The 54,223-nt window shown below is 60.5% G+C and carries 62 protein-coding genes, 3 tRNA genes and 1 pseudogene (1 of these 66 cut by a window edge); 30 read left to right on the plus strand and 36 right to left on the minus strand.

Annotated features, from left to right (window positions below; genetic code table 11):
• From BN1123_RS02510 to BN1123_RS02520, 4 genes are all read right to left on the minus strand, one after another.
• Positions 1-392 (minus strand): GTP-binding protein (locus BN1123_RS02510; RefSeq protein WP_042025301.1); only part of this gene is annotated, 392 nt, incomplete at its 3' end.
• A gap of 93 nt (positions 393-485) precedes the next feature.
• Positions 486-560 (minus strand) — tRNA-OTHER (locus BN1123_RS21220).
• Between the two features lie 4 nt (positions 561-564).
• Positions 565-639 (minus strand) — tRNA-Gly (locus BN1123_RS02515).
• A 38-nt stretch (positions 640-677) separates the two neighbouring features.
• Positions 678-762, minus strand: a tRNA-Tyr gene (locus tag BN1123_RS02520).
• A 263-nt stretch (positions 763-1,025) separates the two neighbouring features.
• On the opposite strand from BN1123_RS02520, the gene coaA reads away from it, so the two are divergent.
• Positions 1,026-1,964, plus strand: a complete 939-nt coding sequence (coaA, locus tag BN1123_RS02525; RefSeq protein ID WP_026457408.1) for a type I pantothenate kinase — start codon at positions 1,026-1,028, stop codon at positions 1,962-1,964.
• 73 nt (positions 1,965-2,037) lie between these two features.
• Here the strand turns inward: coaA and birA are convergent, their stop codons facing one another.
• Complete coding sequence (gene birA / locus BN1123_RS02530; protein WP_042025186.1) at positions 2,038-3,003, minus strand: bifunctional biotin--[acetyl-CoA-carboxylase] ligase/biotin operon repressor BirA; 966 nt, start codon at positions 3,001-3,003, stop codon at positions 2,038-2,040.
• Entirely contained in the window at positions 3,000-4,037 is a 1,038-nt protein-coding gene (gene murB, locus BN1123_RS02535) for a UDP-N-acetylmuramate dehydrogenase (protein ID WP_042025187.1), read from the minus strand. The genes birA and murB overlap by 4 nt, the downstream gene beginning before the upstream one ends.
• Before the next feature lie 127 nt (positions 4,038-4,164).
• Here murB and BN1123_RS02540 point away from each other — a divergent pair, with 127 nt between their 5' ends.
• Both BN1123_RS02540 and BN1123_RS02545 read left to right on the plus strand, forming a co-directional pair.
• Positions 4,165-4,818 (plus strand): potassium channel family protein, encoded by a 654-nt coding sequence (locus tag BN1123_RS02540; RefSeq protein ID WP_026457411.1) that lies wholly within the window; start codon positions 4,165-4,167, stop codon positions 4,816-4,818.
• Positions 4,815-6,170, plus strand: a complete 1,356-nt coding sequence (locus tag BN1123_RS02545; RefSeq protein WP_042025189.1) for a TrkH family potassium uptake protein — start codon at positions 4,815-4,817, stop codon at positions 6,168-6,170. Before BN1123_RS02540 ends, BN1123_RS02545 begins: the two co-directional genes overlap by 4 nt.
• 39 nt (positions 6,171-6,209) lie before the next feature.
• On the opposite strand, the gene BN1123_RS02550 is transcribed toward BN1123_RS02545, so the two are convergent.
• Positions 6,210-7,043, minus strand: coding sequence for an AraC family transcriptional regulator (locus tag BN1123_RS02550; RefSeq protein ID WP_042025190.1), 834 nt, complete (start codon positions 7,041-7,043; stop codon positions 6,210-6,212).
• A gap of 103 nt (positions 7,044-7,146) precedes the next feature.
• Here BN1123_RS02550 and BN1123_RS02555 point away from each other — a divergent pair, with 103 nt between their 5' ends.
• Both BN1123_RS02555 and BN1123_RS02560 read left to right on the plus strand, forming a co-directional pair.
• A complete protein-coding gene (locus tag BN1123_RS02555; RefSeq protein ID WP_042025191.1) occupies positions 7,147-7,680 on the plus strand; it encodes a carboxymuconolactone decarboxylase family protein in 534 nt (177 codons plus the stop codon).
• A gap of 13 nt (positions 7,681-7,693) precedes the next feature.
• Positions 7,694-8,134 (plus strand): DUF417 family protein, encoded by a 441-nt coding sequence (locus BN1123_RS02560; RefSeq protein WP_042025192.1) that lies wholly within the window; start codon positions 7,694-7,696, stop codon positions 8,132-8,134.
• Positions 8,135-8,174: 40 nt separating this feature from the next.
• On the opposite strand, the gene BN1123_RS02565 is transcribed toward BN1123_RS02560, so the two are convergent.
• From BN1123_RS02565 to BN1123_RS02575, 3 genes are all read right to left on the minus strand, one after another.
• The gene (locus BN1123_RS02565; protein WP_042025194.1) at positions 8,175-10,145 is read right to left on the minus strand and encodes a DNA topoisomerase III; all 1,971 of its coding nucleotides are present in this window, start codon (positions 10,143-10,145) and stop codon (positions 8,175-8,177) included.
• Between the two features lie 67 nt (positions 10,146-10,212).
• Positions 10,213-10,707 (minus strand): response regulator, encoded by a 495-nt coding sequence (locus BN1123_RS02570; RefSeq protein WP_042025195.1) that lies wholly within the window; start codon positions 10,705-10,707, stop codon positions 10,213-10,215.
• Positions 10,708-10,766: 59 nt separating this feature from the next.
• A complete protein-coding gene (locus BN1123_RS02575; RefSeq protein ID WP_042025196.1) occupies positions 10,767-12,731 on the minus strand; it encodes an ATP-binding protein in 1,965 nt (654 codons plus the stop codon).
• 278 nt (positions 12,732-13,009) lie between these two features.
• Between BN1123_RS02575 and BN1123_RS02580 the strand changes: the two genes are divergently transcribed.
• On the plus strand, positions 13,010-14,140 hold the full coding sequence (locus tag BN1123_RS02580) for a NapC/NirT family cytochrome c (protein ID WP_042025197.1): 1,131 nt from the start codon (positions 13,010-13,012) through the stop codon (positions 14,138-14,140).
• A gap of 23 nt (positions 14,141-14,163) precedes the next feature.
• Positions 14,164-16,644 (plus strand): trimethylamine-N-oxide reductase TorA, encoded by a 2,481-nt coding sequence (torA, locus tag BN1123_RS02585; protein WP_042025198.1) that lies wholly within the window; start codon positions 14,164-14,166, stop codon positions 16,642-16,644.
• An 86-nt stretch (positions 16,645-16,730) separates the two neighbouring features.
• Here the strand turns inward: torA and BN1123_RS02590 are convergent, their stop codons facing one another.
• From BN1123_RS02590 to BN1123_RS02605, 4 genes are read right to left on the minus strand one after another with little or no spacing between them, the layout of a single operon-like run.
• A complete protein-coding gene (locus BN1123_RS02590; RefSeq protein ID WP_026457286.1) occupies positions 16,731-17,192 on the minus strand; it encodes a hypothetical protein in 462 nt (153 codons plus the stop codon).
• 41 nt (positions 17,193-17,233) lie between these two features.
• Positions 17,234-18,583 carry a sensor histidine kinase gene (locus tag BN1123_RS02595; RefSeq protein WP_042025199.1) on the minus strand — a complete coding sequence of 450 codons (1,350 nt, stop codon included), beginning with the start codon at positions 18,581-18,583 and terminating at the stop codon, positions 17,234-17,236.
• The gene (locus tag BN1123_RS02600; protein WP_042025200.1) at positions 18,580-19,236 is read right to left on the minus strand and encodes an AHA_4052 family stress response regulator transcription factor; all 657 of its coding nucleotides are present in this window, start codon (positions 19,234-19,236) and stop codon (positions 18,580-18,582) included. Before BN1123_RS02600 ends, BN1123_RS02595 begins: the two co-directional genes overlap by 4 nt.
• Before the next feature lie 21 nt (positions 19,237-19,257).
• Positions 19,258-19,593 (minus strand): PepSY domain-containing protein, encoded by a 336-nt coding sequence (locus tag BN1123_RS02605; RefSeq protein WP_026458645.1) that lies wholly within the window; start codon positions 19,591-19,593, stop codon positions 19,258-19,260.
• 63 nt (positions 19,594-19,656) lie between these two features.
• On the opposite strand from BN1123_RS02605, the gene BN1123_RS02610 reads away from it, so the two are divergent.
• Complete coding sequence (locus BN1123_RS02610; protein WP_042025202.1) at positions 19,657-19,905, plus strand: PepSY domain-containing protein; 249 nt, start codon at positions 19,657-19,659, stop codon at positions 19,903-19,905.
• On the opposite strand, the gene BN1123_RS02615 is transcribed toward BN1123_RS02610, so the two are convergent.
• Complete coding sequence (locus BN1123_RS02615) at positions 19,902-20,528, minus strand: protein-methionine-sulfoxide reductase heme-binding subunit MsrQ (protein WP_042025204.1); 627 nt, start codon at positions 20,526-20,528, stop codon at positions 19,902-19,904. The genes BN1123_RS02610 and BN1123_RS02615 overlap by 4 nt on opposite strands.
• A gap of 20 nt (positions 20,529-20,548) precedes the next feature.
• Positions 20,549-21,553, minus strand: a complete 1,005-nt coding sequence (gene msrP, locus BN1123_RS02620; protein ID WP_042025205.1) for a protein-methionine-sulfoxide reductase catalytic subunit MsrP — start codon at positions 21,551-21,553, stop codon at positions 20,549-20,551.
• 368 nt (positions 21,554-21,921) lie between these two features.
• Here msrP and BN1123_RS02625 point away from each other — a divergent pair.
• Positions 21,922-22,394: pseudogene (locus BN1123_RS02625) on the plus strand (DUF1097 domain-containing protein).
• Positions 22,395-22,473: 79 nt separating this feature from the next.
• Here the strand turns inward: BN1123_RS02625 and BN1123_RS02630 are convergent.
• From BN1123_RS02630 to cydH, 4 genes are all read right to left on the minus strand, one after another.
• Entirely contained in the window at positions 22,474-23,754 is a 1,281-nt protein-coding gene (locus tag BN1123_RS02630) for a sigma 54-interacting transcriptional regulator (protein WP_026456989.1), read from the minus strand.
• The gene (locus BN1123_RS02635; RefSeq protein WP_026456990.1) at positions 23,751-24,269 is read right to left on the minus strand and encodes a hypothetical protein; all 519 of its coding nucleotides are present in this window, start codon (positions 24,267-24,269) and stop codon (positions 23,751-23,753) included. Before BN1123_RS02635 ends, BN1123_RS02630 begins: the two co-directional genes overlap by 4 nt.
• A 5-nt stretch (positions 24,270-24,274) precedes the next feature.
• Positions 24,275-25,675, minus strand: a complete 1,401-nt coding sequence (locus BN1123_RS02640; RefSeq protein WP_042025302.1) for an ATP-binding protein — start codon at positions 25,673-25,675, stop codon at positions 24,275-24,277.
• 101 nt (positions 25,676-25,776) lie between these two features.
• Entirely contained in the window at positions 25,777-25,869 is a 93-nt protein-coding gene (cydH, locus tag BN1123_RS21230; RefSeq protein ID WP_124239460.1) for a cytochrome bd-I oxidase subunit CydH, read from the minus strand.
• Between the two features lie 123 nt (positions 25,870-25,992).
• On the opposite strand from cydH, the gene BN1123_RS02645 reads away from it, so the two are divergent.
• Positions 25,993-26,550 carry a 2-amino-4-hydroxy-6-hydroxymethyldihydropteridine diphosphokinase gene (locus BN1123_RS02645; RefSeq protein WP_042025206.1) on the plus strand — a complete coding sequence of 186 codons (558 nt, stop codon included), beginning with the start codon at positions 25,993-25,995 and terminating at the stop codon, positions 26,548-26,550.
• Here the strand turns inward: BN1123_RS02645 and BN1123_RS02650 are convergent.
• Positions 26,476-27,180, minus strand: a complete 705-nt coding sequence (locus BN1123_RS02650) for an SDR family oxidoreductase (RefSeq protein ID WP_042025207.1) — start codon at positions 27,178-27,180, stop codon at positions 26,476-26,478. The genes BN1123_RS02645 and BN1123_RS02650 overlap by 75 nt on opposite strands.
• Positions 27,181-27,328: 148 nt before the next feature.
• Here BN1123_RS02650 and BN1123_RS02655 point away from each other — a divergent pair, with 148 nt between their 5' ends.
• The gene (locus BN1123_RS02655) at positions 27,329-27,733 is read left to right on the plus strand and encodes a CBS domain-containing protein (RefSeq protein WP_042025304.1); all 405 of its coding nucleotides are present in this window, start codon (positions 27,329-27,331) and stop codon (positions 27,731-27,733) included.
• A 50-nt stretch (positions 27,734-27,783) separates the two neighbouring features.
• On the opposite strand, the gene BN1123_RS02660 is transcribed toward BN1123_RS02655, so the two are convergent.
• Positions 27,784-28,320: a DUF2301 domain-containing membrane protein gene (locus BN1123_RS02660; protein ID WP_026457418.1), complete on the minus strand. Its 537-nt coding sequence runs from the start codon at positions 28,318-28,320 to the stop codon at positions 27,784-27,786.
• 86 nt (positions 28,321-28,406) lie between these two features.
• On the opposite strand from BN1123_RS02660, the gene BN1123_RS02665 reads away from it, so the two are divergent.
• Complete coding sequence (locus BN1123_RS02665; RefSeq protein ID WP_042025208.1) at positions 28,407-29,171, plus strand: substrate-binding periplasmic protein; 765 nt, start codon at positions 28,407-28,409, stop codon at positions 29,169-29,171.
• A gap of 112 nt (positions 29,172-29,283) precedes the next feature.
• Here BN1123_RS02665 and asnC read toward each other — a convergent pair whose 3' ends face one another.
• Positions 29,284-29,745: a transcriptional regulator AsnC gene (gene asnC, locus BN1123_RS02670; protein WP_042025306.1), complete on the minus strand. Its 462-nt coding sequence runs from the start codon at positions 29,743-29,745 to the stop codon at positions 29,284-29,286.
• 153 nt (positions 29,746-29,898) lie between these two features.
• On the opposite strand from asnC, the gene asnA reads away from it, so the two are divergent.
• Positions 29,899-30,891: an aspartate--ammonia ligase gene (gene asnA / locus BN1123_RS02675; RefSeq protein ID WP_042025210.1), complete on the plus strand. Its 993-nt coding sequence runs from the start codon at positions 29,899-29,901 to the stop codon at positions 30,889-30,891.
• 275 nt (positions 30,892-31,166) lie between these two features.
• On the opposite strand, the gene clpB is transcribed toward asnA, so the two are convergent.
• From clpB to rluD, 3 genes are all read right to left on the minus strand, one after another.
• Positions 31,167-33,740 carry an ATP-dependent chaperone ClpB gene (gene clpB / locus BN1123_RS02680; protein WP_042025211.1) on the minus strand — a complete coding sequence of 858 codons (2,574 nt, stop codon included), beginning with the start codon at positions 33,738-33,740 and terminating at the stop codon, positions 31,167-31,169.
• Positions 33,741-33,909: 169 nt separating this feature from the next.
• Positions 33,910-34,647 carry a peptidoglycan editing factor PgeF gene (gene pgeF / locus BN1123_RS02685; protein ID WP_042025213.1) on the minus strand — a complete coding sequence of 246 codons (738 nt, stop codon included), beginning with the start codon at positions 34,645-34,647 and terminating at the stop codon, positions 33,910-33,912.
• Between the two features lie 121 nt (positions 34,648-34,768).
• Positions 34,769-35,749, minus strand: a complete 981-nt coding sequence (gene rluD, locus BN1123_RS02690) for a 23S rRNA pseudouridine(1911/1915/1917) synthase RluD (RefSeq protein ID WP_042025214.1) — start codon at positions 35,747-35,749, stop codon at positions 34,769-34,771.
• Positions 35,750-35,867: 118 nt separating this feature from the next.
• Between rluD and BN1123_RS02695 the strand changes: the two genes are divergently transcribed.
• Complete coding sequence (locus tag BN1123_RS02695; protein WP_042025307.1) at positions 35,868-36,623, plus strand: outer membrane protein assembly factor BamD; 756 nt, start codon at positions 35,868-35,870, stop codon at positions 36,621-36,623.
• A gap of 92 nt (positions 36,624-36,715) precedes the next feature.
• On the opposite strand, the gene BN1123_RS02700 is transcribed toward BN1123_RS02695, so the two are convergent.
• The 8 genes from BN1123_RS02700 to BN1123_RS02730 form a co-directional block, all read right to left on the minus strand.
• Positions 36,716-38,044, minus strand: a complete 1,329-nt coding sequence (locus BN1123_RS02700) for a CoA-disulfide reductase (protein ID WP_042025216.1) — start codon at positions 38,042-38,044, stop codon at positions 36,716-36,718.
• Positions 38,045-38,124: 80 nt separating this feature from the next.
• Positions 38,125-39,525, minus strand: coding sequence for an L-cystine transporter (locus BN1123_RS02705; protein WP_042025217.1), 1,401 nt, complete (start codon positions 39,523-39,525; stop codon positions 38,125-38,127).
• Between the two features lie 137 nt (positions 39,526-39,662).
• Complete coding sequence (locus BN1123_RS02710; RefSeq protein ID WP_042025308.1) at positions 39,663-40,961, minus strand: L-cysteine desulfidase family protein; 1,299 nt, start codon at positions 40,959-40,961, stop codon at positions 39,663-39,665.
• A 514-nt stretch (positions 40,962-41,475) separates the two neighbouring features.
• The gene (locus BN1123_RS02715) at positions 41,476-42,462 is read right to left on the minus strand and encodes a phage integrase (protein WP_042025310.1); all 987 of its coding nucleotides are present in this window, start codon (positions 42,460-42,462) and stop codon (positions 41,476-41,478) included.
• 71 nt (positions 42,463-42,533) lie between these two features.
• A complete protein-coding gene (locus BN1123_RS02720) occupies positions 42,534-42,923 on the minus strand; it encodes a hypothetical protein (protein WP_042025218.1) in 390 nt (129 codons plus the stop codon).
• A 119-nt stretch (positions 42,924-43,042) separates the two neighbouring features.
• Positions 43,043-43,390, minus strand: coding sequence for a hypothetical protein (locus tag BN1123_RS21235; RefSeq protein WP_156130336.1), 348 nt, complete (start codon positions 43,388-43,390; stop codon positions 43,043-43,045).
• A 26-nt stretch (positions 43,391-43,416) separates the two neighbouring features.
• Positions 43,417-44,406: a hypothetical protein gene (locus BN1123_RS02725; RefSeq protein WP_042025219.1), complete on the minus strand. Its 990-nt coding sequence runs from the start codon at positions 44,404-44,406 to the stop codon at positions 43,417-43,419.
• Positions 44,403-44,834 (minus strand): helix-turn-helix domain-containing protein, encoded by a 432-nt coding sequence (locus tag BN1123_RS02730; RefSeq protein ID WP_042025220.1) that lies wholly within the window; start codon positions 44,832-44,834, stop codon positions 44,403-44,405. Before BN1123_RS02730 ends, BN1123_RS02725 begins: the two co-directional genes overlap by 4 nt.
• A 114-nt stretch (positions 44,835-44,948) precedes the next feature.
• On the opposite strand from BN1123_RS02730, the gene BN1123_RS02735 reads away from it, so the two are divergent.
• The 16 genes from BN1123_RS02735 to BN1123_RS02805 all read left to right on the plus strand — a co-directional run bounded on the left by BN1123_RS02735 (position 44,949) and on the right by BN1123_RS02805 (position 52,861).
• On the plus strand, positions 44,949-45,221 hold the full coding sequence (locus BN1123_RS02735) for a hypothetical protein (RefSeq protein WP_042025221.1): 273 nt from the start codon (positions 44,949-44,951) through the stop codon (positions 45,219-45,221).
• 31 nt (positions 45,222-45,252) lie between these two features.
• Positions 45,253-45,744, plus strand: a complete 492-nt coding sequence (locus BN1123_RS02740) for a phage regulatory CII family protein (RefSeq protein WP_017412431.1) — start codon at positions 45,253-45,255, stop codon at positions 45,742-45,744.
• A gap of 9 nt (positions 45,745-45,753) precedes the next feature.
• Entirely contained in the window at positions 45,754-46,185 is a 432-nt protein-coding gene (locus tag BN1123_RS02745) for a hypothetical protein (protein WP_042025223.1), read from the plus strand.
• Between the two features lie 38 nt (positions 46,186-46,223).
• Entirely contained in the window at positions 46,224-46,409 is a 186-nt protein-coding gene (locus tag BN1123_RS02750) for a hypothetical protein (RefSeq protein ID WP_042025225.1), read from the plus strand.
• A 2-nt stretch (positions 46,410-46,411) separates the two neighbouring features.
• The gene (locus BN1123_RS02755; protein ID WP_017412428.1) at positions 46,412-46,705 is read left to right on the plus strand and encodes a helix-turn-helix domain-containing protein; all 294 of its coding nucleotides are present in this window, start codon (positions 46,412-46,414) and stop codon (positions 46,703-46,705) included.
• A gap of 81 nt (positions 46,706-46,786) precedes the next feature.
• Positions 46,787-47,005, plus strand: coding sequence for a ParE family toxin-like protein (locus BN1123_RS22040; protein WP_120414572.1), 219 nt, complete (start codon positions 46,787-46,789; stop codon positions 47,003-47,005).
• 4 nt (positions 47,006-47,009) lie between these two features.
• Complete coding sequence (locus BN1123_RS21790; protein ID WP_224212329.1) at positions 47,010-47,441, plus strand: hypothetical protein; 432 nt, start codon at positions 47,010-47,012, stop codon at positions 47,439-47,441.
• Positions 47,438-47,704, plus strand: coding sequence for a hypothetical protein (locus tag BN1123_RS20655; protein WP_082037448.1), 267 nt, complete (start codon positions 47,438-47,440; stop codon positions 47,702-47,704). The genes BN1123_RS21790 and BN1123_RS20655 overlap by 4 nt, the downstream gene beginning before the upstream one ends.
• Entirely contained in the window at positions 47,701-48,021 is a 321-nt protein-coding gene (locus tag BN1123_RS02775; protein ID WP_042025226.1) for a hypothetical protein, read from the plus strand. The genes BN1123_RS20655 and BN1123_RS02775 overlap by 4 nt, the downstream gene beginning before the upstream one ends.
• Positions 48,021-50,810, plus strand: coding sequence for a replication endonuclease (locus BN1123_RS02780; protein ID WP_052449235.1), 2,790 nt, complete (start codon positions 48,021-48,023; stop codon positions 50,808-50,810). The genes BN1123_RS02775 and BN1123_RS02780 overlap by 1 nt, the downstream gene beginning before the upstream one ends.
• A 103-nt stretch (positions 50,811-50,913) precedes the next feature.
• Positions 50,914-51,480: a 3'-5' exonuclease gene (locus BN1123_RS02785; protein WP_156130338.1), complete on the plus strand. Its 567-nt coding sequence runs from the start codon at positions 50,914-50,916 to the stop codon at positions 51,478-51,480.
• Positions 51,477-51,671 (plus strand): hypothetical protein, encoded by a 195-nt coding sequence (locus tag BN1123_RS02790; protein WP_042025228.1) that lies wholly within the window; start codon positions 51,477-51,479, stop codon positions 51,669-51,671. The genes BN1123_RS02785 and BN1123_RS02790 overlap by 4 nt, the downstream gene beginning before the upstream one ends.
• A complete protein-coding gene (locus BN1123_RS02795) occupies positions 51,668-51,886 on the plus strand; it encodes a hypothetical protein (RefSeq protein WP_042025229.1) in 219 nt (72 codons plus the stop codon). The genes BN1123_RS02790 and BN1123_RS02795 overlap by 4 nt, the downstream gene beginning before the upstream one ends.
• Positions 51,883-52,011 carry a hypothetical protein gene (locus BN1123_RS21890; RefSeq protein WP_268746118.1) on the plus strand — a complete coding sequence of 43 codons (129 nt, stop codon included), beginning with the start codon at positions 51,883-51,885 and terminating at the stop codon, positions 52,009-52,011. The genes BN1123_RS02795 and BN1123_RS21890 overlap by 4 nt, the downstream gene beginning before the upstream one ends.
• Positions 52,004-52,336 carry a hypothetical protein gene (locus BN1123_RS02800; protein WP_042025230.1) on the plus strand — a complete coding sequence of 111 codons (333 nt, stop codon included), beginning with the start codon at positions 52,004-52,006 and terminating at the stop codon, positions 52,334-52,336. Before BN1123_RS21890 ends, BN1123_RS02800 begins: the two co-directional genes overlap by 8 nt.
• A 90-nt stretch (positions 52,337-52,426) precedes the next feature.
• Positions 52,427-52,861, plus strand: coding sequence for a hypothetical protein (locus BN1123_RS02805; protein WP_042025231.1), 435 nt, complete (start codon positions 52,427-52,429; stop codon positions 52,859-52,861).
• Between the two features lie 78 nt (positions 52,862-52,939).
• Here the strand turns inward: BN1123_RS02805 and BN1123_RS20660 are convergent, their stop codons facing one another.
• Entirely contained in the window at positions 52,940-53,191 is a 252-nt protein-coding gene (locus BN1123_RS20660; RefSeq protein WP_082037449.1) for an ogr/Delta-like zinc finger family protein, read from the minus strand.
• A 57-nt stretch (positions 53,192-53,248) separates the two neighbouring features.
• Positions 53,249-54,223 carry the 3' portion of a phage portal protein gene (locus BN1123_RS02810; RefSeq protein WP_042025233.1) on the minus strand. The gene runs 42 nt beyond the window's last position, so the window shows 975 of its 1,017 coding nt (coding positions 43-1,017); the start codon falls outside the window, past its right edge; the stop codon is at positions 53,249-53,251.

The raw sequence follows: 54,223 nt of genomic DNA on the forward strand, positions 1-54,223 counted from the left end.
ATGTACGGAACGCCTACCTGGCGACCCAGCAGGATGTGCTCACGGGTCTGCGGCATCGGGCCGTCAGTCGCAGCTACTACCAGGATAGCGCCATCCATCTGGGCAGCACCGGTGATCATGTTTTTAACGTAGTCGGCGTGACCCGGGCAGTCTACGTGAGCGTAGTGACGGGTAGCGGTGTCGTATTCTACGTGGGAGGTGTTGATGGTGATACCACGCTCACGCTCTTCCGGTGCCTTGTCGATCTGGTCGAAGGCGAAAGCTTTACCACCGAAGTGCTTGGCCAGCACGTTGGTGATAGCAGCAGTCAGGGTGGTTTTACCGTGGTCAACGTGGCCGATGGTACCCACGTTAACGTGCGGTTTACTACGCTCAAATTTTTCTTTAGACATGATCGTCCCTCTAAACTAACGCTGAGTACGCGGTGGCAAGCTAACCACAGAACAGTTTATATGATGGATTTGAATCTGGTGGGGAAGAGAGGTTGGTGCTGACAGGCAGATTCGACTGCCGACCTCACCCGAGGGTGTAGCTCTTGGTATCGCCTGAGCCATATCAGCATCTTGGAGCGGGCAGCGGGAATCGAACCCGCATCATCAGCTTGGAAGGCTGAGGTAATAGCCATTATACGATGCCCGCATTTCTCTAACCCAAAGAACTCAAACCGCAGAGAAATATGGTGGAGGGAGAAGGATTCGAACCTTCGAAGGCAGAGCCGTCAGATTTACAGTCTGATCCCTTTGGCCGCTCGGGAACCCCTCCAAATACCAGATTGTCACAACGGTAATTCTGCTTGCACCCGTTGTTTTTATCGCTTTTGCTCGGCAAATAGACGACAGACATCTAAGCGTCGCGCATTTTATTGTAAGGATTTGGGGGATGCAACCATTGAGCCCGGCAAAAAGTGCTTTATTGCCGCCGAGTTTGCAAAAACATGGCGACAAATCGGGCAATCCCGCCAGGTCGCTTGTCGCTCCCCCACCCTTGGTGTATGGTCGCCGTGCCCAAGAAACAGTGACGACACCATGACGACAGAGCATAACCCCTATCTGCAATTCACCCGCGAACAATGGGCGTTATTGCGCGATTCGGTCCCCCTGACCCTGACCGAGCACGATCTGCAAACCCTGCGCGGGATCAACGAGAAGGTGTCATTGCGGGAAGTCGAAGAGATCTATCTGCCGCTCTCCCGTCTGCTCAATCTCTACGTCAAGGCCAAGCAGCGTCGCAGCCGGGTGCTGGAGCAGTTTCTCGGCCAGTCCCGCGGCAAGGGCACCTACATCATCAGCATCGCGGGCAGCGTGGCCGGTGGCAAGAGCACCACGGCGCGCATCCTGCAAGCGCTGCTGGAGCGCTGGCCGGAGCACCCGCGGGTAGAGCTGGTTACCACCGACGGCTTTCTCTATCCCAACAAGGTACTGGAGGAGCGCGGCCTGATGCGCCGCAAGGGATTCCCCGAGTCCTACGATATCCGTCATCTGGTGGAGTTTGTCGCCAACATCCGCGCGGGACACGAAAAGGTGGAGGCCCCCGTCTATTCCCACCTTATCTACGACATCATTCCCGACGAGAAGAAGGTGGTGGAGCAGCCGGACATCCTGATCCTGGAAGGGCTCAATGTGCTGCAAAGCGGCATGGACTACCCGCAGGATCCGCACCGCGTGTTCGTGTCTGATTTCGTCGACTTTTCCATCTATGTGGATGCCGATGCCGAGTTGCTGCGCACCTGGTATATCGAGCGTTTCCTCAAGTTTCGCAGCGGCGCCTTCTCGGATCCGGACTCCTACTTCCACCACTATGCCAAGCTGGCGGAAAGTGAAGCGACCCGGATTGCCGGCAACATCTGGCAAGATATCAACTATCTGAATTTGCAAGAAAACATCCTGCCAACCCGGGAGCGAGCCAACCTGATCCTGACCAAGGGACAGGAGCATGCCATCGAACAAATCAAACTGCGCAAGTGACACTTGAACAGACAACGGATAAACGAAGAGGGGGCCAATGGCCCCCTCTTCGTTTATAACTGCCACGGTACCCTCAGTCTCCCCGGCGCAGGGAGATTTCACCGCCCAGATAGAACTTGATGCCCTCCTCCGTCTCCAGACGCAGAGCTCCGCGATCGTCGATCCCCCTGGCGATGCCGCGGACCTCCTGATCGCCCATCAGCAGACGAACAGGGCGACCGGCAAAATGATCGAGCCGGTTCCACGCGTCGACGAAGCTCCCCAATCCGCTCTGTTCGAAGGTCTGCATGGCAGTTTGCAGGCGTTCTATCACCCGGGCAGCCAACTGGTTGCGATCAACCAACTCGGGGTTGATGTGGCGCAGTTCGGCCCAGGCCTGATCAATCCTCTCCCCTTCCCGGGCCGGCATGGCCAGATTGAGCCCTACCCCGATCACCAGATGGCAACTGGCACCGGCACTGCCGCTCATCTCCACCAGAATGCCCGCCAGCTTGCGCCCCTGATAGTAAAGATCGTTGGGCCACTTGAGCTCAACTCCCTGATAACCCAGGGATTCCAGTGCCTCCACCACGGCAACGCCCACTGCCAGGCTCAACCCCATGGCAGCTGCCATACCCTGCTCCAGCCGCCAGTACATGCTCAAGATCAGCTGGCAACCAAACGGCGAAATCCACGGCTTGCCACGACGACCACGGCCGGCGGTCTGGCACTCGGCCAGGCAACACTCGCCGGCGCGGGCCTGGTTGACCCGCTCCAGCAGGAACTGGTTGGTGGAGTCGATGACCGGGAAGCAGTGGATTGGCGCCATCGGGGCCAAGGCTTGCAATTGGGCCTGATCGTAGAGGGCCAGCGGCACCGCCAATCGATAGCCCTTGCCGGTCAGACTGAACAGATCCAGCCCCAACCCCTTGAGGGCAGCCATATGCTTGCTCACCGCCGCACGGCTGATGCCGAGTTGCTCACCCAGCTGTTCGCCGGAGTGGAACTGACCGTCGCTGAGCAGGGAAATCAGGGTCTGTCTGATGGGTGTCAATGTCATGCCAGCACCTCGTCAAGCCAGGTTTCCCCCTGCGCCCCCATGAAGCGCACCTCGTGCTCCAGCACTACGCCAAACTTCTGCTCCACGCTGTCACGCACATGGGCCGCCAGGGCGATCAGCTCCATGGCGCTGGCGTCCCCCAGATTGACCAGCACCAGTGCCTGCTCCTGATGCACGGCGGCGCGACCGATGGCAAAGCCCTTGAGGCCACACTGATCGATGAGCCAGCCCGCGGCCAGCTTGGCCTCCCCCTCTCCGGCCGGATAGCTGGGCATCTGCGGATACTGCTGCTTGAGCCGTTGCGCCAGCTTGGCTGGCACCACGGGGTTTTTGAAGAAGCTACCCGCATTACCGAGCACAGCGGGGTCAGGCAACTTGGCCATCCGGGTTGCGCAGACGGTATCGAAAATAGCCTGGGCCGTTGGGTATTCACCAAGGGCTGCCAACGGGCCGTAGCCCGCAACGGGTTGCCAGGCTTTGGGCAGACGCAGGCCAACGGCGGTGATCAGGTGAGTATCCTGGTACTCATGCTTGAAGATGCTGTCGCGATAGCCGAAACGGCACTGATCCGCCGCGATCCGCTCCATCTCGCCGCTCTGCCAGTTGAACGCATCCACATAGTCGCAGAAGGTGGCCAGCTCGACGCCATAGGCCCCGATGTTTTGCACCGGTGCGGCGCCGACCGTACCCGGGATAAGCGCCAGGTTTTCCAGTCCATGCCACCCCTGCTGCAGGGCATGGCACACCAGCTGATGCCAATCCTCGCCCGCCGCCACATGGAGCAACCAGTGATCGCCGCCATCCTGCATCTCGATCCCTTTCAGACGGTTGAGGATCACCAGCCCGAGAAAATCGGTGGTAAACAGCACATTACTGCCGCCGCCCAGGGTCAGACGCGGCAAAGACCCGAGCTGAGGATCGGCGCGCAGGTTGCCCAGATCGGCGACCTGCTCCACCTCGGCCAGCCAGAGGCAATGAGCATCGAGGGCAAGGGTGTTGAGACTCAACAGGGAGGCGTTGGCATTCAGTTTCATCGGTCTGTCCCGGCTTGGTGCGAAGGCGCAGTCTACCTCAAGTTGGTCGATGACGAAAAACCTGGACTCTTTCCGGCCGAATAACAGTGGTTTAGAGTAGACAGATTCAACTGTTGAGGAACCACTCATGAACAACCAGTTTGCCGTCATCGGCCTGGGCCTGTTTGGTAGCGCCCTGTGCGAAGAGCTGCAACGACAGGATGCCGAGGTACTGGCTATCGACATCGACGAGAGCAGAACCCGCCAGATCGCCACCCTGTGCAACCATGTCATCGTTGCCGATGCCACCGACGAGGCCACAGTGGCCGAGCTGGGGCTGGCCAACTTCGACATCGTCTTCGTCGCCATCGGTGACAATCTGGAGACCAGCATCCTCACCACCCTAGTGCTCAAAGAAGCCGGCGTGAAGAAGGTGTGGGTCAAGGCACGCGACAAATTTCACGCCAAGATCCTGCAGAAGGTGGGGGCCGACAAGGTGATCAACCCTGAATGGGACATGGGTCGCCGGGTCGCCCAGAGCATGCTCGACAACCGCCTGTTCGACTATCTGGAACTGGGCCATGACATGGTGCTGACCGAGTTCGTCATCGGCCTGCAGTTGAACGGCAAAGCCCTCAGCGACTTCCACCTGTTGCAACAGAGCGACTTCCAGCTGCTCGCCATCAAGCGCGGCGAAACCCTGCACAACGTGCTGACCGGCAAGATGGAGCTGCAGCTGGGAGATATCCTGATCCTGGCTGGCAACAAACACGCCATCGATCACTGGCTTGAAACCCTATGATCAACTGGCGCAGCAATTACACCTTCGCCCTGTATCAGAAGGATGAGTCCCGCTGGAGCGAAGCCCGGCTGATCCTCGGCAGCTTTCTGATCATCCTGCTGGTCGGCACCATCTTTCTGGTGCAGCCCTCCAGCCACAAGGGCGAAGTCACCTTCATCAACGCCCTGTTTACCGCTACCTCGGCCATCAGCGTAACCGGCCTCGGGGTCGTGGATACAGGTACCGCCTTTACCCTGCAAGGGCAGATCTTCCTGCTCATCCTGATGGAGATTGGCGGTCTGGGCCAGATGACCATGACCCTGTTGCTGATCGCCATGTTCAGCAAGCGGGTCGGCCTGCGCCAGCAGGTGCTGGCCAAGGAGGCGCTGGGCCAGGAGGGATCGGTCAACATAGTCCAGCTGGTCAAGCGCATCGTGCTGTTCGCCTTCATCGCCCAGCTGATCGGCACCGCCATCATGGCCATTCGCTGGGTGCCCGAGATGGGCTGGGTCCACGGCCTCTACGTCAGCTTCTTCCATGCGGTATCGGCCTTCAACAACGCCGGCTTCTCGTTGTTTGCCAACAATCTCATGGACTATAGAGATGACCCTCTCATCAGCCTCACCATCGCCGGCCTGCTGATCCTGGGGGGGCTTGGCTTTACCGTCATCGTCGATCTGGTGCGCAACCGCCGCTGGCGCAGGCTCAAACTGCACAGCAAGCTGATGCTGGTGATGACGCCCGCCCTGCTGCTGATCGGTACCCTGATGTTCTGGCTGCTTGAGCACAACAACCCGGGCACTCTGGGTGAAGCCAGCCTGGGCAGCCAGTTGCTGGCAGCTTTCTTCCAGTCGGCCAGCGCCCGGACGGCGGGGTTCAACTCCATCGACATCGGCCAGATGGTGCCCGCCTCCCTGCTGTTCATGATGATGCTGATGTTCATCGGGGCCGGCGCCACCTCCACGGGGGGCGGTATCAAGGTCACCACCTTTGCGGTGGTTCTGCTCGCCACCAAGGCCTTCCTGACCAAGCGCCCCCACGTCACTGCCTTTGGCCGCACCCTGTCGCCCCAGATAGTGACCCGCTCGCTGGCCATCATCATGGTCAGCGTCATGGGGTTGATGCTGGCCATGTTCCTCTTGATGATCACCGAGGATCTGCCGTTCGACAAAATCATGTTCGAGACCATCTCGGCCTTTGCCACCGTCGGCCTCTCCACCGGTATCACCAGCTCCCTGAGCGAACCGGGCAAACTCATCCTGGTACTGGTGATGATCTGTGGCCGTCTTGGCCCCCTCACCCTGGCCTTCATGCTGGCTCGCCCGGCCGAGACTCGCATCCGCTACCCGGAAGAGGGTGTCTACACGGGTTGATCGATCATGAGAACGGGGCAGCCAGTGGCTGCCCTGTTTCTATTCTGCCCGCTGCTGCTGTGCCTTGAGCCAGCGCCCCGGACTCATCCCCAGCTCCCGCTCGAACGCCCGACCGAAGGCGACACTGCCGCTGTACCCCGCCCCCAGCGCCACCTGCACCATGGATTCCCCCGCCAACAATTGCTGGCAGGCACGCGCCATGCGCCAACGGGTCAGATAACCGAGCGGCGCCTGACCAACCCGTTCCTGAAACCGTGCGGCAAAGCGGGCCCGCGACATGCCGGCCTCCCGCGCCAGCGTGGCCACGGTCCAGGGTTCATCTCCGCGCTGATGCATCGCCGAGATCGCCCTCGCCAGCTGGGGATCGGAGAGGCCTGCCAGCATCCCCTGCTGGCACGCCCCCTGTTCGACCAGATGACGCAACAACAGGATCAACAGTACCTCCAGCAGGCGGGAGAGTACCGGCTCCTGCCCATAGCGGGGGTGAAATGCCTCGTCAAACAACTGATCCAGCACCGGCGTCAGGACAGGCAGCGCTCGCAGTGGCAACACCAGCGAGTCCGGCAACGCCTGCTGCAGCGGCGATGCGCCCCCCTGCCCGAACGCCACGTTGGCACACACCAGATCGCAGCCCCCCAGCTTTCTGGGCTCAAGCCTGTGCCGGCGCCCCCGGGGAAACAGGATCAGAGTCGGCTCCTCAAGCAGCAGGCTGGCGCTCCCCTCTTCACACAGCGTCAGGGCACCGCTGCGCAGCAGATGGAGATGTCCGCCGCCCGGGTAATCGTCGCTGGGGGAGTGCTGGCACAAGTTGCCGGCGAAGAAGAGCCTGGCTTCGGGGGTGGCATGGGCCAACAGGGTGGAGAGCGGATCCATATTTGAGACGAATAGTATCTATTTAAAGACAATTGGTGATAAACCGTATCACGAACGACGGCACACTGTCTCCCGTACCTTCACCAACACACAGGAGTACATCATGAGCCGTATCCAACCCGTATCCCAGCCGCAACCGGCTGCCGCCCCAACCCTGGCCACCCTGCAACGCACCCTGGGCATGGTGCCCAACCTCTACGCCACCCTGGCTCACTCGCCAGCCCTGCTCAACGGCTTCCTGGCTTTTGCCGATGCCCTCGGCAAGGGACGCCTCACCGCCCCCCAACGAGAGCTGCTGGCACTGGCCATCGGCCAGGCCAACGCCTGCCAATACTGCTTGTCTGCCCACACCCTGCTGGCGGGCAAGGCCGGATTCTCGGCCCAGGAGATCCGCGCAGCCCGTCTCGGCCAGGCGGCGGATCCCCTCGATCACGCCCTGCTGCAGCTGGCTACGGCGCTGGTCAGCCAGCGTGGTGTCATCAGTGACGAGCAGTTGGCGAGCGCCCGCGCCGCCGGTGTGGACGACGAGCTGCTGCTGGAGGTGCTCGGACAGGTGGTGGTCAATACCCTGACCAACTATGGCAACCATCTGGCGGCGACCGATATCGACTTCCCGCCCGTCACCCTGACCCCTTAAGCGAGGATCCCCCATGCAGCAACATGACAAAGGCTTTCTGATCGCCCTGGCGGGCGTGGTACTGACCCTGCTCTGGATCGGCGTGTTCAAGTTCACCCCGACCGAGGCGGCCGCCATCAAGCCACTGGTAGCCAGCCACCCCTTGATGAGCTGGCTCTATGGCCCCCTGTCGGAACAGGGCGTATCGAACCTGATCGGGCTGGCCGAGATAGTGATCGCCGTCGGACTAGTCGTGGGTCTGTGGCAACCCCGCATCGGTTACTGGAGCAGCATGGGGGCTATCGTCACCTTCCTGGTTACCCTGAGCTTCCTGCTGACCCTGACAGGGGTCTGGAAGGTGGTCGACGGCGTGCCGGTCACCGAGTTCTTCATCTTCAAGGATCTGGTGTTCCTCGGGGTGGTTCTGCACTACCAGCAAAGGATCCGCGCCAGCTTGCCCGCCCGGGCAGCCTGACAACAATGCCTTTGGCGCCCAGGACGGGCGCCTTTTTTCGTCATGCCGCCCTGGTTTGGCGCTTGCTGGTCGTTTTGCGTGGTCGGGATCCGCCGGTCGTGCTGGCCGCCCCCTTGCGCCGGGTGAAACGCCGCTTGGCTGCGCCGGGCGCCTCCCTGGGCAGGGCGCTGAAACCGGCCCCCGAATCCTGCCTGGCCCCCTCCACCAGCCCGTGCAGCTGTTCGGTCAGCGGCCCCATGAACTGCTGGTAGCTGCCGTGGCGCTCGGCAATCCGACCGAGACTCTGCTCCCATAACGCCGTCATGTCCGGGGTGGTGGCGCTGGTCGGCAACGCCTGGATCAGCGCCCGCCCCGTGGGGGTCGCCTTGATGACCTTGCCCTGACGCACCAGGAAGCGACGCTTGAACAGCAGATCTATGATGCCGGCCCGGGTCGCTTCGGTACCAAGGCCATCGGTCTCCCGCAGGGTCTTGCGGATCTCGGGATCCTGCACATAACGGGCAATCCCCGTCATGGCGGCCAGCAGGGTGGCATCGGTAAATGACTTGGGCGGCTGGGTCATCTTCTCCAGCAGCTCACCCCGCTCGCATAACAGTTGCTCTCCCTCCTTCAGGGCGGGCAGAGTGCCGGCTTTCTCTTCATCGTCATCTTCCTCCACCCCGAGCAACGCCTTCCAGCCGGCCTTGAGGATGCGACGCGCCTTGGCCTGGAACAGACCGCCGGCAATACGCAGCAGCACCTTGCTGTCGTTGTACTCGAATGGCGGATAGAACTGCAGCAGGTACTGGCGGGCGATGAGGCCATAGAGTTTGGCCTCGTCGGCCCCCAGGCTCCCCTCGTTGCCGCGCTTTTCGGTGGGGATGATGGCGTGGTGGGCATCCACCTTGCTGTCGTTCCACGCCTTGCTGCGGATCTTGCCGTCCGCCTCGCTCACCGCCTTGGCCAAAGCGGGGGCCGTGGCGGCGATGGCCTCACGCACCTGGGAGGCCCGGCTGAAGTGATCACTTGGCAGATGTCGGCTGTCGGATCTGGGATAGGTGATGAGCTTGTGGCGCTCATAGAGGCTCTGGCACACGTCCAGCACCCGTTTGGCATCCATGCCGAAGCGCTTGGCCGCATCGATCTGCAGGCTGGAGAGGTTGTAGGGCAGCGGCGCCGCCTGCTTGCGAGCCTGCTCTTCCACCGACTCCACCTGCGCCGGCTGGCCGTTGATCCTGCTCACCACCTTGTCGGCCAGCGCCCGGTTGAGCACCCGCCCCTCCTCATCCTGCCACGGCAGGCAGGCTTCAGAGGGCAACCACTTGGCGGTGAAGCGCTCGTTGCCATCAGTCACCAGATGGGCCAGCACTTCGTAGAAGGGCTTGGGGACGAAAGCCTCTATCTCGAGATCCCGGCGCACCACCAGCCCCAGCAGCGGGGTCTGTACCCGCCCCACCGAGAGCAGCTCGCTGCAGCCCGCCTTGCGCCCCAGCAGGGTGTAGGCGCGGGTCATGTTGATGCCATAGAGCCAGTCGGCCCGGCTACGAGCCAGCGCCGATACTGCCAGCGGCACGAACTCCTTGTTGTCCCTGAGCTTGTCGAGGGCGCGGCGCACCGCCGGCGGGTTGAGATCGCTGATGAGGCAGCGCTGCACCGGCTTGGTTTTGGGGAAACCGAGAAAATCGATCACTTCATCCACCAGCAGCTGCCCCTCCCTGTCCGGGTCACCGGCGTTGACCACGCAGTCGGCCTGTTTGATGAAGCGCTTGATGACGGTGAGCTGGGTCCTGGTCTTGGGCTTGGCCACCAGTTGCCACTGATCCGGCACTATGGGGAGATGTTCCATCCGCCACTGCTTGAAGGCGGCGTCATAGGCATCGGGCTCGGCCTGCTCCAGCAGATGGCCGATGCACCAGGTGACCACATCCCCCTGGGCAGTTTCGATGAAACCTTCCCCCTTCTTGTGGGGCTTGGGCAGTGCATCGGCTATGGCGCGGCCGAGAGTGGGCTTCTCGGCGATAAAGAGTCGCATCTGTGGCTACCTGCAATACTGTATATGCAGACAGTATACAACCCAGTGCGGCAAAGCCCAACCGCCGCTATTCGTCGAACGGATGGTCGTGAATGGCGGCAAACAGCCTGGCCTGGTTGAGCAGGGAGGCGTAATGGAAGGCGTTGTCGCCATCCTCCGCCAGCAGATAATCGGTGAGTTGCTCCCGCACCGCCTCTTGCAGCGTCTCCAGCTTCCACGGCTTGGCCAGATAGTAGTGCAGGCCGCCGCGATTGACCGCCTCGACGGTCGCCTCCAGCCCCGCCTGACCGGTCAGCAGCAGCTTGCGCCTGGCACGGGTACTGGCGCGCTGGTTCAGCTCGATGAGAAAGTCGATGCCGAGAGTCCCCGGCATGATGTGGTCGCAGAGGATCAGGGCCAGTTTGCCCCCCTCGCTCTCCCACTCATCCACCACGGCGCGCGCTTCATCGACACTCTCGGCGGCTTCCAGCTCGAAGTGGGAACGGAAAGGGGCGAGATCGTGGATCACCGCTTCCAGCACTTCCCGCTCGTCATCCACACACAGGATCAGGTAGTTTTTCATTGTTTTTCCTCCTTGGCGGCATCTCGCGACGGCTCCGCCGGTTGATGTCGGCGGCCGCATCAGGCCGCGTGTTCCTTGTGATGATTTTCTCCCCCATGGCTGGCATGCCCTCTGCCATCCAGCGGCAGACAGACCCGCATCCGGGTGTAGCGGCCAGGTTCGGAGGCCACCTCGATCCGGCCGTGGTGCTGCTGCACTATCTGCAACGCCACGCTCAGGCCGATGCCGAGGCCAAAATGGCCCTCTCGCTTGGTGGTGAAGTTGAGATCGAAGATCCGCTCCCGCAGTTCGGGAGGAATGCCGCAGCCCGTGTCCTCCACCTCCACCATGACCCACTCGGGATCCAGCAGGGCGGTGCGGATGGTAAGCCGGCCCGGGCCGCTCATGGCATCCAGGCTGTTGCCGATGAGGTTGGTCCACACCTGCTGCAGGGCGATGGGATGGCAGCGCACCGGCGGCAGCGGCTGGTACTCCTTGCACAGCTCGTGCTGTTTGAGGCGGTTTTCGAAGATCATCAAGGTGTCTTCCAGCCCCTCGTGCAAGTCCACCAGCGAGGGCTCATCCCCATCCTGGCGGGCATACTGTTTGAGACTCTTGACCAGATCGCCGATGCGGCGGGCACACACCTCTATATTGCGCAGGAAGCTTCCAGTCTGCTGGAACAACTCCAGCTGCACCAGCAGGGCCTCCCGCTGTGCGCCAGTGCGGCCGGCAAACCAGCGTTGCCAGCTCAGCTCGTCATCCAGATGCATCTGCACCGCCAGCCGCGCCTGCTGGCGATCACCGAAACGCCCCTCCGCCTGGCGGGTCTTGTCGCGGATCTCGCTGGTCGAGACCGGTTGGGCCGTCAGGGCCTGGCAGAGGGTCTGGTTGCCCAGCCCCTTGATGGCGGCGGGCAGCTCGAGGTTGACCAGATCGGGGATGGCGGCCCGCAGGGTTTCGCTGCCGCGGATGATGGCCGCCACCGGATTGTTGAGCTCATGGGCCACGCCGGCCACCAGCTGCCCCAGCACCGCCATCTTCTCGCTCTCCACCAGTTGGGCATAGGCCGCATCGAGGGAGTTGAGGGTCTGCTGCAACCGGATCTCGGTGCGGATGCTGTTCTGCAGACGGCGGTTGAAGTGGCGCAGCAACAGGCTGGTGAAGGAGGGAAGCAGTTCGCTGCGGGCCTGCATGACGCGGGAAAACTGCAGCTTGTCGAGCTTGATCACCTCGGCCCCGGTCAGGGTCACCGCCGTGGTGAAGGCGGGTTCGCCGGTGACGAAGGACATGCCCCCCACCAGGGAGCCGGTACGATAGTGCACTACCTCCTGCTCGATCCCCTGCTCATCGCGCTTGCGCAGTACCACCTCCCCCTTGGCGATGAACCAGAGAAAGCGGTTCGACTCCCCTTCCCGGGTCAGCACATGGCCCGGACTGTAGTGGAGACAGACCTTGGCCTCGTCATCTCCTTCGAAGAACTGGTAGAGCCCCTCGATCACCACCCGGGAGAGCTCTTCATCACTGCAATGGGTGTAATCCATGAAGCCCTGGCGGTACTCGGCCATCTTGCGATCGACGTGAGCTCGCAGCAGCTTCTGGTTGTCGAGCACGGCGGCATAGCTCAGCAGATCCACCTCGGGGTGCTGCAGCACGAAATGGCTGGCCTGTTCGATCACCGCCCGGCGCAGGCTGCCATCGCGCCAGGGGAGCTGCAGGTAGTAGTCGAGCCGGCCCAGGTTGACCGCCTCTATGATGGATTTCATCTCCGGCTGGCTGCCCAGCAGGATCTTGCGGCACGCATCGTGGCGATCGCCAAGGTGGATGAGGAAGTCGGCCCCCCGGCCATCCCCCAGATCGCTGTCGCACACCACCACGGCGGGCAGTTGCCCCTTGCCTTCCAGCTCGTCCAGCGCCTGTTCAGCGGACTGCTGTCCGGCCACCACCACCAGATTGAAGTGACTCAGCAACGGGGCCAGCTCCTGCTCGAACTCGGCCAGCATCTGCACATCGGCGGCAACACACAACAGGGAGAAGGGGCTCATCAGCGACGCTCCATGGGGGCTCACTCATGACTATATCAATGAATCCGGGAGGGTTTTGCGAGGAGGCTAACAGCTGCAAAGGAAAGAGTCAGAAAACAGGCTGCGATCCAAGTGATGAATTTAATTCAGCAATAATTCAAAAAAATAAATTAATCACGAAGTGTGACGCCATTCAAAAAATATAAAGCATGACAAAGGTCAACGTCTTACAACCACCGATACCACTACCATGGAGGTACTACTATATTGGTACAAAATAACTGTAGGACAATGTCGTCATGATTGGAAAACTGACCCGAAAAACCTGGTTCTGGCTCCTGCTGCTCGGAGCCCTGCTGGGCGTAGCGGCACTGGGGGTGACAGTGACTGTGCTGCACAAGACCAGCTCCACCGAATTCTGCGTCTCCTGCCACTCGATGCAGACACCGCTTGCCGAGTACCAGGGCAGCGTTCACTTCCAGAACACCAAGGGGATCCGCGCCGAGTGCGCCGACTGCCACATTCCGGGGGATCCCACCTCCTATCTGTGGACCAAGATCCGCGCCGTGAAGGATATCTACCACGAGGCGATCGGCACCCTGGACACCCCGGAAAAATACGAGGCCCACAAGCTGCGCATGGCGCAGTCGGTGTGGGACGAGCTCAAGGCCAACGACTCGGCCACCTGCCGCAGCTGCCACAGCTATGAGGCGATGGACATCCTGGCCCAGCGCCCCAACGCTCGCGCCGAGCACCCGGTCGCCATCAAGGATGGCCAGACCTGCATCGACTGCCACCGCGGCGTCGCCCACATCATGCCCGACATGAGCGGCCTGGCCGCCGCCGGCGCCAGCGAACTGGCCCAGGCTGCCGCCCAGACCCCGGCCAGCGTCACCACCCGCTACGCCATCGCCACCACCCCGCTGTTCCTCAATGCCAACGCCAAGACTGACGAAGGCACCCTGATGCCCTCCACCCAAGTTGAAGTGCTGGCCAACGAGAACGGCCGCGCCCAGGTGCGCATCGACGGCTGGCAGCAGGATGGCGTGAGCGAAGTCTTCTACGCCGCCCCCGGCAAACGGATCCTGAGCGCCCTGGTCGGCGACGCCGCCAAGAAGGAGCTGGTCACCGGCAAGAGCGAAACCGACAGCGCCACCAACCTCACCTGGCATCAGGTCAGCCTGACCGCCTGGGTTGACCAGAGCCAGCTCATCGGCGATCAGGGCAAGCTGTGGCAATACGCCTCCACCCTGATGTCCAATAACTGTACCGGCTGCCACGGCCTCACCGCACTGGATCACTTCAATGCCAACCAGTGGATCGGCGTCATCAAGGGGATGGAATCTCGCACCTCCCTGACCCCCGAACAGTCGCGCATGCTGACCCAGTATGTCCAGAAACACGCCAGTGACATGAGCGCGGCCCACTAAGGCTGGCACAGAGGAAAACCGTTATGACTTTTTACAACGACAAGAAAACCAATCTGTCCCGCCGCAACCTGCTTAAGGGTCTGGGTGCCTGCGCCGCCCTGCCCCTGCTCGGCGGCCTATTCCCGAAAAGCGCCCTGGCCCAGGCCATCAGCACGGCACTGAGCCAGTTCCCGACTCTGGTGCCGGCCCAGAAGGGCATTCTCACCGGCGCCCACTGGGGGGCCTTCGAGGCCATCGTCGAAGAGGGGCGCATGGTGCGTGTCCAGCCGGTGGCCGATGATCCGGCCCCGAACGATCTGATCGACATGGCGCCGTTCCAGGTCCACGCCAAGAACCGCATCAAGTACCCTATGGTACGCAAGAGCTGGCTGGAACATGGCCCGGGGGCCAAGACCGAGCTGCGCGGTGCCGACGAATGGGTGCGGGTGAGCTGGGAGAAGGCCATCGAGCTGGTCGCCGGCGAGATCAAACGGGTGCAGAGCGACTTTGGCCCGCAGGCTATCCACGCCGGTTCCTACGGCTGGAAGAGCGTCGGCATGTTCCACAACAGCCGTACCCTGCTGCACCGTCTGATGAACCTGGCCGGCGGCTTTACCGGTTATGCCGGTGACTACTCCACCGGTGCCGCTCAGGTGATCATGTCCCACGTGATGGGCTCCATCGAGGTGTACGAGCAGCAGACTGCCTGGCCCAACGTGGTGGAAAACGCCGAACTGGTGGTGCTGTGGGGGGTCAACGCCCAGGTCACCCTGAAGAACAGCTGGAACATGCCGGATCACGAGGGTCAGGCCGGCTTCAAGGCGCTCAAGGAGAAGGGCACCCGCGTCATCAGCATCGACCCCATCTACAACGAGACCGCCAAGCAGCTGAATGCCGAGTGGATCGCCCCGAACGCCTACACAGACGTCGCCATGATGCTGGGGGTCGCCCACACCCTGTATAGCGAGAAGAAACACGATCAGGCCTTCCTCGACCGCTACACCGTCGGGTTCGACAAGTTCCTCGCCTACCTGCTCGGCAAGGACGACGGCCAGCCGAAGAGCGCCGAATGGGCAAGCACTGTATGTGGCGTCGACGCCAAGGTCATTCGCCAGCTGGCCCTCGACATGGCCGGCAAACGCACCATGATCATGGCAGGCTGGGGCATGCAGCGTCAGCAGCACGGCGAGCAGCCCAACTGGATGCTGGTCACCCTGGCCGCCATGCTGGGCCAGATCGGCCTGCCGGGCGGTGGCTTCGGCTTCAGCTACCACTACTCCTCAGGTGGCAGCCCCACCGCCAAGGGCGGCATCCTGGCGGGGATCTCAGCCGGCAACGCACCGAAGAACAGCCCCGCGCCGATCCCGGTGGCCCGCATCGCCGACTGCCTTGCCAATCCGAGCAAGACCATCGACTTCAACGGTCGCAAGGTTACCTATCCGGACATCAAGCTGGTCTATGTGGCGGGCGGCAACCCCTTCCACCACCATCAGGACACCAACAACCTGATCCAGGCCTGGCGCAAGCCGCAGACCGTGATCGTCCACGAGCCCTACTGGACCGCCACCGCCAAGCAGGCCGACATCGTCCTGCCGGTGACCACCAGCTACGAACGCAACGATCTGGAGATGGGCGGCGACTACTCCCAGCGCTACGTCTTCCCGATGCACCAGTGCGTGCCGCCCCAGTTTGAAGCGCGCAACGACTTCGACATCTTCAGCGCCATCGCGGCCAAGCTGGGTGTGCAGGATCAGTACACCGAAGGCAAGGACGAGATGCTGTGGCTCAAGCAGATGTACGACGGCATGGCGGCCCAGGCGCGCGGTGCCCGGGTGGCGCTGCCGCCGTTCAACATGTTCTGGGAATCCAACAACTATGTGCGCTTCCCAGTGCCCGAGGCGAGCCGCGAGTGGGTACGTCATGCCGATTTTCGCGAAAACCCGCTGCTCAACCCGCTCGGCACCCCGTCAGGCAAGATCGAGATCTTCTCCAATACGGTGGCAGGCATGGATTACGCCGACTGTGCCGGTCATCCCAAGTGGTATGAGCCCAAGGAGTGGATCAAGAGCGAGGTGGCGACCGCTTATCCCCTGTCCCTCAACACCTCGCACCCGACCCAGCGGCTGCACTCCCAGCTCGACAACACTCCGCTGCGGGACAAGTTCGCCATCGCCGATCGCGAAGCCATCATGATCAACCCGGCGGATGCCAAGGCTCGCGGCATCGCCCAGGGGGATCTGGTACGCGCCTTCAACAATCGCGGCCAGATCCTGGTGGGGGCGCTCATCTCCGAGGATATTCGCCAGGGGGTGGTGCGGATCTGCGAAGGGGCCTGGTTCGATCCGGCCAAGCCGGGTGACGTGGGCAGCATCTGCAAAAACGGCAACGTCAACTGCCTCACCTTCGATGAAGGCTCCTCCAGCCTGGCCCAGGGCAACTGCGGCCACATGGCCCAGCTGCAGATTGAGAAGTACACAGGCCCTGCGCTGCCCAACACCGCCCACGAGGTGCCGGCCGGTGCCTGACAACGCCAGAACCTGACAAAGTGCAATAAAAACGGCGCCATCAAGGCGCCGTTTTTATCTCTGCTGCAACAGAAGCCGGGACAGGATCAGAAGTCCCCTTCCTCCATATACTCCTGAGCGCACTCCACCAGCTGGGGCCAGAGCTCTTCCGGCACCCAGGCATCCGGGTCATCCTCGTCGCCATCGTACTGGCTCCAGAAGTAGCGGCGCAGGCCGGAGGCAAACTCGTCGCTGATCTCCGCCAGCTCGGAGAGCGGCCCCAACCAGGCGATGCGGCGCAGGCCGGAGGCGAGATCGTTGATCGCGTCCATCAGGGTGCGATCATCGAAGCTCTGTTCCACCAGCAGGGTAAAGCGTTCGCGCGCCTGTTCGGTCTGCTCCTCGTCCAGCTCGCCGACATCGGCCAGCAGATCGACAAAATCCTCCAGCAGGAACTGGATCAGGCCGTCCCTGTCTTCAAACCACTGGATCTGGGCGCCCTTGGTGCCCAGCACAGAGGCATCGAATGAATCGTCAAGATGACATAGTGCCCACGGATCGTCAGTCATGGTTCTCTTCCTCAGGCTGAAACAAGTGCCATATCTTATGCCTAGCTCTCTACTCTTGCCACCTTGGGCAGGGAGAGCGAGGCCGCCAGACCGCCCAGCTCGGCGCGGCCCATAATGAAGCTGCCCCGATAGGCTTCCGCCAGATCGGAGACGATATTGAGGCCAAGCCCAGAGCCCGGCACCTTCTCGTCGAGGCGCACTCCACGCAGCACCGCCTTGGCGATCTGATCCTCGCTCATGCCGGGGCCATCATCCTCGATGCGCAGGGTGATCCAGCCTCCCAGCTCGGCACTGGAAATGCGCAGCTGGCTGGCGGACCACTTGAAGGCGTTTTCCAGCAGGTTGCCCACCATCTCGTCGAAATCCTGCTCCTCCACCCCGACCGCCAGATTGGCGGGTACCTGCAAATCCACCGTCTTGCCCGGATAGAGGCGGGAGAAGGCGCGGCAGATGTACTCCACCCTTGCTCGCACCGGGGTCGAGACGCCGAGGATCTTGGCCGCACCGGTCACCCGTGCCTTGCCGAGGTGATAGTCGATGTGACGCTGGATCTGATCGAGCTGCTCGCCGATGGCGGCCTGATCTTCAGGCGGCAGCTGGGCTACCTGATTGCGCATGATGCTCAGCGGCGTCTTGAGGGCGTGAGCCAGGTTGCCGGTATGGGAGCGGGCCCGCTGCAGCAACTCGCTGTAGTGGTGCAGCAGCCGGTTGATGTCCTCCACCAGCGGCTGGATCTCCAGCGGATAGCGCAGCCGGAACCCTTCCTGATGCCCCTGATGCACCCGGCTCAATTCGCGGCGCAGCAAATGCAGCGGGCGCAGCCCGTAGACAATTTGGAACATGAAGCCGAGCACCAGACCGGCGGCCGCAAACCCAAGACCAAGAAACAGGCTGATCCGGGTCTTCTTCAGGGTCTGGGTCAGGGCGCTGCTGTCTTTCGCCATCACCAGGGTGAACACCTTGTCCGACCCCGGCAGCAGCACGGTGCGGGTCATGATCAGGAGGGGTTCCTTGTTGGGGCCCCGCCCGAGAAACAGATCCGGGTCGCCAAAGGCGGACTTCAGCCCCTGGGTGTTGAGATTGGTGTCCCACAGGGAGCGGGAACGGCCGATGACGTGATGTTCCAGCTCCAGCTGCCAGTAGTGGCCGGAATAGGGCTGGCGAAAGCGGGGATCCGACAGGGGTTCGCTCACCACCGGCAGGCCATTTTTCGCCACCTCCAGTCGGGAGAGCAGGTCATAGAGCTGCAGACGCAGGCCGTCGGCTTCCGCCTCCTGCCAGTAGTTGCGCATCATGGTCTGCAGGCTGAAGCCGGTGGCAAACAGGAACAGGCCGCACCACACCAGGGCGATGGCGACCAGCCGTCCCCGCAGGGTTCTGACCAGCCTCATTCGTTGATCCGGTATCCGAGGCCACGCACCGTTTCAATCAAGTCGGGATGAGTCTTCTTGCGGATCCGGCCGATGAACACCTCAACGGTGTTGGAATCGCGGTCAAAATCCTGGGCATAGATGTGATCGATAAGCTCGCTGCGCGACACCACCTTGCCCCTGTGTTGCATCAGGTAGCCCAGCACCCGGAACTCGTGGGCAGTGAGCTTGATGGGGGTGCCCTCATACCACACCTGGGAGGCCGCCATGTCGAGGCGAACCCCGCCGATCTCCAGGATCGAGCTGGCATTGCCCGCCGCACGGCGCACCAGGGCATGGACCCGGGCCACCAGCTCGGCCACCTGGAACGGCTTGGTGAGGTAGTCATCCGCGCCGGCATTGAGCCCTTCGATCTTCTCGTGCAACTGGCCGCGGGCGGTGAGCACCAGCACGGGGGTGTCGATCCCCTTGCTGCGCCACTCCTTGAGCACACTCAGGCCATCGCGCCCCGGCAGACCCAGATCGAGAATGATGGCGTCATAGGGTTCGGTCTCGCCGAGAAAGCCCGCCTCGTTGCCGTCGTGGCAGAGATCGGTGACAAAACCGGACAGCCTCAGCTGTTCCGCCAACTGGCCCGCCAGGGTCTTTTCATCTTCAACTATCAGAATTCGCATCAGCAGCTTTCCAAACAGGGATTACTCTTCGTCAACCGGATCCGCTCTGGGCACGAACAGCCGCTCCAGGTGGTGACCCTTGGCCCACACCATCTCCAGGTTGTCGGCCCGATAGGCCACCTTGAGCACGCTGTTCTCCCGGTCGATCACTCGCAGTTCATAGAGCCAGACACCATCCTCTTCCCCCAGATCCACCCGCAGCACCCGTACCGGCAATCTGGCTGCCACCTCCATCATCTCCTGGAAGGGCCGAACCCGTCCCTCGCGGACAGCTTGTTGCAACTGGGCCTCATCAGGCGTGATCGCCTGCGCCAGTACCGGCAACAAGAGCCCGAGCAGAGGGAGCGCTCTATTCATGGATGATTCATCTCCAAAAACCTAACATAATGGGGTTTATAGTCTGCCAGCCATGAATCCGGAATGAATATGATCCCGCGCAGTTTCCTGCTAATCCTCTGCCTTTTCAGTGCCACAGGCTGGGCGCTCGACAACCGTCTCGACATGGCCGGACTGGTCAAACTCTTGCTGGCTCAAGGGTATCACGACATTCGGGAAGTGGAGCTGGAAGGCGACAAGTTCGAGGTCCGCACCCTCAATCGCCAGGACGAGAAAGTCCATCTCATCGTCGATGCCTACACCGGCGAGATCAAACAAAAAGAGGCCGACTAGGCCTCTTTTGCTTTCCAGCGTCCGCGCCAGGGGCGCAGCAACCTGTCCCGCCGCGGCAGCAGCAAGGCACAGGCCAGCGCCAGATAGATGAGGGGCTCCAGCCAGCCGCTCTTCACCGACCACCAGTAGTGCACCGGCACCAGCAGGGCAATGGCATAGACCCAGTTGTGCAGCTTCTGCCAGGCCGGCCCCATGACACGCTGCAAGGCCGGCAGCGAGGTGATGCCAAGCGCAATCATCAACAGCAGCGCCACCAGCCCCACCACTATGTAGCTGCGCTTGACCAGCTCCCCTGCGATGAGCCCCCAGTCGAACTGCAGATCCAGCCCCAGCCAGGCCATGAAATGAAGCAGGGCCCAGGCCATGGACCAGAGGCCGAGGGGGCGGCGCAGTTTGATAAGCTGCCCCTGACGCCAGCGCTTGGCGAGCGGCGACACCAGCAGAGTGAGCAGCAGCAGGTTGAGCGCCCCCTTGCCGAGATAATGAATCAGCTCGGGGACGGGATCGCCACCCAGCCGTCCGGCCGGAATGGCAAACCCCAGCCAGAGCAAAAAGCCGAGTGCTCCCAGATGCACCAGCGCCCGCAGCAAGGTGATGTGACGCGCCGTCAGTCGCAATGTCATGGTGTCAGCTCCAACTTGTCTCAATACCACTTGCGCAGATCCATGCCCTGATAGAGCGAGGCCACCTCGTCGGCATAGCCGTTGAACATCAGGGTTGGCTGGCGCTTGGCACCAAACAGCCCCCCTTCGCCGATGAAGCGCTCGCTGGCCTGGCTCCAGCGCGGGTGATCCACCTGTGGATTGACGTTGGCGTAGAAGCCATATTCGTTGGGGGCCAGCAGGTTCCAGGTGGTGGGAGGCATCTCCTCCACCAACCGGATGGAGACGATGCTCTTGATGCTCTTGAAACCGTACTTCCAGGGCACCACCAGCCGGATCGGTGCTCCATTCTGGGCCGGCAGCGTCTTGCCATAGAGCCCCATCGCCAGGAAGGAGAGCGGGTGCATCGCCTCGTCGATGCGCAGCCCCTCCACATAGGGATAATCGATGCCGCCCCCCAGGCTGCGGGAGGCCTGGCCCGGCAACTGTTTCGGGTCAAACAGGGTCTCGAACGCCACAAATTTGGCGCGGCTGGTGGGCTCGGCCCGGCGGATGAGATCCGCCAGCGAGATGCCGTTCCAGGGCAGCACCATGGACCAGGCCTCGACACAGCGCAGCCGGTAAATACGCTCCTCCAGCTCGGTATTGTTGATGAGATCCCACACATCCAGGGTGAAGGGCTTGGCCACCTCCCCCTCCACCTTCAGAGTCCAGGGCTCGGGTTTGAGGCTGTGGCCATTGCGGGCCGGATCTCCCTTGTCGGTTCCCAGCTCGTAGAAGTTGTTGTAACTGATGGCTTTCTCTTCCGGCGTCAGCACCATTCCAGCCGGTCTCGCGGCCTGCGGGCTGTTGAGCGCCTTGGTTGCAGGCTCAGGGGATGCCTTGTCGGCACCAAACAGATCGAGCACACCCGCCCGGGTCGGAAATGCCAGGGTCGCGGCCCCCAAGCCCAATCCCTTGAGGATCAGGCGGCGATCCTGATAGACGGCTTCCGGGGTAACATCCCGTTCGGTAAGGTGATGTGAAGAAGAGCGTTTGATCAGCATGAAAAACTCCCGGGGCGAATAGAGGCGATACAGATAAGACCCGCCCCGGCAGATTTTTATTTCACACAAATTTACATGAGGGGGTGCAGGGGCAGCGCCTTGGCCATGGTTCCGACCAGAAACAGAAGTACGCACACCAGCAGGGGCACGAGCACATTTGGCACCATCAGACTCACTCCATGAGCAGGACAGGGCCCCTAACTATGGAACAGGGCCAGACCGGTCGCCAGTGAATTTTTTTCGCGAGCGCAAGCGTATTCCCGAGTTGCAAAGAGTGATGCAGATCACACACAATTCGCCCCCCGCTTGCCGCCCCGCCAGTCAGGCGTAGGCTGCTTTTTCTTCGAAATCCACAGCAGGATCGCGCCATGAGCCCACTGATCGCCATCGCCATCACCACAGGTATTCTCTCCGCCCTCTGGGGCTGGATTGCCGTCGCGTTTGGCCTGCTTTCCTGGGTCGGTTTCCTCGGCTGCACCAGCTACTTTGCCTCCAGCGGCGGCTACAAGGCGCTGCTGCAGACCCTGCTGTGCAATGCCAGCGGCATGCTGTGGGCGCTCTTGCTGCTCAATGGCGAAGCCTGGTGGGGCGCCGGCGTGGCGGGTATGTGATGACCGGCGTGGTGGCCACCCTGATGTGCGTGCAGGCCAGGCAACAGTGGCTCGGCTATATTCCCGGCACCTTTGCCGGTTGCTGTGCCACCTTCGGCGCGGCAGGTGAGTGGCGGCTGGTGCTGCCCTCCCTGGTGATCGGTGCCCTGTTCGGCTATCTGATGAAGGCGAGCGGTCTCTGGCTCTCCCGCAAGACCCAGACCGACGCCGGCGTGGCCGATCCGGCCTGAGCCCTTCCCCCGATCCGGGCCGGCTTTCCGGATAAACAAACGGGCCTGCTGCCAGGCCCGCTTTCCCGTCTCTTCCCCGTCACCCCTTCGACTTGAAGTTGGCCGCCTCGATACCGTGGCGGTTCAATAACTTGTAGAAGTCGGTTCGATTTCGGCCCGCCATGTTGGCCGCCAGGGTCACGTTACCCTCGGTGGTGCGCAGCAAGCGGATCAGATACTCCTTCTCGAACTCGGCACGCGCCTCGTTGAACGAGGGAATGCCGCCCCCACCGCTACTCAGGGCCGACTCCACCATGGCGGCGCCGATCACCGGGCTGCAGCAGAGGCTGGCGAGTTGTTCCACCACGTTGCAGAGCTGGCGCACGTTGCCGGGCCAGGCGGCAGCGGCCAGCATGGCCAGCGCCTCCGGCGAAAAGCCCATGACGGCGCACTCTTCGTGGCGGCTGCGATACTCATCGAGCGCCTGGCGAGCCAGCAGGGGAATGTCCTCACTGCGGGCGCTGAGCGACGGCAGCGTGATGTTGGCCACGTTGAGACGATAGAAGAGATCCTCGCGAAACCGCCCCTCCTCCATCGCCTTCACCAGATCCTGATGGCTGGAGCTGAGCACCCGCACCTCGGGAGTGCCCTGACCGTACTCTTCCATCACCTGCAGCAACTTGGCCTGCAGCGACTCCGACAAGCCGCCGATCTCGTCGAGAAACAGGGTCGCCCCCCTGGCCTGCTCGAACAGGCCGGAGTGGCCGTCTTCACCGAACAGTTGCAGATCCAGCGAAGCCCAGGGAATGGCGGCGCAGTTGATGGTATAGAGCGGCTTGTCGCTGCGATGGCTCGCCTGGTGCAGCGCCTGGGCCATCACCCCCTTGCCTGAACCGGACGGCCCCATGATCAGCACAGGCACCTCCATGGTCGCCATGCTGTGAGCCTGGATCAGCACCTGTTCCAGCTGGGGATTACGGGTCAGGATCAGCGATTGCCACTCCTGTTGCTGCTTGGGACGAGTCAGACTCAGAGCATGCTCTATGGTGGCAAACAGCTCGTCCTTGTCGACGGGCTTGGTGAGAAAACTGAACACCCCGGAGCGGGTCGCCTGGATTGCATCCGGGATGGTGCCATGGGCAGTCATGATGATGACTGGCAGCCCCAGCCACTGGGTCTGGATCCGCTCGAACAGGGCCAGACCGTCCATGCCCGCCATCCGCAGATCGCTCAGCACCAGGTCAGCCCGTTGCTGGCGCAACCGGTCGAGAGCCCCTTCCGCGCTGTCGGCGGTATCCACCTCATAACCCTGACTGCGCAGGCGCATACTCATCAGCTTGAGCAGGCTGACGTCGTCATCCACCAGCAGGATCCGGCTCATGGCAGGACCTCGCGATGTTCGTTGAGCTTGCGCTGGTTGAGCTGGTCGTCGATGGCGGAAAGCTGCTCTATCTGGCGGCGCAGCCGCTGGATCTCCTGGCTCTGGTCGTCACGCCGGCTATCCCGTTCCAGTACCGCCTCGCCGAGGGCAATCCAGCTGCGCAGAAACGCCTGGGTATCAAGACCGAGTTCGGGCAGCATCTGCTTGAGTCTGGCCAGACCGGCGCGGCGATTGGCCACCGACTCGGCCGGGTGGGAGTCCACCATGGCCAGACTGACCCGGCTCTCCAGATCATCGGCCCCCTTGAGCCGCTGACGCTCCTGGACCCGTTGCTGGGGATGGCTGGCCAGCAACCAGTCGGAGTATTGCAGGCGCACCTGCATCTCCTTGTTGGCAAACTCCATCCGCTTGGCAAAAGCGATATCGGAGGACTCCCGCTGTTCATGTTGTGGCAGCAAGGAGCAACCCGCTATCAACCCTGCGATCAGGGCTGGCAATACGCGTTGTATCTTCATAGTCCTCATTTCAACGTCAACCTGAAACAGACATCCGCCTGTTCATCTTTCACCAGAACCAATGTCCCTCCCAAGCTGTTGGCAGACTCGCGGGCAATGGAGAGGCCCATGCCAGAGCCTTTCAGAATGCCTTGCCGTACCGTGCTGCCCTGCTCGAAGGGTTCAAAAATCCGTTGCTGATCGGCCTCGGGGATCTCGGGTCCCTCATTGGCGACCACCAGCCAGTGTCCCTGCGCCTCCTCGCCGGCGCGGATCCAGATATTGCCGCCACTGGCACCATAACTGACGGCATTGGAAAACAGATTATCGAGGATCAACTGCAGCCGATAGGGCTCGGCCAGCAGGCTCACCGGCTCGGTCGGCAAGTGTACACGGATCTGCTTGGACTCCAATGCCAGCCGGTATTCGGCGACCAGCTTGTCGAGAATAGGGTTGAGCGGCACCGGCTCCAGCTCGAACTCCTCCTGCTGGCTGAGGCGGTTGAAGTCGAGCAGCCGCTCGATCAGGGTCTGCAGGCGGCGGCTGTTCTCGTCCAGCATCTGGCAGATCTCCAGCTGATCCGGCGTGAGCGGCCCAACCACCTGTTCACAGAGCAGATCCGATCCTTCCCGCAGCACCGCCAACGGCGTCTTGAGCTCGTGGGAGACATGACGCAGGAACTGGTACTTCTGCTGTTCCAACTCCTTGAGCTTGCCGTGCAACCAGACGATCCGCTCTCCCAACAAGACCAGTTCGGCCGGCCCATCCACCGGCTCCGCATCCGGTTCGACGCCGGCCCCCAGGCTCAGAATGCGCGACTCAATCTGTCGCACCGGGTGAATAATAAGGTAGGTGAAGATCAGCACCAGCAGCAGGCTGAGCACGGCCACCACACCACTCACCCACCAGATCTCGCGGGTCAGCCCGGCGATGGTAAGGCGGACCCGATCCATCCGCTCATCAACCCGGCTGCGGGTAACCTGTTCGAGCTGCTGGCCGAGCTGATTGAAATGGACGAGCTTGTCGTTCTCCACCGCCGCCCTGGCCTGAGTCATATCCTGCAGGCTACCGAGCCACTCGATCGCCTGTTCAAGCCCGCCGTAAACATCGCTGTCGGCGATGGAGTGGCGATGCTCCGCCAGCAGCTCGCGGTAACTCGACAGCTGCTGGCGGTAGCTGGCCAGGCTCCTGATATCCCCCAGCACCACATAACGACGCAGGGTTCGCTCGATATCGATGGCCTGCGCCGTCAGCAAGGTGGCACGGCGGGTATCCTTGACTGCCCGCTCCATCTCGTCGCTGGTCAGCTTGCTGAGGTGGGAAAGGGCATTGCTGTTATGCCAGATCATGCCGCCAAGCGGCATCAGTACCAGCACAAATCCCATCAACACCACCTGCAGCAGGGAACGCGGGCGAACCTTGGCCATCATCTCTTCTCTTCATTTTCACCGGTGCGCCAGCATAGCCGCACAGCCCAAAAAACAAAACCGGCCCAAAGGCCGGTTGATGCTACGAACGAAAGCGTGATTCACGCCAGACCGACGGAGGCCACACAGATAACCAGGATCATCGCCAGCGCGCCTGCAGCCGTCAGCAGTGCCCATTTCAGTTCCACACTCATGCAAGTCTCCTTCTGCCAATCAGTGCCGGATCACAATAGATAAATCCATGTTACGTCATAGTTAATATGATAACCGTGAACTGCGTATACATTTCAGATGAGCCCAACCCAGGGAAGGTGAGCATGTTCTATCTGTGCAGCATAGGATCCAATCTCGAGCCCCACCGCCATGTCGGCCAGGCGCTGGACGAGCTGATCACCCAGTTTGGCTGGCTACAGCTAAGCTCGGTGATCCGGACCAAACCGGTGGGCATGCACTCCCGCCACGATTTTCTCAACTGCCTGTTTGTCATTGAAAGCCGGCTGGAAACCACAGTACTCAAGCAGTGGTTTGTCACCCTTGAAGTCGCCCACGGACGGGATCGCAATGACCCCCTGTGCAAGGTGCACGACCGGCCGCTCGATATCGATATCCTGGCCAGCAGCCCGATCGCTGATTTTGCGACGGCCAGGGTCGATAGCTACCTGGCCCCCCTGCTGGCCGAATGGTATGGCGCCGGAGAGGTACACGCCGCCAAGGTGGCGCTCTCCTTATGCAGCCCGCTGGCTGCGGGCCACGGCCATAATCAGCAGATTGGCCTGCACCCAGTCACCCTGCAGCTGGCCTCACAGGGTGGCCAAGGCACGGCCCCCATCCACCTTGATGCTAGCCCCCGTCATGTAACTGTTCTGCATCAGTAGTTGCACCGCCTGCCAGATGGGCTCAAGCCCCCCTTCACGGGCCAGCGGCGTCCTGGCCAGCACCTGCTGACGCCAGGCATCGTCATGCTCATCGAGAAACAGGATGGGGCCGGGCTCTATGGTATTGACCCGTACGGCCGGCGCCAGCTCGCGGGCAAAACTCATGGCAAGCGAATGGGCTCCCGCCTTGGTGGCCACATAACTGGCAAAATGCGGGGGCGGGGCGTGGATGTAGATATCCGTGATGTGGATGATGCTGGCGTTGTCGTTGCGCGCCAGCTGGGGGGCCAGTGCCCGGTTGAGCAGGAAGGGGGCCGCCATGTGCACCCGGTAGTACTGTTCGAACTGGGCCAGCTGTGCGGCAGGATCTGCCGCCTGGGGCTCGAAGGCCGAGGCGTTGTGGATCACCAGCCCCAGATCGCGGTGGGTGGCCAGCACCTCAATCAGTCGGCTGACCTCCTCCTCACAGCCAAAGTCCGCCTGCACCAGTTCGACCCCGAGTTCGCGCAGCCGCGCCAGTTCGGGCCGCTCGCTGCGATAACTGCCGGTCACCCGCCATCCCGCCGCCACCAGTTGTTCGCACAGATAGAAGCCGAGTCGCCGACCACAGCCCGTTACCAATGCCCTCATAAGATCTCCTCTTCCATGAATGCCCCGGCAATCCCACCGCTTCAGCAGCCATTTCCGCCGCCTATCAATCCCTGCGGTACAAGCCATTGGCGCATCGCCCCACGGCTCCGCCATAGTAGCCCCCATGCACACCAAGGGAGCCACCACCATGCTGAAAGTTCACCATCATATGAGCCGCCTGACTCATTCGCTCACCGCCGGACTGAGCCTGGCCGAAGCGCTCGATCGCCTGCATCACTCGGGCCTGAGCGGCCTGCCGGTGCTGGACGACGAGAAGCAGCTGATCGGCTTTCTGTCAGAGCAGGACTGCATTCCCAGCCTGCTCACCGGCAGCTACCACTGCGATACCCGCACTCGGGTCGAAGACATGATGAACCGGACACCGCTCTCGGTGGGCCCAGACGAGAGCATACTGGAGCTGGCACGCCAGATGACCGGAGCCAAACCCAAGATCTACCCCGTGCTGCAGCAGGGCAAGGTGATCGGCATCATCAGCCGTCGCCAGGTCATGCAGGCCCTCAACCAGCAGCTCAAAGTCTGTCAGCAGACCTAAAGACAGCCGGCAAGTTGGCGCAACTCCAGTGGCTGCGCCAACCATCTCTTCTAAATCTGGTAACGCCCCTTGTCACCGATGTCGAAGTGCAGGGGCATTCGCCACTTGGCCAGCGCCAGCAGGGTTAACAAGGCCCCGCTGACCAGCGCTGCCAGGGCAGCGGCCCACTCCAGCCGACCCCACTCCAGCAACCATAACAGCGGTAGCAACACGGGCACCAACCTGATCCCCGGGATGGCGAAGCAGAACTGCTCCTTGAATGCCAAACCTGAGAGGGTGGCCAGTGCCGCTCCCAGCACCAGAGCATCCGGCGCCCCCAGCGCGGCGAACGCCAGCGCTCCCCAGCCAAACCCTTGCAGCATCAGACGGATACGCTTGTCATAGAGATGGATGGAGAAACTGCACAGCGCACTGGCCAGTGCCAGCAGGCTCAACCAGCTGGCTGGCGCAATCGGCTCGATACCGCTCAGCAGCGATGCCCCGCGCCCGAGCAGTAGCAAGGCTGCACCACTCAGGCCGATGCGGTAGAGCAGCACCGTCAGCTTGTCGACACCATCGAGCGGGCTTTCGATTTCAGGGTTTGCCATGCGGGATCACCTCTTTACACCTTATAAACCAATATACTGGGAGCAGGCCCCCAACATCATCTTCCTGAGGGGTCAGGAGGCATAGTGTGCGCGTGATCCCCCTGCTGTGGCTACTCTTCCCGCTCTGGCTCAACGCCAGAGAGCTGGTGATCTGCGGCACTCTGGAAGCCCCGCTCAAGTTCATGAATGCCGCCGGGCAGCCGCAGGGGCTCGATATCGACATAGTGACCGCCATCTTTGGCAAGCTTGGGCTCCCCATCAAGATAGAACTGACCGACTCAGGTGCCCGTCTCACCCGCAATGCCGAGAGCGGTGTCTGCGATGTGGTGATGACCCACTCCTACAAGCCTGAACGCGAGAGCTATCTGCTCTATCCGCAGCAGGCGCACCTGCGCCACAGCTGGCACTTTTTTGTGCGCAAGAGCGATCTGCTGACGATCCGTTATGAAACCCTGGCCGACCTCAAACCCTGGCGCATCGGCGTCACCAAAGACTTCTCCTATACCCCCGAACTGGCTGCAGCCATGGCAGACCCAGCCTATCACTTCCAGGAAGTCACCATGAACCAGTTGCAGCTGCGCAAGCTGATCGCCAATCGCATCGATGTCGTCCCCATGCCGCTGGTCACCGCCTTCGCCCAGATCCATGAGGAGAAACTCGGCGATCTGGTGGATTACCTGCCAAGGCCCCTCAAGAGCAGCCCCTACTTCAACACCTGGGCCCGTGCCCGCGCCGACGCACAGACCCCTGCCCAGATGGCAGCCTATGATAACGAACTGCTGCACATGAAGCGGGATGGCCGCCTCAAGGCCCTCTACAACAAGTACGGTATCCCCTATATCGAGCCCTGATCCCGGCCAACCAGCTTCATCAGGACTTCACATCCCGCAGGATCGGGCTCTACAGCGAAAGCAGCGTCTCACGCGGGAGAGGGATCTCTACGCCCCTCTCATGCAACCCGACTCAAGGCTTCACGTCCCGCAGAATGGGGTTTTGCAGCGAAATGAGCGTTTCTGTGGACTGGATCTCGTCAATGGTCTGGATCTTGTTGATCAGCACGATCTGCAGCTCGTCGATGGAGCGAGTCATCACCTTCATGAAGATGCTGTAGTGGCCCGTGGTGTAGTAGGCCTCCACCACCTCGTCCAGCGCCTGCAGCTTGGCCAGGGCCGACGGGTAATCCTTGGCGCTCTTGAGGTTGATCCCGATAAAGCAACAGACGTCATAGCCGAGCTTCTTGGGGTTCACCTGCACCCGGGTGCCCTCGATGATCCCCGCCTGCTTCATCTTCTCCACTCGCACGTGAATGGTCCCCGGGCTGACCGCCAGCTGCTTGGCCAACTCGGCATAGGGGATCCGCGCATTGTCCATCAGGGCGGTGAGGATGGCCTGATCGAGATTATCGATCCGATAATTTTCCGGCACTTTTTTGCACTCCCTTTGATGATTCATCATTAATTGCACATGCATTTTGAAGAAAAAAATACACAAAGCCTATTTATATTATCGAATATTGAATTTAGTTGGCGATCTGTTGAAGAATCCTCACATCCAACGGGTTCAAGACAGGTATTCAGCATGAAACAGCACTACATTCGCAGCCAACAGCAGATCAGCTTCGTCAAGGAGATGTTCTCTCGCCAACTCGCCCAACAGCTGGGTCTGATGGAGGTGCAAGCCCCCATCCTGAGCCGGGTCGGTGACGGTACCCAGGACAACCTGTCCGGCAGCGAGAATGCAGTGCAGGTCAAGGTGAAGACTCTGCCGGAGCACAGCTACGAGGTGGTGCACTCCCTGGCCAAATGGAAGCGCCAGACCCTGGGCCGCTTCGGTTTCGCGCCCGGCGAAGGGATCTACACCCACATGAAGGCCCTGCGCCCGGACGAAGACAGACTCAGCCCCATCCACTCCGTCTATGTGGATCAGTGGGACTGGGAGAAGGTGATGCCGAGCGAGCGCCGCGATCTGGCCTATCTGCAGGAAACCGTGCGCGGCATCTGGGCCGCCATCAAGGCTACCGAGCGCGCCGTCTGTGCCGAGCACGAACTGACCCCCTTCCTGCCGAGCGAAATTCAGTTCCTCCACAGCGAAGAGTTGCTGACTCGTTACCCGGATCTCGACGCCAAGGGACGCGAGCGCGCCATCGCCAAGGAACTGGGTGCCGTGTTCCTGATCGGCATCGGCGGCGCCCTCTCCCACGGTGAGCGCCACGACGTACGTGCCCCGGACTACGACGACTGGAGCAGCCACAGCGAACTGGGCCTGGCGGGTCTGAACGGCGACATCCTGGTGTGGAACCCAGTGCTGCAAGACAGCTTCGAGATCTCCTCCATGGGGATCCGGGTAGACGCCGAGGCGCTGCGCCGTCAGCTCGCCATCACAGGCGACGAGGATCGCCTGCAGTATGACTGGCATCAGGAGCTGCTGGCAGAGCGCATGCCGCAGACTATCGGCGGCGGTATCGGCCAATCCCGTCTGGCCATGTTGTTGCTGCAAAAGGAACATATCGGTCAGGTGCAAGTTGGTGTCTGGCCGGCCGAGATGAAGGCAGCCGTTCAGGGCATGCTGTAACAAATGGAGTGCGTCCGGCCGAGTGAACCGGACGCAGCAAAAGTGTGGCGGTGCGGACTGAGTGAGCGCAGTCCGGACAGGCTGTAAGCAGGGCGACCATCCTCGATGGTCCTCCGCGAAACCGGGCTAGCCCCTGCGATCCGCTCAACCCACGTCAGGTCGCATTGAATACATTCCTCCCGGCAATCCTCGGATTGCCGTTTTTTTATTTCCATTTCATGGATATGACAACGCCAGCCCGAGGGCTGGCGTTGTAAACACGGACAAAGGGGAGGTTACTGGCGCATGGTCAAGCCGTTGCTATCGGCCCCAAGCACCAGTTTCTTGCCCGGGACGATGCGGCCGGAGAGCAGCGCCTGGGCCAGCGGGTTCTCCACCTTGTGCTGGATCGCCCGCTTGAGGGGACGCGCCCCGTAGACGGGGTCGAACCCGGCGTGAACCAGCTTGGTCAGCAGCTCCTCGGTCACCTCCACCTCGTAACCCTGGGCCTCCAGGCGGCCCATCAGGCTCTTGAGCTGGATGCGAGCGATGGACTTGATGTGCTCCTCGCCGAGGGGGTGGAACACCACGGTCTCGTCGATCCGGTTGATGAACTCGGGACGGAAGCTGCGGGTCAGCACCTCCATCAGCATGCCCTTCATCTCGTCGTAGTCCTTCTCGCTATGGTGCTCCTGGATAAGATCCGACCCCAGGTTGGAGGTCATGATCACCACGGTATTGCGGAAGTCCACGGTACGTCCCTGACCGTCGGTCAGGCGGCCGTCATCCAGCACCTGCAGCAGGATATTGAACACGTCCGGGTGAGCCTTCTCCACCTCATCCAGCAGGATCACCGAATAGGGGCGACGGCGCACCGCCTCGGTGAGATAGCCCCCCTCCTCATAGCCCACGTATCCGGGAGGCGCCCCCACCAGACGGGCCACGCTGTGTTTCTCCATAAACTCCGACATGTCGATGCGCACCATGGCGTCTTGGGTGTCGAACAGGAACTCGGCTAGCGCCTTGCACAGCTCGGTCTTGCCCACCCCGGTGGGGCCAAGGAACAAGAAGGAGCCGATAGGACGGTTCGGGTCCGAGAGGCCTGCGCGGGAGCGGCGGATGGCGTTGGAGACGGCGTCGACCGCCTCTTCCTGACCGATCACCCGGCTGTGCAGCTGATCTTCCATCCGCAGCAGTTTCTCTCGCTCCCCTTCCAGCATGCGAGCGACCGGAATCCCGGTCCAGCGCGCCAGCACGTCTGCAATCTCCACATCGGTGACCCGGTTGCGCAGCAGGCTGGTCTCCTGCATCTCCGCCTGGGTGGCGAGATCCAGTTGCTTCTCCAGCTCGGGAATTCGGCCGTACTGCAGCTCGGACATGCGGCCCAGATCCCCGGCGCGGCGTGCCACTTCCAGATCCTGACGGGCCTGCTCCAGCGCCGCCTTGATGTGCTGGGTGCCGGCGAGGGCCGCCTTCTCGGCCTTCCACACCTCTTCCAGCTCGTTGTATTCTCGATCCTTTTCACCGATCTCCTGGTTGATGAGCTCCAGACGCTTGCGGCTGGCGTCGTCGTCCTCCTTCATCAGCGCCTGCTGTTCGAGTTTCAGCTGGATGATGCGCCGCTCGAGACGATCAAGAGACTCGGGCTTGGAGTCGATCTGCAGCCGGATGCTGGCAGCCGCTTCGTCAATGAGGTCAATGGCCTTGTCCGGCAGCTGGCGATCCGCGATGTAGCGGTGGGACAGCTGGGCCGCCGCCACGATGGCAGGGTCGGTGATCTGCACATGGTGGTGCAGCTCGTAACGCTCTTTCAGGCCGCGCAGGATAGCGATGGTGTCCTCCACGCTCGGCTCCTCCACCAGCACCTTCTGGAAGCGGCGCTCCAGCGCGGCATCCTTCTCGATGAACTGGCGATATTCATCCAGGGTGGTGGCCCCGACGCAGTGCAGCTCGCCACGGGCCAGCGCAGGTTTCAGCATGTTGCCCGCGTCCATGGCTCCTTCGCCCTTGCCGGCGCCGACCATGGTATGCAGCTCGTCGATAAAGAGGATGACGTTGCCCTCCTCCTTGGCCAGATCGCTCAGCACAGCCTTGAGCCGCTCCTCGAACTCGCCGCGGTACTTGGCACCGGCCACCAGGGCTCCCATGTCGAGCGACAACACCCGTTTGTTCTTGAGCCCTTCCGGCACCTCACCGTTGACGATGCGCTGGGCCAGCCCCTCGACGATGGCGGTCTTGCCGACGCCGGGGGCGCCGATCAGCACGGGGTTGTTCTTGGTGCGGCGCTGCAGCACCTGGATGGTGCGGCGAATTTCGTCATCGCGGCCGATCACCGGGTCGAGCTTGCCGATCTCAGCTCGCTCGGTGAGATCGATGGTGTACTTCTCCAGCGCCTGGCGGTTCTCCTCGGCGTTGGCATCATCTACCTTCTTGCCACCACGCACCTTGTCGATGGCGGCTTCCAGTTTCTCCTTGGTCAGCCCCTGGGCGCGCAGCAGTTCGCCCAGCGTCCCCTTCTCGTCGAGGGCCGCCAGCACAAAGAGTTCGGACGAGATGAACTGATCCTTGCGCTGCTGGGCCAGCTTGTCACAAACGTTGAGCAGCCGGCCGAGGCCATTGGAGAGCTGGACATCCCCTTCCACACCGCTGACGCGGGGCAGGCGATCGAGCTCTTCACCCAGGCGCGAGCGCAGGGCATTGATATCCATCCCTGTCAGGGTCAGCAGCGGACGAATGGAACCGCCATCCTGGTTGACCAGGGCAGACATCAGATGGACGGGTTCGATAAATTGGTGGTCACGACCCAGTGCCAGAGACTGGGCATCGGAAATAGCAATCTGGAATTTGCTGGTCAGGCGATCGAGGCGCATTGCACTCCCCCTTCAAACAGACGCCGCGTGCGCGGCAAACAACATAACTTTCTGAGATGAAAGATGAGGCCCGTACGGACTATTTCAAGGGGCAGGAGTGGTTATTTTTTCTTCAAATGAGGGATTAACAAGATCCCGGCCCCCTCATGAGGAGGGAGCCGGTAAAGCTTTACTCGGCGAGCCAGATAATCGAGGCCATGCGGCCGGTCTGGACGTCACGACGGTAGGAGTAGAATTGCTCCCCATCGCTGAAGGTGCAGTAGTCACCGCCATAGACGGCCGTCACGCCGGCACGGGCGAGGCGCAGTCGGGCCAGCTGGTAGATATCCGCCAGCCACTTACCCTCGTTGGTGGATGGCACGAAGGCCGCCACCGCCTCGGCCTGCTCCGCCATAAAGGCCTCGCGCACCTCGCCACCCACTTCAAAGGCTTGCGGGCCGATGGCTGGGCCGAACCAGGCCAGGATCTCGGCAGGCTCGCAGCCCATGGCATTGATGCTCGCCTCCAACACACCAGCATGCAGTCCGCGCCAGCCGGCATGGGTGGCGGCCACCCGGGTGCCGGCCCGATCGCAGAACAGCACCGGCAGGCAGTCGGCGGTCATCACGATACAGGCCAGCCCCGCCTCATGGGCACAGGCGGCGTCAGCATCTGGCGCACTCTCATACTGATGGCTGACCGGATGAACGACGATACCATGCACCTGGTTGAGCCAGTTCAGTGGCCCGGGGATCCCGGCCTCCTGTTGCAGGCGGGCCCGATTGGCCTCGACCCGCGCCATTTCATCGCCAACATGGGCCCCCAGGTTGAGACCGGCGAAGACCCCTTCACTTACGCCCCCGTCCCGGGTGGTCGAGAGGGCCCGGACATGAGCCGGTGCCGGCCAGTCGGGTTCAATCCATTTCATCTGTGGCTCCTTTTGCATTCGTTCATATAGAAACGGGGCCCCTGGCTACAAGTCAAGGGGCCCCGTTTCGGCAGGAGGCGGCGCGACAATCGGCGTCAGCCCATCCCCGCCCTCACTATCATTATTTCCAGACCAGCTCGTCCGGGTTGGTCAGGGTGTCGGCACGCAGCACTTCCATCAACTCCACCATATCCTGGGGCGTGGGAGAGTGCCATTGCATCACCTCACCGGTGATGGGGTGGGCCAGCTGCAGCATGGTGGCGTGCAGGGCCTGACGGTGGAAGTTGCGCAGTGCCTGGGTCAGTTCCGGGGTGGCGTTGCGCAACGGGCGCAGACGACCGCCATAGGCGGGATCGCCCACCAGCGGGTGCTTGATGTGGGCCATGTGCACACGGATCTGGTGGGTACGACCGGTTTCCAGACGCAGCCGCAGACGGGTGTGGCCACGGAACTTCTCGTGCACCCGGTAGTGGGTGACGGAGGGGCGGCCATTGGGCACCACGGCCATGTGGGTACGCTGGGTCGGGTGGCGGCCGATGGGTGCATCGACGGTGCCACCAGCGGTCATGTGACCGATGGCAATCGCCTCGTATTCACGGGTGATCTGGCGCGCCTGCAGCGCCTCCACCAGGTGGGTCTGGGCCGGTACCGTCTTGGCCACTACCATCAGGCCTGTGGTGTCTTTATCCAGACGGTGGACGATGCCGGCACGGGGAACCTCGGCTATACCGGGGTAACGGTGCAGCAGGGCATTGAGGATGGTGCCATCCGGCGTGCCTGCCCCCGGGTGAACCACCAGGCCGGCTGGCTTGTCGATCACCAGAATGTGTTCATCTTCATAGACGATGTTGAGCTCGATATCCTGCGCATCGAAGCGGGTATCGTCTGCCAGTTCGACATTCACATGCACCTTCTGCCCGGCCAGAATTTTCTCGCGCGGGGTGTTGGCAACCTGACCATCCAGGGTCACTCTGTCCTGTAAAATCCACTCCTTGATACGGGTACGGGAGTAGTCTGGAAACATTTCAGCCAGGGCCTGATCGAGTCGCTGCCCGAATTGGTGATCCTGGAATTCGCCTGTCAGTTCAATATGCTGGCTCATGTAAGGTCTCTTGAGCGGGGGGGTGTTAATTCGAAATAATCCGGGTATTCTAGCTTTTCTTTTAGCCAAGCATAACGGATACTTTGCCAATTTCGTGGAAATGGACCGGATGTTGTTGATGGGAAAGAAGTCTCACCTGCTGATGTCGCTCGCCTTGGTCGCTACCTTGATCACAGGCTGTTCCAGCACCAAACCCAAGGTACCCGACGAGCCGCCGGAGACCCTGTACCAGAAAGCACGGCTGAAACTGGACGTGGGCAACTACGTGCAGGCCACCGAATTGCTGGAGGCGCTGGACTCGCGCTATCCGTTCGGTGCCTACTCCAACCAGGTGCAGCTCGACCTCATCTATGCCTACTACAAGCAGGATGACACCGCCCAGGCGATCGCCAATATCGACCGCTTCATCCGTCTGAATCCGGCGCACAAGAACATCGATTACGTCTTCTATATGCGCGGTCTGACCAACATGGCGGCGGACTACAACTTCTTCCAGGACATGTTCGGGATCGACCGGGACGACAAGGACCCGGCCTATGCCCGTCAGGCATTCCAGGACTTCAAGACCCTGCTGCAGAACTACCCCAATAGCCAGTACGCCGCCGATGCCCGTGCCCGCATGGTCGGTCTGAAGAACCGTCTGGCCCGCTACGACCTGAGCGTCGCCGAGTACTATGTGAAGCGCGATGCCCTGGTAGCCGCCGCCAACCGGGCCAAGCAGGTCGTCGAGACCTACCCCGACACCGCCGAAACCGAAAAGGCACTGGAGATCATGGTCAAGGCCTACGACACCCTGAACATGCCTACCCTGGCCAAACATGCCCGGGAAGTGCTGGCGGAAAACTATCCGAAGAATCGTCTCGGCCGCAGCTGAGCAGCAAACTTCCAATGAAAAACCGGAGCCAGTGGCTCCGGTTTTTTTATGGGTGATGGTCACCAGGAGTCTTCCTGCCAGAAAGAAAAGCCTTACTTGGCGACATTGCCCGCCACGTTGAGCACATCCCAGGTACGGGAGAAGGGCGGCGCGTAGGCAAAGTCGAGCATGCCAAGCTGCTCCGTGGTAACCCCCATGGTGATGGCGACCGCCAGGGCGTCAATGCGGTGCACAGCCCCCTTGCGACCCAGGATCTGGCCTCCCAGCAACCGCTTGCTGCCCGCTTCATAAACCAGCTTGACGTGGATGTCGGACTGGCCCGGGCAGTAGTTGGTGTGGCACTTGTCCTTGATCACCACGGTGCGATAGTCGATGCCAAGCTGCTGCGCCTCTTTCTCGGAGAGGCCGGTACGCCCCGCCTCCAGTCCCAGCATCTGAAGCGCGGCCGAGCCCAGGGTGCCCGGGAAGCTCTGCTCGGCGCCCGCCAGGTTCTCGCCTACCATGCGGCCCAGCTTGTTGGCGATGGTGGCCAGCGGCACATAGACCTGCTGCTGCTTCACGCTGTGCCAGACGCTGGCGCAGTCGCCGGCAGCCCAGACGTTTGGCAGCGAAGTGCGGCCCTGGCGGTCCACCTCGATGGCGCCATTGCCGAGGCGGGCGATGCCGGTATCGGCCAGAAACTCGGTATTGGGCTTGACCCCGGTGCAGACCACCACGATATCGGCCTCGTACTCGCCATGGCTGGTGCGCACGCCGGTCACTCGGCCATCCCCCAACAGGGCCTCCACCCGCTCACCCAGATGGAGGGAAACCCCCTGTTCGCGCAGCTCGGTTTCGATATGCCGGGTGATCTCTTCATCAAACGCCTCCGGGATAACCCGCTCGGCCAGCTCGATAAGGCGCACCTCCTTGCCCTGATGGACCAGCGCCTCGACCACCTCCAGCCCGATAAAGCCGGATCCGATCACCAGGGCACGGGTGTTGGCCTTGTCCTGCACGGCGGCCTTGAGCGCCAGCCCGTCGGCCATCCGGCGCAGGCCAAATACCCCTGCCTGCTGCAGACCGGGAATGGGAGGCATCACCTCGCGAGCACCGGTGGCGATCATCAGGCGATCGTAGCGATCGCTGAAGGTGTCACCTTTGTGCTCCACCAGCAGGGTCTGGGTTGCAGCATCGACGCTCAGCACCCTGTGGCCGGTCTTGACCTCGATCCCCTTGGCGGCGAACTGCGCCGGAGTGAATTCGGCCATGTAGCCCGGCTCCTGGAACTCGTCCCCCACGAAGTAGGGCAGGCCGCAGGCGCCGAAGGAGATCACCTCGGAGGCCTCGTAGACGACGATTTCGGCATCCTTTGCCAGGCGGCGAGCCTTGGCCGCCGCGCTCATACCGGCGGCTTCACCACCGATGACCAGGATTCTCATGCTATTTCCTCGCAATGACGCAGGGAGGGCGAACCCTCCCTGTGATGAATGGCGGGAAGGCTTCCCCTCCCCGCTGCGGATCAGATGGTGGACTCTTCGCCGTCCAGGCTCACTTCATGGTCGCTGTTGAACACCGCCATGTCGGTCTGCCCCAGCATGCGGCTGGTGATGGTCCCGGCGGTGATGGAGCCTGAGACATTGAGGGCGGTGCGGCCCATGTCGATCAGCGGCTCGATGGAGATGAGCAAGCCCGCCAGCGCGACCGGGAAATCCAGAGCGGAGAGCACGATCAGCGCGGCGAAGGTGGCCCCGCCGCCGATCCCCGCCACCCCGAAGGAGCTGACGGTGATGATGGCGATGAGCGTCATGATGAAGCCGGGATCCAGGGGGTCAATCCCCACGGTAGGGGCAATCATCACCGCCAGCATGGCCGGGTAGATGCCGGCGCAGCCGTTCTGACCGATGGTGGAACCGAAGGAGGCGGCGAAGTTGGCGATCCCCTCCGGAATACCCAGCGACTTGGTCTGGGTCTGCACGTTCATCGGGATGGAGCCCGCACTGGTGCGCGAGGTGAAGGCAAACGCCAGCACCGGGGTGATCTTCTTCAGGTAGCGCATCGGGTTGATCCCCACCAGGCTCACCAGCAGCAGGTGCACGGCGAACATGATGGCGATGGCGCCGTAGGAGGCGAGCACGAAGTTGAGCAGGTTCAGGATGTCGGCATAGTTGGAGCCGGACACCACCTTGGTCATCAGGGCCAGCACGCCAAACGGGGTCAGACGCAGTACCAGGGTCACCATGCGCATCACGATGGCGTGAGCCACGGCGATAAAGTGGCTGAAGCTCTCGAAGATCTCCGGTTTCTTGCGGGCGATGCCGGTGGCCGACAGGCCGATGAAGATGGAGAAGATCACCACGGCGATGGTGGAGGTCTTGCGTGACCCCGTCATGTCGAGGAAGGGGTTGGCCGGGATAAACTCCAGCACCATCTTGGCAAACGACATGCTTTCAACCGAGCCCAGGGTGGTCTGCAACGCAGCACCACGGGCGCTCTCGGCGGCCCCGGCGGTCAGCCCTTCGGCGGTCAGGCCGAACAGGTTGGACATCAGGATGCCCGCCCCGGCGGCGATCATGGTGGTGAAGATCAGCACCCCTATGGTCATGGCGCTGATCTTGCCAAGGGCGGTGCCGCCGTTGAGCTTGAGGATGGCGCTGATGATGGAGACCATGATGAGCGGGATGATGATCATCTGCAGCAGCTTCACATAGCCGCTGCCGACGATATCCAGATAGTCGATGGTCTGGGTAATCACTCCCGACCCCGTGCCGTAGAGCAGTTGCAGGGCCGCCCCGAACAGGATACCGAGCCCCAGGCCCGCAAAGACCCGGCGGGTGAAGCTCACGTGTTTTTGCTGCAACCGGTAGAGGAAGAGCAGCAAGAGGGCCGCAATGGCCAGATTGCCGATAACGCTAAGTGTCATGTGATGACTCCCCAAAAAGCGGGCCGTGCCCGAGAAACGAGAGCAGGCCTCATGCCTGCCCTGGCAACCTTGAGGTCAGACGGCGTAACCGTCATGACATGAACAAGAGGGTCTTGCTGCCCCCTTTGTTCGCAAACTTATGACTTCTGCTTGGCGCGCATGATGTTGATGATTTCGATATCCGTATCCAGCATCCCCTGTCTGGAGAGCTGCCCCAGGTTGGCGATGGTCTGATCCACGTCGTCAGAGACGATCCCCTCGCTCTGGGGAACGCGCAGGTTGTTGATGGCCATCAGCGACGACTTCACTGCCGCCGAGGTGGAAGTGGAAACCTTCATGGAACAGGCGCTGCCGGCGCCGTCACAGATGATGCCGGAGACATCGCCAATCATGTTGTTGATGCAGTGGCTGATCTGCTCGAACTGACCGCCCAGCAGCCAGGTGATGGCCGCCCCCGACCCCATGGCGGCGGTGCTGGCGGCGCACAGGGCCGACAGCTTGTTCTGATAGGTCTTGATGTAGATGGCCACCAGATGGCTCATCACCAGGGCGCGGGTGAGCTGCTCGTCGCTCGCCTTGAGGAAGCGGGCGGCGGCAACCACCGGCATGGTGGCGGCGATGCCCTGGTTGCCGGAGCCAGAGTTGGACATGGCGGGCAGCATGGCGCCATCCATCCGCGCATCGGAGGCGGCGGAAGAGAGGCGCATGGCCAGCGTCATCAGATCGTCGGAGAGCAGCTTGCGCTCCACCTGCTCGGTGAGGATCTTGCCAATGCGCAGGCCGTAGCCCTGCAACCCTTCGTCCGCCAGGGCCTGGTTCATCGAGGCCGCCTCGCGGATGAAGTCGATCTCGGCAAGGGGTACCTGCAGGGCAAAGTCGACGATCTCGCGCAGGCTCATAGTGGGCTTGTCGGCCTTGGCGGGCTGGATCTGCACGCCCGGGGCGCTATCTTGCGCCATCAGCACCTCGCCATCCTTCTCCATCAGGATGATACGGGTGTGATCGGTGCAGATCACCACCCGGGCGCTGTGGCCGTCCACTTCCGCCAGCACCTCGGCGTAGAGGACGTCAGGCACATCCTTCACATCCACCTTGATGGTCGGCAGCAGCCCCTTGGCCGCCTCGACCTGCTCGGTGGTGAGACCCTTGAGCACCTCCAGTCCGGCATCCGGATTACCACCCGTGATGCCGACGGCCGCCGCGACAGGCAGGCCTATCATGCCGGTACCGGGTACCCCGACCCCCATGCCGTTCTTGAACAGGTTGCCGCTGACCCAGACGTTGACGCGGGTCGGCACCTGCCCCAGCAGCTTGCGGCAGTTGGCAGCTGCCAGCGCCACCGACATGGGTTCGGTGCAGCCCAGAGCCGGCACCACTTCACGCTTGAGCAGGGTAATAAAGTCGGTCCATTGTGCGTTCATTGCTGTATGTCTCATCTTCGTGGTGCCCGCGGGGCAATCTCGATTGTTCGTGGCCACCGCCATGCGGCGAGCCTGATAAAGAGTATGGTTGCTGATGTCAGGTGATCTCTTGGCCTGCCTGGCCAGAACGCGGATTAACCTTCGCCCCCTGGTGGTGGCAGCGACCATGGCATACGCCATCCGGGTCAGCCCAGCATAGTCAACCAAAGTTGACTTTACGCCCAATGTATTCAACTAATGTTGAGCCACATCCCCTTTTTGCACGCCATTATGCCCGCCTTTGTATAAAGTGCGACAAAATGTGAAGCATTACACATTTCACTCTGCAAATAACTTAAAACTCAGCATAAAAATTCGCACACATACAGGGTGTTCGAATTGCCCCCGGCAATAAAAAAGGAGGCCGAAGCCGCCTTATTATGGGCAATGAAAACAATGAGTTATATGCACATCAATTACTTACATACCACCAACTAGGACGCTAAAACACGTAGTGCGACACCAGTTGGGGCAATTTGTGGACACATCATCAGGCTGCTGGCAGTGGATTTTCCAGAGGATTGAAGCGCACCGCATCGCTGAGGTAGTCCGGTGCAAAGTGGGCATAGGTCATCGTTTGCTGGATATTGTGATGCCCCAGGATTTTTTGCAGCGCGAGGATGTTGCCACCGGACATCATAAAATGTGATGCAAAAGTATGACGGAAGACATGCACCGCCTGCCCTGCGGGTAAATCAGGCGCCACCGTCTTAAGCACATCACGCACCAGGTAATAGTCCAGGTCACGGAACAGCGGGCCACGGTTAACCCCAGTCGTAATTTCTTTACACAGTTCGTCAGAGATCGGCACGGTGCGATTCTTGCCGTTCTTGGTGTTGATGTAAGTCACCCGGCCTGCCAGCACATCTTCGCGGCGTAAATTAGCAGCTTCACTCCATCGAGACCCAGTTGCCAGGCAGAGCTTGACCACTTTCAAGTTGTCCCCAGATAGCGCGGCAAGAACTTCACTGATTTCATCCTGAGTGAGGTAACCCATCGACCGCTCAACCAGCTTGACCTTCTTCATCTCCTTGAGCGGATGCTCATGATGGTAATGACCAAGATCGATGAGTACCGAGAACACCCCGCCCAGCATCTCTTGATCACGGTTGACGGTCTTTGGCTGCCGGCCAGCATGCAGTCGCTGTGCCCGGTACTCGGAGAACAGCGCCCTGGTCACCTGTCTAGCCAGTGGATGGCGCAACGCTGCATCGATATTGTGCAGTTTTTTGCGTACCGCCTCCCCTGCTTTCAGGGTCTGACCATGGTAACGCCACCAGAGTTCGATGAGATCAGAGAGTGGCCGGTTGTCTGCCGGGCGATCAACCCACCCCTTATTATGCTCGGTGGCAATCACCCAGCGTTCAAACTGCTGGGCCTCGGATTTGGTTTTGAAGCGCTTGCGGATCCGCTTGCCATCACGGCCTTGCGGGCGGATATCAACCAGATAACCTTCGGGAGTTGACTTGATACTCATGGGGACCAAACAGGGAAAGGAGGGCATTTGGCAGCCACTTCATCAGGTTACCCATCAAAAGTGACTGCTTATCAGTGGGGCATATATCTGAAAATGGCTGCGACTATCGCACCAGTTAGTACGACTCCAGTGCTGATCAAACCAAGCATGGTACGAAACATCCACTGCTGCTGTTTTGCTTGAGCCTCATGCATGTCTGCTTTGGTGGCAAACTTCTTATCCAAACCATCAAACTTGGCATCAAATTTTTTGTCCAAGGCATCAAGTCTCAGATCGAACTTCTTGTCCATGGTGTCGAGCTTGATATCAAACGCATCTTGCCGCCCTGCCAGCGTGGCCATAGATACTTTCAGGCTGCTGACATCATCAGCCACCCGTTCCAGCTTTTGCTTGATATCTGTTGTATCACGTTGAATATGCTCAACGTGAGACTCAAGCTTTGCCACTCTGGGTTCTAACATGCCGCCATTACCTCCATCACCACCGGTACCTCTAGGGCCACCACCATGACTTCTATCATCATGCTGGTTCGGAGTATGTGACCGGCCCCCTCTGAAATCAACGTCTCTGACCTCCCCCATCACTCGTTCCCCCGCGACTGGCTTTCGAACCAGCTCAGCACCGTTTGAGCATTTACTGATTGTATTACTCCACAATTTTTACACGTCATCGGGTAGAAATAGACTTTGTGGGTCATGACAGGGTCATCGCTCGAAACAGCGTGAGGAACCAAAGCAACTTGTCTTAATTCATCTTCCGTTGCTCTTGGGTCACCTGCGGCATATGAGGAAATAATGTCCACCGTTGGTATGCTGAAGTTATCGCAGCCACATTGATGACAGGTCATCTTTGCCCCTTTCTCAGCCAAGAAGTCGGCCAATACTCCTGGGCTGATACGTTCAAATCGAAACCTCAATTCTGGATGCATACAAACTCCCTAAAGTGTCCGAACTCTCACTTATCAGCCGGCTGCCATAGATATTGACCAGTGCGGCTCTTTACGCACTTCTGCACCCCTGAAGAAGTTGGGAGCCTAGTACCCCAGCTAAACGGCTTGCCGTTGAATAGGCAGATATCCTTGCGTTTGAGCATCACAGCCTTGCTTTGCTCAGCGCGAAGCTCTGCCTGGAAGAGCGGTTTATACACCGCCGCACCTGTGGCAAGCACAGCCAACACGCTGCCACATATCAAACTGCCACGTAGTCGCCGGACTACCCGTTGCGCTTGCTCAGACTTTTTCTTAGCTTGGTCAAACGCTTCGGCATCGGCAACCTTTCCTGCAATGAGGTTATCAATTTGGCGCTCCAGCTCTTCTTGCCTACGGGCCGAACGAACGACTTCCGCCTGTGCATGCCGATGCTCTTGACCTTCATGGGAGCATCGCTGCTGCAAACGCTTGACCTCGGAAGCCAAACTCTGGATTTCACGCCCCTGTTGGTTATTCACGTTGAGCTGCCGATCCAGAGCCAGTTTTAACTGATCCCGCTCCTGCCGCAATGACTGACCGAGTTGCTCCCATTGGGAAACAGTGGAACGAAGCTGGACAAGTACCCTGCCCTGCTCTTGTAACTTACGTTCAGAGGAAAGGTGCTCTTGGTACCAAGCGGCTGATTCAGCATTGGCCGACTCTGCCTCCTTGGCTTCAATCATCAACTGGAGCAAGGCTTGGGCCGGTTTCAGATGCTCAAGCCGCATCTCTCCGATCTCGTTAATGCCTATCGTCTCGTGCAGGAACTTCCAAGGCTCCCATCTTTCTTGGCCAAACTCCTTGATCAAACGCTCTACCAATTCATTGAGTGCGTTCCGCTCCCTTCTGGTAAGCGGTCGACCTCCCAACTCGTTGGTAATGTTGACATCGCGGCCCGCAACATTTTCGACCGGCCCTTGGAAGATCTGGTGCACGTTGCTGGTTTGGGAGGGTTGGGAGGTTGGGGACGGCGTCACGTCTTCTTCTTACCCCGCCCCAAGATGACATCCCCGGTGGTTACGCTGCCGACCGTGGAATGCACAAAGTTCTGCTGTGCACCATCACCACTGTTGGTATTCATAACACTGCCTGTGAGCGGTGCGCCGCCAGCTGCCAAGCCTGCGATCGTCGCTGCCTTTACCGGCAAAGGTGCAGCGCGGAACAAGGTAACAAGTTGATTCTCATCATCTGTCAAAGCTGTAGATGTGTACGAACCAGTGATTATGTATTGCACATCGGCTCCGACTTTCACTATCTCACTTAGATAGCCTGCATCGGGAAATCGCTCACCTTTCTCGTACTTCAATTGCGCCTGTTTTTGAACCCCACCTATTGCACCAAAAGCAGTTTGATTCAATCCAAGGCGCTCGCGTTCTTCACGCAACCGATCACCAATGGAACTCATTTAAACACCAAATGCTTGACAGGTACGCTTTTGCGTACCAAAATCATCGCCATTGGGTAGCTACCAACTACCACAAAGCACCACAAAACACACAAACAACCAGAGGGTACCACAATGGCCTCTAAATCCAAACGCATCCATATTCCCAGCGATGTCAGTGAGTTACCGAGCGACTATCCATTCGGCGACCGCATCAGTGAAAGCCTGGCTGACTACGCCCAGCGTCAGGGCGAGAAGGTCAACACCATCCGAAAACGTGCCGACCGTGGTCAGCTCCCCGTCTTGCAAGACGGCCGTCGCGGTCATCGCCGCGTCAATCTCTATGCCCTCTATCTACAAGCTCGCTATCAGGCCGAACGTTTCGTGACCATGACGGTTGCCAGCTGAACCCAGATTATTGAGTCAAAAGGAGTTGGTCATGTTTGTTGAACGCCATGACATACATCTGAACTGGCACCAGGCCTGCCAGCTATTTGCGGATAACAACAGAGGGAAGGTTGCTGACCTTGGCCGAACCATCGGCATGAAGCACCCGCAGACCTTGAGCAACAAGCTCAACCCTGAACAGGAGCACGAGCTGACAGTGGCTGAAATGATCTCCCTCTACCACGCCACCAGAGACGAAACCCTGTTTGATGGCGCCCTTCTCTGCTGTGGCCTGACGGCTGTCGCCATTCCAAAAGGGGAGCGCGCCCCGTCTCTGACCCATCAGGTGATCAACCTGAATTCCCAGATAGCAAACATCGGTCTGCACACCCTGGAGCTAACAGAACGCGGCCGAATCACCAGCCACGAGCACCGCACGTTCATGAGCATCGCTACTGCAGCGATGGGCTCGGTTGCACTGCTGATCAATGACGTCGAGCAGCGCTTTCAAGTGGTGTCGCCCCTCGCGGCACTAGCGATGTGAAGAGAGGAAATGATGAACACGTTACAAGCGAGTGCCGCCGAGAGAGCGCTGGCAGAAATGCGTCAGGCGATTTACCACGCCAATTGCAGGGTTGCGAAGTATTGGGGGGCACTCAACCAAGATCAGCGTGAGGCCATTTGTTACAACGCCAAGTTGCCCATCTCGCTGGCTAAACCTGAGTTTCCACTCGGAGAATGCGACCGAGAATCACTTTGCTTGGCCATGCGTCGGCTCGGATACCAACACCTGTTTAACGGCGCGGTCACCCTCGAAGAGTGGCGCTCCGGTTTGATACCACCGCCAGAAGAAAAACAAGAGGTAAGCAAATCAGCCGAACGGCTGGCACAGAGCAAGGGACTGTTGATGACACTGGTCAACAACCCACAAACCGCAAATTGCGGGCAAGAAAAAACCCCGATCACTGGTGCGGCAAACACCTAACGGGGCTCTTTATCAACCACTTACTAAGGAAAGTTGACATGCCAACTTTAGCAATCCCCTGCGCGCTGCGCAACCGCAAGATCCAGAACAGCCGCATTGCAGGCCCATATGCCGCCCGCTACTCGGAAAACGACCTGACGATCCTGAGCCAGCGAGCGAACGCCCTGGTCTGGGCTTCTCTGTTTGGTCACATCAATCGTCTCAATGCCCATCAAGGAGCCTAACCATGCAACCTATCAATCTGCCGTCCATGGGTCACCTCAACCATGAAGCTCGTCGCCGCCTGCGCAAGTTGCGTGAAGCATTGGGGCTAAGCCGCCCCAAGTTCGCCGAGAAACTGGGTATCCCGCCCACCACGCTCAAAAACTACGAGCTCGGTTATCGCGAGATCGGCGGTGGCCTGCTCCTGGTTATCGCCAACCATAACGAACTCAACGAGCACACCTCTTGGTTAATGACAGGGACCAATCCGTCCCCGCTTCTAGTCACCGCTGCCGACATCCGGCAATGCCGCCAGTAAGCCTACACCAGGCCGGTTCGCCGGCCTTATCACTGAGCCTCTATGCGTGGGCTCATGGATAACACAACCAAGGGGAATGCAATGGACGGATTCAGATGCATTGGCCGGATACCGGCAGCGATCCAGGAAAAGGCGGCCAGCTTGTTAACCAGCCAGCGCCCGCGCCGGCTTACACACTGCCGAGCGGATGTGATCGACGTGGGATTGCGGTACCGACTGTTTCGGCCACTGAAATCCCGGGAATTTCAGCTGATGACCCACGAGCGATACAACACCGCCGTGAGCAAGAACAGGAGATAGAGCCATGAGTGACGCAATCAAGATCGCCCGCCAGGCACCCAAGCTGATCGAGGGGTTGTTGGCTGACATGTTCGCCGCCCGCGCTGATGACAACCGCGTGTGTATGGGATGCGTCCAGTCTGGCCCACAGCACATCCAGATCCAGCTCGTTGTTACCAGCAGCCCAGATGCGCTGCTAGATGATGACAGTGGTGATGATGAAGCCGACAACACTGATGATCAGTGCCAACCACGCAGCAACCTGCACATGAACTGGCTGACCTACCGTGCGGAATATCTTGCTGTTGATGTTGAGCCAGAGCTCCTTGCTCTGGGGGCGATCCGCGCCATCTACTGGCTCGCGCTTGGCCAAGGAGACACTGCGCTCGCCAACGAGATCGGCAACTGGTGGGAAGAGTGCGCACCACTGCATGGGCTAGGCGAGGTGATCCTATGAGCCAGCGCCTGATGTCCGACATGGAACGAAATTTGAGTTGGTGGTGGGAAGACCTACGCGGCGCGAGTGCGCGCCTGCGCGGGTATCAGCGTCATCTCATCGAGTGCCGCCAGATCTCGCCAAGACCACGGGCCACTATCGCATTCACCCTTCGTCAATGTGCAGCAGCACGCCGCATATGTGCTCACACCACCATGGTGATCAAGGCTCGAAGAACCGGCCTGACAACGCTCAACCAATTTTTGAGTGGGCATCACCTATGAGCATCAAACCCATTGCCATTCTGATGAAGGTCACACACATGAAAAATACCCCTGATTTCTATGAGCGGGAAGCACAGTTGGTTGCCGAAATTGCGGCATGGAATGCGACAGCTCAAATAGATCTGGCCGCACTGAACCAATGCCGACAACAGCTCAGGGCCGCCCTAGCAAGCGTCCATCGTCGGGACTACGCCTGTATCCTTCTGCGGCAAAGATGCAGCATCTATCGGCACTTTTACAGCGTCTCTGTCTTCAACGTTCGTCGACCAGAGCTCGAGCTAGCCAATCTGCGTTGTGAAGAGCCCCTGCCGTTCTAATGTCGCTCCACCCCGAACTGTTCGAAGCCAAGCCGATACAACCCAGGCAGCCAGCTGCCTGGAAATTGGCTGCCTCTACCAAAGCCATGGCGCGCCGCATCATGGCTTGTCGTCGTGTATCTCTCTGCCCACTCGAAGCATCACGCCTGCCAGCGGCTCAGCGCAGGGAACTTGCTGGCGGTGATATTGATACCCGAGTTAAGGCCATCAAGAGCTATTTTGTCGGCATCCCGGGCGCTTATGCTCTGGACTGGGCGCTTGACCTGCTGGAGCGACCGATCCCTCGCGAGAATGGCGGGCCAGGGGTACAGCTTCCAGGTGACTTGATCGCCGAGCTGTTTGTTGGTTACTGCGTCCGCCGCGCACCGGATTTGCTCAAGGGGGTGGCCATTTGCTATGACGCCAACCGCTGGCTATCAAGCCGCATCACCACCCTGCGCCAAGTGCAGAACGTCATCCCCGAGCCGCTCGATGCGTTGCGCACCAAAGAAAGCCGCGAGCGCCTGGCCGTCAACTACGCCGAGCGGGTAACCAGGCTGTTTAATGCCATCACCGATTTCGGCGCCGAGCAGGTGCCGGCAATCCGCTTGTGGAAGGCGTGCCGTCAACCGCTGGCCGCTTGGGGCATGCTGCCCCGCTTGCCGAGATTCAGAACGGCTGAAAGCCGCGACACCTTCATCGCTCATCACCTTATCCGCTGGCTCGACCCAAAATGGTGGGCAAGACGCCTGCGCAAGATCTGGGACCAGTATTGCGAGCACTGCGCCATCCTGCTCGGCAAAGTGCGCAAGGGGGTATCCGCCTACGTCTCCAGCCAGGGCCTACAAAGCTTTATCGAGCGGCAGCGCATGGCGGCCGCTTGGCTCAAGGACATGGAAGCCTATAACGCCCAAGACGACATCATCATTAGTCTGGAGGATGCGGTAAAAGCCTCCATCGCCAACCCTACGAACCGCCGCCATGAGTTGATTGTCAGGGCGCGGGGTTTCTCTGACGTGGCCGACGAAATGGGTTATGTGGGGCTGTTCTTCACCTGGACGGCGCCGAGCCGCTTCCACCCATGGAAGACGGTCAGATCATCCCAGGCCGGCGGGCCAGACAGCACAGAAGAAAACCCCAAGCATGACGGCTCATCCCCCCGCGATGCGCAACACTACATCAGCGAGCTGTGGAAGCGCTGCCGTTCTGCCCTCGATCGCAACCTGGCCAAGCGCGGGGAGTTCCTATTCGCCGACCCTATCGACTATTTCGGCTTTCGGGTTGTAGAACCCCACCACGATGGCACTCCTCACTGGCACCTGTTGATCTGGGTCAAACCCGAACACCAGCACCGGTTGATCGGCATCCTGCAGCGCTACGCCCTGAGCCATGACAAAGGCGACCTGGTGCGCAAACGCCACCCAGACAGCAAACAACCCTATAGCGATATTACCCCCCGCTTTGACTGGAAGGTGATGGACAAGGAGAAGGGCGGCGCTGTCGGCTACATCGTCAAATATATCGCGAAAAATATCGATGGACACCGGGTCGGCGACGAAGGCGACCTGGAAGCCGAGACCGCTGCCACAGAAGGCGCCCGCCGGGTGCGGGCCTGGGCATCGCTCTGGGGCCTACGCCAGTTCCAACCACTGAAAGGGCCGCCGGTCGGGATCTGGCGCGAATTGCGCCGCCTGCCTGGCCGCCTGCAAGAAGCCAAGGGGATCGTCGTGGCCCCGCTGGCCAGCCCCATCATGGAAGAGTGCCGGCGCTATGCCGACGCGGTGGACTGGAAGAACTTTACCCAAGCCATGGGCGGCCCCTGCTGCCGGCGCGATGAACGCCCCTTGAGTATCCACCGCACCGCTTTTGCCGAACCCAATCAGTACGGCGAACCACAAACCAAACTTGTCGGCGTGCGGGCCGCTGACGGCCTCATCCAGCAAACCCGTGTGGGGGAATGGGTGCTGCGCAAATGTGGCTCACAGAACACCACCAAGGCCAAAGGCAGCGGGTTTTGGTCTGTGGGCGAGCGCAGCGAGTTAGTGGGTACCGAGCGCAGCGAAGGGGTTTTCCCCCTTGGAGCTCTGGCAACAACTGTACGCGGCGATCTCGGAGGATCTAAAGAGGATCCATTGAGCGATAAGAATGTATTCCATTTGGGGCTAAGTGGTGAAGAGGTGGCCATGGTCCGGAGCGGATTGATTGTCAGGACAGGGGACCGGTCAGTTTGTATCCGGGATGGTGAGTTAAAAGTGACCGAACGTCATCCGTTCGAATCTCCAAACCAGCCATCACCGTATCAAATTGAAGCCGAAGCCAGACGCAGGGAGGCAAAACGCCTGGCGGAGCTCAAGGATGTGCGGGGCTTGCTGGCCCAGTCCGGGGATCCAGCAGCTTGGCTGGCCAGCATGACGGCGGCCGGTGCCGATGATGCACTGGCGCTGCTGGATGCCCTGGGTGACGGGGACGCCGAGGCTGCCAGCACTCAGCTTGACCGCCTACGCGATAAGGTTGATCTGCGTACATGGCCACTGCCACCAGTCGAGCGTCGCCAGGAGGCGAGCAGTAATGCCGAGTTCTTCGGGCTGCCAGCTGATGGCCAGCGCTCTCCTGCACGCAAACCTGATGTGCACCACCTTATTGCCGAGACGACCAAGACACGCTTGGCCGACGTTCGTCCAGAGCATAGAGAGGCGCTGCTCACCCACCTTATGAACAAGGCCGATGCCATGACACCTGGCGGCGGCGACACCGTAGCTTTTGTGGCCGCCAGATATGCCCACCAAATCCAGCCGTCTGGGACAAGGTGACTAGCGCAGTCTGTCACTTTGTCCCAGATGGCCGGCAAGCGTAGCGCGGCAGTCATGGCTAGTAGCTAGAACAGATATCAAATAGTAGATGGAGACTAAAACGATGACCGTACAACAGCAGGTATGTAATTGGCTTCTGAACTGCCAAATCTTGGACACCGAGACCACCGGGCTTGATGACCAAGCCGAGATAATAGAGATCAGCATCATCGACCAGTTTGGGGGCGTGGTTTTTGATTCCCTGGTTAAGCCACAAAAACCGATCCCGGCAGAGGCCACCGCCATCCATGGCATTACCAATGACATGGTGGCTACCGCCCCGAGTTGGGCAGACATCCATGATGAAGTGTGCCGGATTGTCAGCTGCAAGCCGCTGGTCATCTACAACGCTGACTACGACATGCGCCTGATGGCTCAGACTGCGGCGCTTTATGGGCTACAGCCGGTTACTGCCAACGCGGGGGGTCATTGCGCAATGCTGGCCTATGCCGAGTTCTATGGCGACTGGAATGACTACAAGGGCTCATATCGTTGGCAGCGCCTGACAGCTGCCGCTGCCCAGCAAGGGGTTGTGACTGACGGCCAAGCTCACCGTGCACTGGCTGATGTAATGATGACGCTGGGCGTGCTGCAAGCGATGGCTCAGCAACAGGCAGGGGGCGAAGCATGAAAATCGATGCACTGTGTTTAGCGTTTGAATCTGATGGCGTTACCTATTTCGTCAATACCAAAAAAGATGACTGGGCCCTGATCCTGCGGATGGTTCAAGGAATGTCAGCCACAGGAAAGCTTGAGGTAACTCCGGCCCCTGCCAACGTTCAGTTCACTACGCTGGCGGATGCCATCAAGGCGTCAGCATGAGAGACCCACGCAAATATCCGGTACTAGGTGATGTGATCACCCGCTTCGGTACCATCAGGGAAGTGACGGCCACCAAGCAGAACGACCGCGGAACCGTCACCCATGTGGTGTACTGCCATCCGGCGGTTGACCTACCAGAGACAGAGGCCACGATCGCCAGCTGGCGGGCGTGGGCCAAGCAAGATGCCATGGTGGTAAGGGCGGTGTGGCAATGAGCGTCCATATCGACCCGCTCGGCATCATATGGCTGATCGGCCATGTGCTGTTTTATCTGATCGTCATTCCGGACTTGTGGCGCCGTTGCGGATGGGGAAGACAGAAGGGGGCAAGGGATGAATGACGCTACCAAGCGCAAGCAGGCCCAGCGGGCAAGACGGGCGGCTCTCGGTATCAAGCGGGTGGAGGTGGCGCTCTCAGAACGGGAGCGCCAGCAGCTGGATACGCTGCGCATCGCTCGGGCTGGCAGCGGTAAACCCTACTCCGCCGACGAGTACATCAGCACACTGATCCGCCGCGACTGGGAGAAGTGGCTGGAGCAGGAGGCCAAGCTGAAAACACAGACCTGCCAGCACTGCGACTGTAAATTGCCGACCGGATGCGGTGGTACATTCAAGGGACAAGCATCGTGCTGGCACACCCAGGGCGACAAGACACTGGCCTTGTAATGGCGAAAATCGCGAAATGTGTCCGGTCACGCGCCAAGGAAGGTGCTGCTTTGATAGCATACCGTTTCAACCCCAAACGAGAACAATTATATGAAACGCGTTGCTGCAGCCAGCCTGTTGTTGCTGGCCACCTCTGCCATGGCCATCAGTGATACCGAAAAAACAGCGGTCATCGATCGCTGTAAAGACCAGATGAACCAATACGGTGCCACCATGGTGAAAGCATGTGTGGACCAGGATCTGGAAGCATATGAGCTGTTAAATGCCAATTACCAGCCCCATGAGAAGATCGTCAAGTTCTGCGTCAGAACAACCAAGCAATTCGGCTGGAATATGGTCAAAGCCTGTGCCGACCAGAATATTGAAGCGAGACAGGCTATAGTGAGCAATCAAGAGAAATACGCAAAGTACGAAAAGATTCTGGACTCCTGCGCCGACAGGATGGGAAAGATAGGGGGGTGGGTCATGATCAAGGCCTGTACCGATCAAGATATCGAAGCCGAGCAGGCCCTCTCTCAATACTGATCTTTTATACCAAGGCTTAGATAAAAATGTCGCAGCGGCCAGCCAAACACTAAGACATCACCAGAAACAAAGAGGGCGCTATTGCGCCCTCAATCCGTTCAGTACCATTTGCCGCCCCTCTGGCGTGAGTGAACCAACAAGGTTCAGTACCAACTGGCTCGCCGTTCTCGATGAAGGGCTCAGGGGATGCGAATAAGAGAGACACGCAACCCATGTGTGGCCGCACTCTGCATCTGTGCACTGACAATAAAGGTCAGAAACATCAGGGCTGAGCTTGTTGGTCTTGGTAATGCGACCACGTTGGCCACACTCTTTGCAATACACCCGCATCACATCCCCCTTTCTCTTATAAATCAACGATCTATTATGCCATAACGCACTGTTTATTTATACAGCCGACCCGATAGTTTCCCGAAAATCGACCCACAGCGCGCGGGGCAGCCCGGCACTGTTGATCGAGTCCTGCACCAGTTCGCACAGCGGCAACACCTCATTGCGGGCATAAGTGGCATCATACTTCTCGGGGTCACCAAGCCCGCCGCCACCATTTGTCGGGATGATGCCGGCCAGCGCAGCGGGGAAACGGTGGGCCGTCAGCACATCCTGGGCGGTGATCCCCTTGATGGCAGCGAACTCGTCTTTGGTCGCGATATCACCCACCGGGATCAGCTTGATGCCGTCCGGCTTGCCTTCAGGGATGTTCACGAACATCGAGCGGAAGTTACCAACCCCCTTGGAATTGGCGATCATCTGCTTCATCTCCTCCTCGGTTTCATCGTCCATGTTCGGGTCGGTGGTGTAGAAGATGAACCCCATGTGGGCGCCGTTGAGGAAGTATTTGCGGCGGAACAGGGTGGCATCCTGGTTGAGCAGGGCCGACTGCAAGCCGCCCAGATAGTCGGGCATGCCATAGACCTGCTGCTCTGGATCATACTGGGCCAGCCAAATCACATCCTCCGGCCGATAAACCAGGTTAGGCTTGCCCTGCTGCAGATAGACAAAGCACCCGTCAGCCCGGCGGCGCAGGTAGACGCTGGAAAGCGGGTGCAGCCCCACCACCTGGCCAAAGCCGTTGCGCAGCTTGAGCAGGCCACCGTCACCGAATTGCACGTAGTTGTGCACATAGGCGGTGATGACATTGCGCTGGGTGGTGAAGCGACCCGCCACCATATTGCGGCGCGCCATCAGGATCGCCCCGTGGTGGGCATTGGCCCGCGCCACCTTGGCCAGCCCCTTGCGGTCGATGGGCGGCTGGTAATATTCCCCATAGGGATTGAAGAATACCCCGGTGTAATCGGTCATCCAGGCCGTGGGGTCGATGGCCTCCGCCGTGCTGAACATCACAGATGGCCGAGGGGATGA

Origin of the sequence: Aeromonas enteropelogenes (assembly GCF_000819845.1) — a bacterium.
Lineage (GTDB): Bacteria > Pseudomonadota > Gammaproteobacteria > Enterobacterales > Aeromonadaceae > Aeromonas > Aeromonas enteropelogenes.

Bases quoted from the DNA above. Each gene is read 5' to 3' on its own strand.
- coaA (WP_026457408.1), top strand. From the start codon at position 1,026: ATGACGACAGAGCATAACCCCTATCTGCAATTCACCCGCGAACAATGG.
- birA (WP_042025186.1), bottom strand. From the start codon at position 3,003: ATGACATTGACACCCATCAGACAGACCCTGATTTCCCTGCTCAGCGAC.
- murB (WP_042025187.1), bottom strand. From the start codon at position 4,037: ATGAAACTGAATGCCAACGCCTCCCTGTTGAGTCTCAACACCCTTGCC.
- BN1123_RS02540 (WP_026457411.1), top strand. From the start codon at position 4,165: ATGAACAACCAGTTTGCCGTCATCGGCCTGGGCCTGTTTGGTAGCGCC.
- BN1123_RS02545 (WP_042025189.1), top strand. From the start codon at position 4,815: ATGATCAACTGGCGCAGCAATTACACCTTCGCCCTGTATCAGAAGGAT.
- BN1123_RS02550 (WP_042025190.1), bottom strand. From the start codon at position 7,043: ATGGATCCGCTCTCCACCCTGTTGGCCCATGCCACCCCCGAAGCCAGG.
- BN1123_RS02555 (WP_042025191.1), top strand. From the start codon at position 7,147: ATGAGCCGTATCCAACCCGTATCCCAGCCGCAACCGGCTGCCGCCCCA.
- BN1123_RS02560 (WP_042025192.1), top strand. From the start codon at position 7,694: ATGCAGCAACATGACAAAGGCTTTCTGATCGCCCTGGCGGGCGTGGTA.
- BN1123_RS02565 (WP_042025194.1), bottom strand. From the start codon at position 10,145: ATGCGACTCTTTATCGCCGAGAAGCCCACTCTCGGCCGCGCCATAGCC.
- BN1123_RS02570 (WP_042025195.1), bottom strand. From the start codon at position 10,707: ATGAAAAACTACCTGATCCTGTGTGTGGATGACGAGCGGGAAGTGCTG.
- BN1123_RS02575 (WP_042025196.1), bottom strand. From the start codon at position 12,731: ATGAGCCCCTTCTCCCTGTTGTGTGTTGCCGCCGATGTGCAGATGCTG.
- BN1123_RS02580 (WP_042025197.1), top strand. From the start codon at position 13,010: ATGATTGGAAAACTGACCCGAAAAACCTGGTTCTGGCTCCTGCTGCTC.
- torA (WP_042025198.1), top strand. From the start codon at position 14,164: ATGACTTTTTACAACGACAAGAAAACCAATCTGTCCCGCCGCAACCTG.
- BN1123_RS02590 (WP_026457286.1), bottom strand. From the start codon at position 17,192: ATGACTGACGATCCGTGGGCACTATGTCATCTTGACGATTCATTCGAT.
- BN1123_RS02595 (WP_042025199.1), bottom strand. From the start codon at position 18,583: ATGAGGCTGGTCAGAACCCTGCGGGGACGGCTGGTCGCCATCGCCCTG.
- BN1123_RS02600 (WP_042025200.1), bottom strand. From the start codon at position 19,236: ATGCGAATTCTGATAGTTGAAGATGAAAAGACCCTGGCGGGCCAGTTG.
- BN1123_RS02605 (WP_026458645.1), bottom strand. From the start codon at position 19,593: ATGAATAGAGCGCTCCCTCTGCTCGGGCTCTTGTTGCCGGTACTGGCG.
- BN1123_RS02610 (WP_042025202.1), top strand. From the start codon at position 19,657: ATGAATATGATCCCGCGCAGTTTCCTGCTAATCCTCTGCCTTTTCAGT.
- BN1123_RS02615 (WP_042025204.1), bottom strand. From the start codon at position 20,528: ATGACATTGCGACTGACGGCGCGTCACATCACCTTGCTGCGGGCGCTG.
- msrP (WP_042025205.1), bottom strand. From the start codon at position 21,553: ATGCTGATCAAACGCTCTTCTTCACATCACCTTACCGAACGGGATGTT.
- BN1123_RS02630 (WP_026456989.1), bottom strand. From the start codon at position 23,754: ATGAGCCGGATCCTGCTGGTGGATGACGACGTCAGCCTGCTCAAGCTG.
- BN1123_RS02635 (WP_026456990.1), bottom strand. From the start codon at position 24,269: ATGAAGATACAACGCGTATTGCCAGCCCTGATCGCAGGGTTGATAGCG.
- BN1123_RS02640 (WP_042025302.1), bottom strand. From the start codon at position 25,675: ATGGCCAAGGTTCGCCCGCGTTCCCTGCTGCAGGTGGTGTTGATGGGA.
- cydH (WP_124239460.1), bottom strand. From the start codon at position 25,869: ATGAGTGTGGAACTGAAATGGGCACTGCTGACGGCTGCAGGCGCGCTG.
- BN1123_RS02645 (WP_042025206.1), top strand. From the start codon at position 25,993: ATGTTCTATCTGTGCAGCATAGGATCCAATCTCGAGCCCCACCGCCAT.
- BN1123_RS02650 (WP_042025207.1), bottom strand. From the start codon at position 27,180: ATGAGGGCATTGGTAACGGGCTGTGGTCGGCGACTCGGCTTCTATCTG.
- BN1123_RS02655 (WP_042025304.1), top strand. From the start codon at position 27,329: ATGCTGAAAGTTCACCATCATATGAGCCGCCTGACTCATTCGCTCACC.
- BN1123_RS02660 (WP_026457418.1), bottom strand. From the start codon at position 28,320: ATGGCAAACCCTGAAATCGAAAGCCCGCTCGATGGTGTCGACAAGCTG.
- asnA (WP_042025210.1), top strand. From the start codon at position 29,899: ATGAAACAGCACTACATTCGCAGCCAACAGCAGATCAGCTTCGTCAAG.
- clpB (WP_042025211.1), bottom strand. From the start codon at position 33,740: ATGCGCCTCGATCGCCTGACCAGCAAATTCCAGATTGCTATTTCCGAT.
- pgeF (WP_042025213.1), bottom strand. From the start codon at position 34,647: ATGAAATGGATTGAACCCGACTGGCCGGCACCGGCTCATGTCCGGGCC.
- rluD (WP_042025214.1), bottom strand. From the start codon at position 35,749: ATGAGCCAGCATATTGAACTGACAGGCGAATTCCAGGATCACCAATTC.
- BN1123_RS02695 (WP_042025307.1), top strand. From the start codon at position 35,868: ATGGGAAAGAAGTCTCACCTGCTGATGTCGCTCGCCTTGGTCGCTACC.
- BN1123_RS02700 (WP_042025216.1), bottom strand. From the start codon at position 38,044: ATGAGAATCCTGGTCATCGGTGGTGAAGCCGCCGGTATGAGCGCGGCG.
- BN1123_RS02705 (WP_042025217.1), bottom strand. From the start codon at position 39,525: ATGACACTTAGCGTTATCGGCAATCTGGCCATTGCGGCCCTCTTGCTG.
- BN1123_RS02710 (WP_042025308.1), bottom strand. From the start codon at position 40,961: ATGAGACATACAGCAATGAACGCACAATGGACCGACTTTATTACCCTG.
- BN1123_RS02715 (WP_042025310.1), bottom strand. From the start codon at position 42,462: ATGAGTATCAAGTCAACTCCCGAAGGTTATCTGGTTGATATCCGCCCG.
- BN1123_RS02720 (WP_042025218.1), bottom strand. From the start codon at position 42,923: ATGTTAGAACCCAGAGTGGCAAAGCTTGAGTCTCACGTTGAGCATATT.
- BN1123_RS21235 (WP_156130336.1), bottom strand. From the start codon at position 43,390: ATGCATCCAGAATTGAGGTTTCGATTTGAACGTATCAGCCCAGGAGTA.
- BN1123_RS02730 (WP_042025220.1), bottom strand. From the start codon at position 44,834: ATGAGTTCCATTGGTGATCGGTTGCGTGAAGAACGCGAGCGCCTTGGA.
- BN1123_RS02735 (WP_042025221.1), top strand. From the start codon at position 44,949: ATGGCCTCTAAATCCAAACGCATCCATATTCCCAGCGATGTCAGTGAG.
- BN1123_RS02740 (WP_017412431.1), top strand. From the start codon at position 45,253: ATGTTTGTTGAACGCCATGACATACATCTGAACTGGCACCAGGCCTGC.
- BN1123_RS02745 (WP_042025223.1), top strand. From the start codon at position 45,754: ATGATGAACACGTTACAAGCGAGTGCCGCCGAGAGAGCGCTGGCAGAA.
- BN1123_RS02750 (WP_042025225.1), top strand. From the start codon at position 46,224: ATGCCAACTTTAGCAATCCCCTGCGCGCTGCGCAACCGCAAGATCCAG.
- BN1123_RS02755 (WP_017412428.1), top strand. From the start codon at position 46,412: ATGCAACCTATCAATCTGCCGTCCATGGGTCACCTCAACCATGAAGCT.
- BN1123_RS22040 (WP_120414572.1), top strand. From the start codon at position 46,787: ATGGACGGATTCAGATGCATTGGCCGGATACCGGCAGCGATCCAGGAA.
- BN1123_RS21790 (WP_224212329.1), top strand. From the start codon at position 47,010: ATGAGTGACGCAATCAAGATCGCCCGCCAGGCACCCAAGCTGATCGAG.
- BN1123_RS20655 (WP_082037448.1), top strand. From the start codon at position 47,438: ATGAGCCAGCGCCTGATGTCCGACATGGAACGAAATTTGAGTTGGTGG.
- BN1123_RS02775 (WP_042025226.1), top strand. From the start codon at position 47,701: ATGAGCATCAAACCCATTGCCATTCTGATGAAGGTCACACACATGAAA.
- BN1123_RS02780 (WP_052449235.1), top strand. From the start codon at position 48,021: ATGTCGCTCCACCCCGAACTGTTCGAAGCCAAGCCGATACAACCCAGG.
- BN1123_RS02785 (WP_156130338.1), top strand. From the start codon at position 50,914: ATGACCGTACAACAGCAGGTATGTAATTGGCTTCTGAACTGCCAAATC.
- BN1123_RS02790 (WP_042025228.1), top strand. From the start codon at position 51,477: ATGAAAATCGATGCACTGTGTTTAGCGTTTGAATCTGATGGCGTTACC.
- BN1123_RS02795 (WP_042025229.1), top strand. From the start codon at position 51,668: ATGAGAGACCCACGCAAATATCCGGTACTAGGTGATGTGATCACCCGC.
- BN1123_RS21890 (WP_268746118.1), top strand. From the start codon at position 51,883: ATGAGCGTCCATATCGACCCGCTCGGCATCATATGGCTGATCGGCCAT.
- BN1123_RS02800 (WP_042025230.1), top strand. From the start codon at position 52,004: ATGAATGACGCTACCAAGCGCAAGCAGGCCCAGCGGGCAAGACGGGCG.
- BN1123_RS02805 (WP_042025231.1), top strand. From the start codon at position 52,427: ATGAAACGCGTTGCTGCAGCCAGCCTGTTGTTGCTGGCCACCTCTGCC.
- BN1123_RS20660 (WP_082037449.1), bottom strand. From the start codon at position 53,191: ATGCGGGTGTATTGCAAAGAGTGTGGCCAACGTGGTCGCATTACCAAG.